This is a genomic window from Veillonellales bacterium (genome assembly GCA_039680175.1).
GTDB lineage: Bacteria > Bacillota > Negativicutes > JAAYSF01 > JAAYSF01 > JBDKTO01.
This window is the reverse complement of the sequence record JBDKTO010000111.1, coordinates 1-54,302: the sequence shown is the minus strand read 5'-3', so window position 1 is coordinate 54,302 and position 54,302 is coordinate 1. Positions and strand designations below refer to the sequence as shown.

Here is a 54,302-nt window from a genome sequence, read left to right as displayed (position 1 = left end):
AACTGGCCGATTATAACACGGCTGCCTATCGTGATGGTAAAAAATCAGTCATTGGCCTGGATCAATTCGGGCTGACGTACACGCGGGACCATATGGTTTATAAAATCGGCCGTCAGGATGCGACGGTTGGGACTACCGCACTTTTATACAGCCGGTCGGACTCCAATGTTGGCAAGCATTATTTTGTGGATGGGATTTCCGCTTCCGGCAAGATTGGCGCGATGGATATTTCGGCGCTGCTTGCCCAGGAGGATAATGCGGGTCCCGATAACAATAGAATATACGCCATTCGGACCGGCTACAGCCCCAGAGATGATTTCAATTTCGGCCTTACCCTGGGCCGTTATCATTATGACGGCGGCGAAAATACCAATCACTGGGCGGTCGATGGAACCCGCAGTTTCGGCAAGCATAGTCTGACGGCCGAATATGCAAAATCAAACAGTTCAAATGAAAATAAAGCCTATGCAGCCACCTGGAACTATAATTGTGATGCGAAAACGGCTTTGTATATTACCGGATTCCGGGTAGAGACCAACGGGGATATGGGGCAGCAAAGTGATTTTGACAATGATAACCGAGGTGTCTATTATGGGGTGACCCATCAATTCAGTGATGCCGATGGAGTCGAGCTGACGTATAAGCAGCAAAAGACGATTAGCGGCGGACAGGATAACACAAAGTTTGAAGCAACTTTCACCCATTCTTTTTAGCCGGGAACTCTCAGAGCGTGTTTATTTTAGCTGAGACTGTAATCTATGAATCGTAGGCTTTGTGCTTGTCCCTCAGCAGAACCATTATCTAACAGTAACGAAAGGCTGGTATTTTAAAATAGCAGTAATTTCAATACGTCCTTTCGCGGGCAGCTGCTATTTTCTCGCGGTGTGCTAAATACCATTTAAGAAACGGGGGCAGGAGAAAAAGGATGAACAACAGCCGGAACAGTTGGTAAGCGGTAATTGTGGAAATATCGGCATGGACGAAGTTTGCGGTAATCCCCATTTCAGCCATACCGCCCGGGGCGGTGCTGAGAAAGGAAGTAATCAGGGGAATGTTGTGCCAGGAAGTCAGCAGCCAGCCGATGGCTAAGGAGAAGAAAACTACGCTGATGCCGCCGGCCAGAGCGTAGAACAGCAGCTGTTTCCAATTCGCCAGGCTGGTGGGCTGAATGGTGGAGCCCATATAGGTTCCGACGGCAATTTGGGCGATCGTGATCAATAGGGGGGGAATATCAGGCGGCTCCATGCCGGACAAGACCAGGGCAGCGGTACCCAGTACCGGCCCTACCAGATAAGGTGTCGGAAAATGAATCCGGGCGGCGACCAGGGCGCTGATAATGGTAACAGGAATAAATAACAGGGAGCTGTGGACAGCGGCGGTACCAACTGCCGGGGCTGCTGCGCTATTGCCGCCGGCCAGACCGTGAATGGCCAAAAAAGGAACAATAAATACGACTGACAACAAACGGATGGTCTGCATGAAGGTTACAATGGTTGCATCGGTATCGGCAATTTCTTCACTTAGAAGCACCATCTGCATGAGTCCGCCGGGGGTACTTCCCAGCAAACTGCTGGCTAAGCTGATGTCGGTGCGTCGGTAAGTGATGTAGCCAGTTACCATGGTGAACAGAATGGTGGCGATGGTTGCAAACAGCATGGAGGGCAATTGACGACCGATAGACAGGCAGGTTTCCATGGTAAAGGAAGCACCCATCATGCAGCCTAAAACGATGAGACCGGTATTGCGGTATAGTACCGGCCAATAGATCGGCCGTTTCATCAACGACATCCAAAGGACGACTGTAACCAGAGGGCCCAGTGTCCAAGGAATCGGAGTGTTCAGCAGACAAAAGGCAAAACCGCCGGCAACAGCGACAAGAATTGTTTCCAATAATGTATAAAACATGAGTCACCTCGGAGTTATTACAGCAGATTTTTGTTTTGAAATAATTTGCGCAGGAAGCTAAGCGGCATATTGCCTGATTCCAGATAAACTTTATGGAACAGCCGGTCTGTTTCCAGCGAGGACAGTCTACCGGCCTGGGCTGCTGTCAGCTCTTTTTTTAATTGCCATACCAGATGGTTGCCGACAAGGTAACAAAGGGGATACCCTCGTTCCTGGGAGTACCAGTTCAGCTCGGCCTGGGTGCGGCCGGGGGTGAAGCCGGTGACTGCTTGCAACAGCCGGCCGGCATTGACGAAGGGGTCGTTGGAGGAAAAATCAACGGGGATGTCCACATCCAAATAATGTTTGTCGCCGGTCATAAAATAAAGGTCGATTGCTGTCCGGGCGCCAATACGGCTGATATCCCGCTTGCCGGTAAAACGGGCTTCGTCGGTCAAATCGCCCATATACCCCCTATCCAGCATATAATCTTCCAGCATGGTTGTCCAGCCTTCCGAATGCTCCTGGGCATCAAAGTGCCGGCGGATGACGGAAGGATGGCTGCAGGCAGTGGCAAGCTGCAGGTGGTGGCCGGGAATGCCTTCATGGATCATCATACAAGGGATGGCCAGTTCTGTATGATCATCCAGCAGTTCTTCGCTGAGAGTCAGATATATCAGGCTGGTTTTGACGCCTGGCCGAAAGGGGGGCGGCGAAACCATGGCTCCGGAAGGAATGGATGGTGTCATGAAAGCCGGTGTTCGCAGAATGAGCATATCCTGTTCGGAGAAAAGGGGAAATAGGTTTTGTTTTTCAATAAAGGATTGTATTTTGTTCCGTTCCTGCTGGTAGCGGGGCAGCAGGCTGTCCAGGGAGCCGTTTTTTAGGATAAACCGGTATTTGTGATTTAAAAAAGCCTGGAGTTCTTCCACCGTAATAGTATCCGGCAGATTATACTTAGCGGCCAGTTTGCGGCGGAGAGTTTCAATTTCCCGGGTGGTGGCAGCAAGAAAATTTTTTGCCAATCGGTGCAGCTCGTCCAGAGATAAATCGATGCCCTTTAGAGCGATGAGGCGGGCGGCCTGATCCGGCCCGATGGAGAACTGAACCGTAGTCGTCATAGTTTGCAGTTTGGCGGTATAATCAGCCAAGGCGGTTTCGGCTTTTTTTCGGGCGCTTTTTAGCCGGACTATCCCGGGGTACTGTTCTCGCTTTGCCCAGGTACATAAGCTGGCAAAAAAAGCCGGCAGTTCGGCTGTCTTTGCCACGTCCATATCCACCCAGCGCTGTACCGGCGTATCCAGACGGCCCAGCAAGGCAGCCAAAAAAGCAGGAACTTTTTCCAGCCGGGCGGTAATGTTATCTAAGCGACTTTGTGCCGGCCGGGGATCGTTAATAAACAGGTAGAACAAGCCATTGCTGATATCGTCGCCGGCGGTGGGCATTTGTTCCAACTGGGTTTTGCCGTTAAAGCGATAAGTAAGGCGGAAAAGTTCAGATTTCAAAGCCAAAATTCCCAGATCCAAATCCAATTGCCGGTCAAAGGATAAATGATCCCGGGAGAAGTTCTGAAAGCCGGACAGGAGCCGGCCGCCGTTGGTAACCCGGCGGCTGATAGCCGCCAAGGACGGGTCGGGTAAGTCATCCAGATGCCTGGTTACGCCCAGACGGATGCAATCGTTGGCGTCCTGGGTAAAATAGTCGTGAAAAGACTGAATGAGCTGCTGGTATGTTTCCATAAGAATCTCCTTGCTAAATGATTTTTTGAGTAAAAAGCTGTAAATGAATGACTTCATTTACAGCTTTTCTGCGTGATCGACAGTTCTCGTGCCAGGCGCATCCGCTTCTCCGTCAATCCGTGTCGGATTTCTTTTCTACTGAGGCCAGGGCAACGACTTTATCATTTTCGCCGGTTTTCATCAGCTTGACTCCCTGAGTATTGCGGCTGATTACTGAGATTTCATTGATATCAATCCGGATCACGATGCCGTCAATGGTAATCAGCATCAGTTCCTGACCGGTTCGCACCACTTTGATGCCAACGACTTCACCGGTTTTTTCAGTTACTTTCGTATTGATAATGCCCTTGCCGCCTCGGGCCTGATTCCGGTATTCTACTACCGGAGTGCGTTTGCCGTATCCTTCGGCGGTAACGGTCAGTACTTCGCCGTCTTTCTTGATCGTATCCATACCGACGACCCGGTCGTCTTTATGCAGCCGGATGCCGCGAACGCCATGAGCCGTCCGGCCCATATTCCGGACATCGGTTTCCGGGAAGGAAATGGCCAGCCCGTCCTTAGTGCCGATGATAATATGCTGTTCGCCGTTGGTTAACTTTACGTCGATGAGCTCATCATCGTCATCCAGATTAATGGCGATTAGGCCGCCTTTACGGACAGTGTCAAAATCAAGCAGGTCGCTTTTCTTGACAATACCTTTTTGAGTTGCCATAAATAAATAGCGGCTGCCGGAGAATTCTTTTACCGGAATGACGGCCGTTACTTTTTCTTTGTTCTCCAGGGCCAGAATATTGACGATGGAAGTACCTTTGGAAGTGCGGCTGGCTTCGGGAATTTCGTAGCCTTTCAGGCGGAATACCCGGCCCCGGCTGGTAAAGAACAGAATGTTATGATGGGTAGTGGTTATAAAAAGGTGTTCGACAAAGTCTTCTTCTTTAGTGCCCATCCCGGAGACGCCCCGGCCGCCCCGGCGCTGGTTACGGTAGGTGTCTACCGGCAAGCGTTTGATATAGCCGCCATGGGTCAGGGTAATGGCAATATCTTCTTCGGCAATCAAATCTTCGATTTCCAGTTTGGACACGTCACTGGTAATAACGGTGCGGCGTGGGTCGCCAAAGCGTTTTTTTACTTCCAGCAGTTCTTCTTTAATCAGGTTCAGTACTTTATGTTCATCTGCCAGTACGGATTCCAGCCATTCAATGGTTTCCAGTACGTCCTTGTATTCATTCTCGATTTTTTCCCGCTCCAGGCCGGTTAAACGCTGCAGACGCAGGTCCAGGATGGCCTGGGCTTGTTTTTCACTGAGGTTGAATCCGTCCATTAAAGCGGTGCGGGCGATATCCACGGTTTTAGATTGGCGAATCGTCGTAATGACAGCGTCCAGATGATCCAAAGCAATTTTCAAGCCCTCTAAGATATGGGCTCTGGCTTTGGCTTTGGCCAGTTCAAACTGAGTCCGGCGGATAATCACATCTTTTTGATGTTCCAGGTAATAATAGAGCACTTCATGCAGGTTCAGCACCCGGGGACGGCCGTTCACCAGGGCCAGCATGATAATGCCGAAGGTCTCCTGGAGCTGGGTATGCTTGTACAACTGATTGAGGACTACGTCAGGATTCACATCCCGCCGCAGTTCGATGACAATGCGCATGCCATTGCGGTCGCTTTCATCCCGCAAGTCGGTAATGCCGTCGATGGCTTTTTCCCGAACCAGTTCGGCAGTTTTTTCAATCAGCCGGGCTTTATTGACCTGATAAGGGATTTCCGTGACTAAAATGCGGTGCTTGCCGTTGGCCATTTTTTCAATTCGGGCCTGGGCGCGCATTTTGACAACGCCCCGTCCGGTGGTATAAGCCTGGTGGATGCCTTCACGGCCTAAAATCAGACCGCCGGTGGGGAAATCAGGCCCCTTGATGGCCATCATCAGTTCTTTGATCGTTACTTCCGGATTATCAATCATGAGAATTAGTCCGTCCACGACTTCGCATAAGTTGTGGGGCGGAATATTAGTGGCCATACCCACAGCGATACCGGCGGAACCGTTAACCAGCAGATTGGGAATCTTAGCCGGCAGTACGGTCGGTTCTTTTAGGGATTCATCATAGTTGGGAGCGAAATCCACTGTGTCTTTTTCAATATCGGACAGCATGGTTTCCGCAATTCGGGACATACGGACTTCTGTATATCGCATGGCTGCCGCGGAATCGCCATCAACCGAACCGAAGTTGCCGTGACCGTCTACCAGCAGATAGCGGGTGGAAAAATCCTGAGCCATTCGGACAGTGGCGTCATAAACCGAACTGTCGCCGTGGGGGTGGTATTTACCTAAAACTTCACCGACGATACGGGCCGATTTTTTATACGGCTTCGTCGGGGTCATGCCTGCTTCATGCATTGCATACAGGATGCGCCGGTGAACCGGTTTCAAACCGTCCCGCACATCCGGCAGGGCTCGCATGACGATAACGCTCATGGCATAATCGATATAGGAGTTCTTCATTTCTTCTTCAATTTTTACCGGTACTACCTTGCCTAAACCAAAATCCACATTCTCACCTCAAAAGCTGACTTATAGCTAAGTTTGTTGTTTAGTGGAAATCAAATTGCTAACTTCCAATTATATCATATAATTTCCCTGTTGGTACAAAAAAATCCTGCATTTTTCCTTGAGTTTCTTTAGAAGAAACATTTTGCCAGTCACTGCCGGGGACGCCGGTTCAGGGTAACCAATTCGTGTTCAGTGCCATATAGTAACGTGAAAGCGAAGAAAGGTTGTGTGCAGGGGGCTGACAGGAAATGAATTTGTTTTATGTACTGCTGCTGGGGTTCGCAGTCAGTATTGACGGCTTCGTTGCCGGTGCGGCATATGGGCTGCGGAATATCCGTATGCCGCTTTGTTCCTTAAGCACAGTAGGGATGGTCACCGTTATTTGTACGGGGACCGCCATGACGGCTGCTTATGTTTTGGGACAGTTTGTCGACTCCAGGCTGGCGATTGACGCCGGGGCGCTTCTATTAATGGCCATTGGTTTGTTCAGCTTATTTCAGGAATATGTGACAAAAGGGGTTGGCTGTTACAAGGCGGAAGGCGAAGTTACGGCCCGGAAGCTGACGTTTCATGTTGGCCGCATTGTGATCAACATTATGTCCCGGCCGGAATCGGCGGATGTGGATCAATCCCAAAGAATTAGTCCCCTGGAAGCTGTTTTTCTGGGACTGGCGCTGGGCATAGACAATATGGTGGCTGTTTTTGCGGCCGCATTAATGGAACAACTGCCTGTTTATACGCCGCTATTGATGGGACTTGTGCAAATTATTTTTATTGCCGGCGGCTTTTACGCCTCCAGCCATTTTTTCCCGGCAGCGGTCAAGCGGCGGGTCCCTTATTTGCCCGGCATTCTTCTTATTTTGCTGGGATTTATCCGGTTAGTATAATTGTTCCCAGGGGATATTTGGACTTTAATCCCGGGAGAATATACGCTATACTGGTAATGGTTTGCTGACGGCAGTTGGCGTAAGAAAATATTCGACGGAGGTTATACAGTCATGGGACATAAAATTCTTGTGATTAATCCGGGGTCAACGTCGACCAAAATCGGTATTTATGAGGATACGACCGAAAGGCTGAGCCAGCATTTGAGTCATAGTGCAGCGGAAGTCGCCGGCTTTGCCTGCATAATGGATCAATTGGAGTATCGTTTGGGAAAAATCAATGAATTTTTGGTGGCTCATGCAGTAAATCTTCAGGAGCTTGCCGCCGTTGTCGGCAGAGGCGGCTTAACGCGGCCGGTAACCAGCGGTACATACCGGGTAAATGAGGCAATGCTGGCTGATTTGAAAAGCGCCCGTTACAGTGCCCATGCCTGTAATTTGGGGGCGATTTTGGCGGAAAAGATCGCCCGGGAGGCAGGCTGTCCCAGTTTTATCGTGGATCCGGGAGTTGTGGACGAATTGGAACCGGTGGCGCGGATCAGCGGCAGTCCGAAATGGGAACGGATCGTGATTTGGCACGCTTTAAACCAGAAAGCAGTTGCCAGAAGGTTCGCTAAAAAAGTAGGTCGGACCTACGAAGATATGAATTTAATTGTTGTCCATTTAGGCGGCGGTATCTCCGTCGGCTGTCATAAAAAAGGACGGGCGGTGGAAGTCAATAATGCTTTAAACGGGGAAGGCCCTTTTTCGCCGGAACGGGTCGGTACGGTACAGTCCGGCAAGTTTGCGGCGGCTATCCAGGGCTTAACGCTGGCGGAAGTGGAGAAAATGCTGGCCGGCAAGGGCGGACTAGTGGCTCATCTGGGTACAAATGATGCCCGGGAAGTGGAAAGGCGGATTCAGACAGGCGATCGTAAGGCCGAACTTATTTATCAGGCGATGATTTATCAAATCGCTAAAAGTATTGCCGCAGCCGCTGTGCCGGTTTATGGCAAAGTGGATGCGATCATTCTTACCGGCGGGATTGCCTACTCCCAGTACCTGACGTCAAGAGTGAAAGAATATGTTTCCTTTATTGCTCCGGTGGAAGTTATTCCCGGTGAGGATGAATTGCGAGCCTTGGCCGAAGGCGCCTGCCGGGTGCTGAACGGCGAAGAAACGGCAAAAGAATATTAAAAAGCAGTGAAATCAGAAAAGCGATCCCACGAGGGACGCTTTTTTTTACAAAAAAAACCATGACGGCAGGATTCGACAATATATCGGCAGGGAAATGGCGGCGAATTGTGAAACAATACTACAAACAAAGAAAAGGGGACCGGACTGGGACTGGCGGTATGTTATTGGATTGTCAACCGGCATCAGGCAACAGTTATAATTGTTATCAGGCGGAAGGGACAACGTTTTGTCGTCCGCGTTAGCGACAAAATGGCAGTGAAGGGGGTAAAAATGGTGACAAGGGAGGGGGTGACCAGGGCTGTTCGGCTGCTGCTTCCCCGGACGTTAAGCCGGCGGCTTTGGGTCTGGGGAATTTTATTGATGGTGGTTCCCAGTCTGTTGATTCTGACTGCATTTTCCCTGGGACAAGTCAAAGCCGAACGCAGTCGGATCATGGTTCAGATGGAACAGCAATTGGCAATGCAGCAGCAAATTCTGCAGGCCTTGGTCAACCGGCATTCGGCTCAGATCCGCAGTATAGCTCAATCTTATGACACCAGAACTTATGATGCGGCGGCAATGAAGCAGAATTTCCGGGCCGCGTTGGAAAACGAGCAGCAGTTTCATAATATTTGTTATGTCAATCGCAACGGTATTGTGACAGTGGATACAAGATATCCATCGGGGCTGGATATTCATGATCGGGAATTTGTCAAGACGGCGCAAATGGGATCGGATCACATCACTGACTTGACCATTTCCCGGGCCAGCGACATGCCGCGGATGGTTTTTTCATCTCCGGTCTATAATTCAGCCGGTGAGTTTAACGGAGTAATAGTAGGTACTGTGGATATGGGAATGCTCAGCAGCATTGTCAATCAATTTCCCTTGCACGAAACCTGCAAGAGCTATCTGGTACATCGGCTGGGATCCCGGTTGATTAAAACGGAACCCAGCGGAAAAATCGGTGAATCCGGTCAGCCGGAATATTTTAAAATCAGCGAAACAGTTCACAGCGTAGGGATTGACAACGTTTTGGAAGGGAAAAGCGGGGTGGCGACCTATATCAATGACCGGGGGCTGAAGGTAATCGGTGCGTACCGTTGGCTGGAGGATCTAAATTGGGGGCTGGTTTGCGAGATTGAGGAACAGCAAGCCTTGCTTCCGGGCATAGTCGGTCTGCTGAAGATGGCGCTATGCTTATCGGCGGTATTCCTTTTAGCGCTGCCGTTGTCTTTAATGATGGTAAAGAGTATCAACCAGCCAATCGCTTCTCTGCTGTATGCTTCGGAGCAGCTAAAGACCAGGAAGTATAACTACCGTATTTCTGAAAGAGAAATTTCGGCTGCTTCATTGGAGTTCGAACAGCTATTCCGGACCTTAAACCAAGCGGCATCAGCCCTGCAGAATAATCAAGAAAGGCTAAAAACGATAATTAAAGCGCGGACCAGCGAATTGCAGCAAGAGATTAACGTTCGGAAAAAAGCGGAAGCGGCTCTGCGTCAGCATGAGCAGGAACTGACTACCCTGCTGGAAAACACGCCGGATATTATTTCCCGGTTTGATCGCAGCCTGCGCTTTGTCTATGTCAATCCGGCGATTTATGTTCAAACCGGCATTTCTCATACCCGTTTTATCGGTAAAACCAGCCGTGAGATTGGACTGACGGAAAGTTATTGTGCGTATTGGGAAAAAAATTTGCAGGCAATATTCGAAACGGGAGAGCCCAAGGAACTGATTTTTGAATATAATACGCCCCGGGGCCAGCGAACGTATAATTCACGGGTGGTGCCTGAGTTTGCAGGGGATGGTTCGATTCAGACATTGCTGCGGATTACCCGGGACATTACCGAGCGCCGGCAAATGGAAAAGGAAATGGCTCGGTTTGACCGGCTGGATTTGGTCGGAGAGATGGCTGCTAGTATCGGGCATGAAGTTCGTAATCCCATGACCACTGTACGGGGATTTTTACAAATGCTGGGACGCAAAAATAAAGATTCCCGGCAAGCCGAGTATTTTAATCTGATGATTAGTGAGTTGGATCGGGCTAACTCCATCATTAGCGAGTTTTTGTCCCTGGCAAAAAATAAGGCGGTCAATTTGCAGGAAATGAACTTGGATAAGGTGGTGAGAGCGCTTCATCCCCTCATTAAAGCCGACGCCATGCTTAAGGATAAGAATGTAGCGGTTGATTTGGCGTCATTGCCGGCTATTTTAGCGGATGAGAAGGAAATCCGCCAGCTAATTCTTAATCTGGCCCGCAATGGGCTGGAAGCGATGATGGAACATGGTACGCTGACAATTAAAACTTTTGCCGAAAAAAACGATGTGGTGTTGGCGGTGCAGGATGAAGGGCCGGGAATACCGGCCGAGGTGGTGGATAAACTGGGGACGCCTTTCTTTACGACGAAGGAGCAGGGAACCGGTTTGGGACTGGCGGTCTGCTACAGTATCGCCAACCGGCATGGCGCCACGATCGAATTGGATACGGGGCCGGAAGGGACTACCTTTTACATACGGTTTCCCGTCTATAAATTGCAAAGCTCGCCTGCGTAGACAGGCGAACTTTTTTGTAAGGCTGAGGACCGAGAGCGCCAGCGCCAGCACCAGTGCCAAGCGCCAAGCGCCAAGTGTCAAGTGCTATGCGCCATGAGCCGTGAGCTATGCCCCCTGCACCCTGCGCTGCTTCCCCCTACCCGTCCAGCACCAGCACCAGTTTGTCTTCATTGCAGGTGATTACTTTATCTTTTTCATGCAGCTTGGTTTTCAGTTCGACTTTGTTTCCCCATAGTTCCGCAACGGATTTCAGTGTTTCTTTGGCGTAGGTTAATTCCAGTTCCCGGCCGTCAAAGACATGTTCCAGGATCAGCGTGCCCTTTTCTACGGCAATGGGATGAATCAGGGGAATGGCCGCCAGTCCGGTGCTGTTAATGAGTTCGTTTCGTATATGCTGCCAGCCGGCTTCATCGGCGATATCGGTGACAATGATATCGCCGCCCCGGACGGTAAATGAAAATAAATGCAATATTTCGCACAGTTCCTGATTGAAATAGCGTCGCAGAAAAGACTGGTCTCGTTCCTGGGCCCGGATTTCTCTGATCTTGGCTGCTCCGTCCGGCTGGCGAGCTAGGTATTCGAATAGCTTAAAGCCGATAAAGTAAGGGTTGATGCGTCCTTCGTGTGGTCTGACAACCAAGTTGTGCCGCTGGAGGAATTCCAAATGCAGGGAGGGGGGCAGGCTGAGTTCATTGAGCAGCCGGTAGTGCCAGTAGCTGGCCCAGCCTTCGTTCATAATTTTGGTTTCGATTTGGGGGATAAAATAGCTGGTTTCTTCCCGGACGATATTCACCAGATCCTGTTCCCAGCCGGTGAGGGTGCCGCGTTCCGCCAAGAAACCCAGCAAATCGGTCTTCAGTCGCTCCGGGATGGGATCGGCGGCTTCTTTCGCCAGTTGTTTGCGGTCGGCGGGATGCTGTCGGAGCTGCCGGTCGGTTTGAAACCGCAGGGCATGGGCGGCGTCCAGGACTCGTTCCACTTTTTCCGGGCCGATAAAAGGATCATGCAGGTATTCCCGTACCCGGTTAGCGTGGACTTTAAACAGTTCTACCGTTAATTCCGCGCGGGTGGCGGTTTGAAACAGCCGGTTATTTTTAAAAAAATCATTGTGGCCATACACATGGGCCATCGTTAAGATTTGCAGGGCCAGGGTGTTGTCCTGCATGAGATAAGCGAGGCAGGGATCGGAATTGATGACCATTTCATAGGGCAGACCTACCAGGTTGTATTGATAGAAAGTTTTTTGCCGCTCATAAGTTTTGCCGAAGCTCCAATGGGGGTAATGGGAAGGCATGCCGGCATAGGCTTCATAGCACAGCATATCTTCATAGCTGCAGATTTCAAAATGCTGTTCATAACAGTTCAGTCCGGCTTGCCCGACCAATTCTTCTATCCGGCTGTTCCAGAGTTCCAGGTCTTTGAGGTCATAACCGTTCATGAACTGTCACCTCCGGTTATGATTTGTTTATCCAGGATGGTTTTAAATGATGGCCAGATATCTTCTTTTTTGCTGATTACGGCAATGGCAAAGTGGGGAGATGTGACAGAGTGTTCAAAATCCCGCCGGATAGTGGTGTTCCATTGTTGATTGCAGGCAATTTCACCGTAGCCGAACAGGTTGGATACATCACATAGCTTCTGTGCCAGTTCAATCGCTTTGGCGTTGTCTTCGCTCCAATTGTCGCCGTCAGAGCAATGAAAGGCGTAGATATTCCAAATATTCGGATTGTAGCGCCGGTCGATGATCTCGAGAGCTTTAGCGTAACCGCTGCTGATGGCGGTACCGCCAACTTCACTGTGATGAAAAAATTCCCATTGGGGGACTTCTTTGGCTTCGGTGGTATGGGCGATGAACACCACATCAACGTGTTCATACCGCCAGCGGACAAATTGGTACAAGAGAAAGTAAAAGCTGCGAGCCAGATATTTTTTGGTTTCATCCATTGAGCCGGAGGTATCCATAATGCAGATAACGACGGCATTGGCGTGGCGATGAGTCACATCTTTGACCCGGTGGTAGCGGAGATCCTCTTCCCGAAAAGGAATGCGATCCGGCAGATCGGTGCCGCATTCTTCCGGCTGATTTCGTTTCAGGCTTTGTTCCCGCTTTAGCTTTTCCACTACGGTACGTTTTTTTGCCAGACGGGGCGGAATGCTTTTTCGCTGGTAGCCTAAATGCTTAAACCGGTGTATGGTTTCAATCAGGCCGTATTTTTTCTGATCCATATCCGGTAAGTTCAGTTCTTCAAATAAGTAAGAAACGATTTCATCCATGGTGATTTCCGTTTCATACATGTCCTCCCCGGGCTGGCTGCCGGCCTGGCCTTGGCCATCCTGGGGCTGGCCGCTTACTCTGCCGACAATTTGGCCTTTTTTTTCTTTGCCGGTGCCGGCAGTGGCGCCATCGCTGTTTTGACCGTAAATAAACTGGTACTCTTTGATACCCCGGATTGGAATTTTGAATGTTTTATCCTTACTTTGGCCGATGATATCTTCCTGGGAGATGAGATCGCCGATATTGTCCTTAATGGCGTCCTGTAGTAACCGGCGGTGCCGCTTGCGATCCCATTGGGATCGGTCGGAGCGGCTCGCTCCGTTGTCTTTTAAAACAGCCATATGATTCAATCCTTCCAGAGGTTATTAGCCGCGTATTTTAAAATGACATTGCAGCAGTGATCGCAGTAGCCGCTCTGTTTCATTTCCTCCACCATGGCGTTATATTTGCTGTCCTGATCCCGGTCGCGAACCCGTGCCTTGGTAATGATGCGGGACAGTTCTTTTACCGAAGCGGTGAGCTTTTTTTCGATGGCCTCTTTCAAAGGCTCGTAGCTGCGATAGTCGATTTTACCGTGGTTACGGAGGAGGGAGAACATATAAGCGGCAACATCCTGGCGAAAGCCTAAAGCGGCGGTTCCGGTAATGCCGATTTGCTCTTCGATGGATTGGAGGAATTTATTGTCGGGTGGCAGGTCTTCTCCGGTATTTTTATCTTTCAGCTTGGTGGAATTGACAAAGGCTTCGGCATGGTCCAGATAGTTGTTAAATAGGATTTCAGCCTGCTCCCGGTAGCCGTGAATAAAAGCCCGGGTCACTTCTTTTTCTAAAATTTTATGATATTCTTTTTTGACCGTATCCTGCAGGAAGCCCAAGTAACGTTTTTTTTCATCGTCGGCCACCGACAATTCTTTGGTGGCTTTGATCAGGGTGTCAAGAACTGCCAGGGGATTGATGCAATTGTTTTCCGATTCGGACAAAGCCGTGTCAATGGCTTTCATAATAAACCGGGTGGAAATACCGGTCATACCTTCCCGCTGGGCTTCTTCCCGCAGTTCTAAGATATCGACCTTCTTGGTGGAACCCTGTTCGACAATTTCTTCTCCGTTGTAGATTTTTAACTTGGTTAAGGTGTCTACCTTGTTGGAGGGAGTGAGGCGGGTGAGAATGGCAAACATAGAGGCCATTTCAATGGTATGAGGGGCGATATGAGCGTCAAAACTGCTGTTGCGGAGAATTTTGCGATAAATTTTGACTTCTTCAGCCAGTTCCAGGCAGTAAGGAACTTCCACCTTTACAATTCGGTCCAGAATGGCTTCGTTGGTATGATCGGATTTGAATTTGTTCCATTCGGCTTCATTGGAGTGGGCCAGGATAATGCCGTCAAAATAGATCATCGGCCCTTTGCCGGGAGAGGGAATGGATTTTTCCTGGGTGGCGGTAATCATGGCATGGAGATATTCCACTTCATTTTTGAACACCTCAATAAATTCAACAATGCCCCGGTTGCCAACATTAAAAGCGCCGTTTAAGGACAGAACCCGGGGGTCGTCTTCGGCGTACAAATCCAGCTTGGAGATATCTACCGAGCCGATAAGAACCGAAGTATCCTGATTATTGGGATCCACCGGCGGAACAACGCCGATGCCTTTGCGCGAGCGGATGGAAAATCCGGCGGCTGCAACCGGGAAACGTTCAAATTCACCGTTGTAGTCGGTTTTAAGGCGATAACGGCAGAGGGGGCAAAGGTCGCCTTCTATTTTTAGGCCCAGCCTGTTTTCAAATTCCGGCCGCAGGTGTTTGGGGATCAGGTGGAGCGGCGTTTCCCGCATTGGGCAGCCTTGTATTACAAAAATAGGCGGGCTGGTTTCCAAAGCACGTTTAAAGGCTTCCATCAGCGAGGATTTACCGGCACCTACCGGCCCTACCAGGTACAGTACCTGGCGGGATTCTTCGCCTTGCATGGCGGCGGAGTGAAAGTAACGCATAATTTTCATGATGCTGTTATCAATGCCAAAGAAATCATTTTTAAAAAAAGCATAGCGTTTCAGGGTATCGCTGCCGTAAAGCTTCTTTAAGCGGGGCTGTTCTTCCGTTTGGATCACTTCCACCCCGGGCGCTGTCAGCAGTTCGTACAAGCGCTGGTGGGCCAGCATTGATTCGCGGCGGGGGTCATTTTTCACTAGCGTCAGGTAATCCAGCAGAGTACCGGAGAAAGGCCGTTGCTGCCGCTCTTCCCGGTCCTTTTTTATAAAGGCGGTAAAATCAAAATCGGCCATGCATTTACGCTCCCTTCTTGTAGCTGACTTAGTATAATGTATTACCGGTCAGGCAAAAATAGGTCAGCTTCTTCTTGCAACATGAAGCTACCCTATTGTATGCCCCGCCAGGAATTTTTGGAACGCTGGCAGTCCCTATGTAAACAGGCAAAAAAAGGCCCGGCAGAAAAGCCGGGCCGCTAAGGGCTAAAATCAAATCAGGTGTCATCGCAGGCCGCTTGCCGTGGCGATTCAAAAGATGGATGGAGGCAAAAACTCGCGGAGATCGTCTCGCTGCTCCTGCAACGACAATTAGCCATGTGCCAGGAGCCAACCCGTACACACCCCGTCGCTTCGCGCCACCCCCGCTCTGCATAATTCGACTGACGAACCCTAAAAACGTGGAGGGGAATGATCATACCCCAATACCCCAAGTGCCAAGTGCTATGAGCCATGAGCCATGAGCCCTCCTCTCCTCAATGCAGCAAGTCCCATAACTGCTTGCCGATTAAGAGGGTGGAGACGCTGATAAACAGGGGGCGGACATAGGACGCGCCTTTGGAAATGGCCAGGCGGGAACCGGTGAAAGCCCCGGCAATCATAGCCAGACCCATGGGGATACTGTAGTAGAAATTAATTGAACCGATTAGACCGAAGGAGATGACGGCGGCGATATTGCTGGCAAAATTGATGGCTCTGGCATTGCCGGCGGCAACGACGAAATCAAAGCCGATAAAGAGAAAGGAAAAAAGCATAAAAGAACCGGCGCCGGGACCAAAAAAGCCGTCATAAAAACCCAGGGAGAAGGCGGCAAGGCCGCCGATCCAGGCAACCCGGGGAGTGATGATGCCGTCATAGGTAGACGTGCTGCCCCAGTCCTTTTTTATCAGGCTGTAAATCGTAACCGCAATCAGCAGCACAACAACCAGGGGCTTTAAGAAGGAAGAAGGAATTTGCTGCACGACATATACGCCCAAGGCCGATCCGATTAACGATAACGGGAACAGATACTTAATCAGAGTGTAATCGATTTTCCCTGATTTCATAAACGACAGTGTGCTGGTAAGGCTGCCCATCACACTGGCCATTTTATTGCTGCCTAAGGCCATTTGGGGAGGCATTCCGGTCAGGAGTAAAGCCGGCAGGGAGATCAGGCCGCCGCCGCCCACCACCGAATCAATAAACGCGGCGATAAAACCGGCGGTTATCAAAAAGGCCAACATTTCGATACTGACATGTTCCACGGCTCGTTATTCCTCTACCACGCTTACCCGGTTCATAACGTCGCCGGGCTGAATCTGCTCGACCACATCCATGCCCTGGATGACTTTGCCAAATACGGTATGTACGCCGTCCAGATGGGGCTGTGGCTCGTAAACGATGAAAAACTGGCTGCCGCCGGTGTTAGGGCCGCGATGAGCCATGGACAGAGAACCCCGCTCGTGTTTATTGGGGTTGCCTTTTGTTTCGCAGGGAATCGTATAACCGGGGCCGCCGGTTCCATTGCCGTTAGGACAGCCGCCTTGGGCAACGAAGCCCTTTATGACGCGATGGAAGGTTAAGCCGTCATAGAATCCTTCTGTAATTAATTTTTCAAAATTAGCAACTGTATTTGGGGCATCCTTTGCAAATAACTCGATTTCAATTTTTCCCTGAGCCATTTCGATGATTGCCTTTTTCAACTTATTCCCTCATTTCTTTATACTCCTATATTCGTAATTATCAGTATATCATAAATTGCCGGATTATAGCAAAGGCTATTCCGCTAATCGAAACATTCCCCCCACCAATCAAGATACATGGAAAGGTCCAGATCATAGCGGGGGTAATTCAGTTCTAATATTTGCATTGTTTCATCCCGCTGGACACTGGCGTTAAAATATTCACCCAGCCGGGAGTCAGCCAGATAAGGTTCACCGTCGATGACAGTAACAGGTATCCGTCGAATGGCGTTGGATAACGTTTGCCGTTTTTCATCCCAGGTTACTTTTTGCTGCAATGCTTTTGCTACTGCCAGCGCGGGTATCAGATTGCCGTCGGCTCTCAGCTGTACAGAACTGCTTATTGGCTGACCGGCAAAAAACAGGGTGGGAACCTGGAAGAGTAAGCAGCTGCCATCAGGGTCCCACAATTGTCTGCCGCCGAACAGCAGCGATAAATCATCGGTTCTTACATATACTGTGCGGCCTTTCAGCAGTCCGGGAACAGTGGTTCGGTTACCGATAATCAGGCGGTTTGATTCATCCCAGCTTAGAGGGGAATTTAATCGGGCAGCTATCGCCATAACCGGTGCGTACAATGTGTCATTGATGGCCGCGACATGCTCAGTCAGCAGTTTTCCGTTTACTTTCAGGCGGTAAACCTGAGCGAAAAAAAACTGCTCATCCGGTTGCTCGCGGAGCAGCTTTGCAACAAGACTTTCTTCCGCCAAACCGTCCAGACCGCAGGCGGTTAAGCGATTATGGATATCCGTTAAGGAAATAGGCTGATAGCCGTATACGTCAGGATAGATGCCGAGGGAGGCGTTACCGCTTTTGTCTATTCGGATTTTTATCCGGTCGTAGGTAATCTGCACCGGTGTTTGACAGTCTGCCATTGTGAACAACTCTTCCACATCCGCTTCCAGCATGCGGATACAGCCGTTGGAACTGACGGAGCCGATGGACCATGGCATATTGGTGCCGTGGATGCCGTAGGTCGGCAGAAATCCCAGCCAGCGATAGCCCAATGGATTGGCCGGGCCGGAGGGAACGAAACAGTCTTTGCCGGGAGGGTACCAGACAGGGTTTGTTTCTTTTTCCAGGATGCGAAAAGTTCCCAGTGGGGTAGGGGTGGAGACGGAGCCAATGGCCACCGGATATTCTTTTATGAGTTCATCGTTATCATAGTATGCAAGTGTCCGGCTGGGAAGATTGATCACAATGGCGGGAGATGCCGGGGCAGCCCAGATTTGATGGGGTGATACGGCAAAGCAAAGCAATAAGAAAACAAGCACAGCCAAGCGATACAGGGACACGAAAAACCCCTTCTTTTGTTAAAGATTCGCAATCAATAACTTATATGAAGGGGCCCTTATCGCTATGATGAAAATGGAGAAATATGCTGCAATTAAAGGTGGATTTTATGGTTAATCGGTTACTTCTCGGATACAGCGACCGATAATGGACAGCATGATTTCTATTTCCTCTACCGTACTGGCCAGGGGCGGCATGAAGACAACCACGTCTCCTACCGGACGAATTAACAGGCCGTAGTCCCTGGCTTTGTTACAGACCTGGATTCCCATAGAATCTTTCCAGGGATAAGGTTTTTTTGCTTCCTTGTTCTGCATTAATTCAATACCGACAATCAGGCCGCGCTGGCGAATGTCTCCGACATGGGCTAAAGTTTGAAACTCCGTCAGCTTGGCGGCGGCAGCAGCAATTTTAGCCGGCAGGCCGTCGATAACTTTTTCTTCCCGAAAAACTTTTAGATTGGCCAAAGCGGCGGCGCAGGCCAAGGGGTTGCCGGTATAGGAATGACCGTGATAGAAGGTTCGCTTTTCACCGCAGTCTCCCAGAAAAGCGTTGTAGATTTCATCGGTAGTCAGAGTGGCTGCCAGGGGCAGGTAACCGGCGGTAATGCCCTTGGAGATGGTCATGAGATCAGGGCTGACGTTTTCGTGTTCGCAGGCGAACATTTTGCCGGTTCGGCCAAAGCCGGTGGCTACTTCGTCGGCGATCAGCAGCACATTATATTTTTCGGTCAGTTCCCGCACTTTTTTCAGATAGCCGTGAGGCGACGTCAGCATGCCGGCAGCAGCCTGCACTAAAGGCTCCAGAACCAGTGCGGCAATTTTTTCATGATGCTCGGCCAGCAGCTGTTCCAAAGCATCGGCACAGGCCATGCCGCAGGTTGTGCTGTCGGCGGCCAGGCGGCAGTGATAGCAGGAAGGGCAGGGAGTATGAAGAGGCTGGAACAGCAGAGGTTTAAAAATGCGGTGGAAAAGGTCAATACCGCCTACGCTTACGGTACCTACGGTATCTCCGTGGTAGGCCTGTTCCAGGGCAATGAATTTTTGCTTTTGCTTCTTGCCTTTCAGCTGCCAGTATTGAAAGGACATTTTGAGCGCTACTTCCACGGCGGTGGAGCCGTCGTCCGAGTAAAATACTTTATTCAGGCCGGGGGGAGTGATAGCGACTAATTGTTCCGCCAGCTCCGCCGCCGGGATACTGATCAGGCCCAGCATGGTGGTATGGGCTGCTTTTCCCAGTTGGTCAATAATGGCTTGGTCAATCTCAGCTTTGCGATGGCCATGGATGTTGACCCAGAGGGAAGAAACGCCGTCATAGTATTCCCGGCCTTCCGTATCGACGAGCTTGATGCCGCGGGCTTCAGCAATGATTTTTTGGGGTTCTTCCACCCAAGATCGCATTGCGGTAAAGGGATGCCAGATATACTGCTTATCTTTCCTTTCAATTTCATTCATCGTTATTTACCGCCTTTCAATATACTAAGGATTTTGTCGATATCCAGGTACTGCTTTGCCAAATCCGCCAGTCCGTCTATCTTTACATCAGGAACGCTAATATCGGGAACAAAGGGAAATTTTCCCAGTATCGGCAGCCCGGTAAGGCGCTTTGTATAGTCAAGATTGCTGTGTTCGAGAATACCGGCCTGCGCTTCATCCCATTGGTTGATGATGATGCCGGCCAGGGCAATACCGTGCTGACGGGCGTATTCTGCGGTTAATACCGTGTGGTTGATGGCACCCAGACGGGGGCAGGCCACAATGATTGCCGGAAGGCTCAGCTCGGCCATCAGATGGACCATCAGGTAGTCCTGCCAAATGGGGGTGGTAATGCCGCCGGCGCCTTCTACCAAACCGACCTGATGCCGGGAGAGCATGGTTTTACAGGCTGCTGCCAGTTTAGGCACATCAATGGTGACGCCGGTTTCCGCGGCGGCTACTGCCGGGGCGAGAGATGGAGCCAGGCACAGGGGACTGACTTCAGGCCGTTTGTTTTCATCCATTCCGGCAGCTTTCAGTAAAAAAGTAGCATCTTCCGATAGCAATTGGCCGTTGTGATCCGTAACGCCGCCTGACGCTACCGGTTTGATTACACCGACGTCATAGCGCCGCTGCTTTAGAGCGGCAGCCAGGGCGCCGGTGATGATGGTTTTGCCGATTTCCGTATCGGTGGCGGTAATAAATAAACCTGGATGATTCATATTTTTACCCTCTTTTTTTTGCCAGCCGTTTGACGGCTGCGGCAATTTTTTTACTTGCTTGTCCTAATTCTGTTTGATTGTGGGCCGCCGACAGGGCGAGCCGCAGCCGGCTGGATCCGGCCGGTACGGTAGGTGGACGAATAGCGGACAGGATCAGGCCTTCGCTTTTCAGATCTTCGGATAATTGCAGCGCAGCTTCCGCAGCACCAACCGTTACCGGGATGATCGGTGTTTGTCCGGCACCAATTTTGAGTCCGGCAGCCGTAAGGGCGCTCCGGACAAACTCGGCGTTATCCCGAAGTTTAACAACTAAATCCGGCCGCTTGACCAGCTGATTCAGTGCTTCTGCTGCTGCCGCAACCGTGGCCGGGGCCAAAGCAGTGGAAAAAATGAAACTGCGGGCCCGGTTGATCAGGTAATCAATCAGTTCCTGACTGCCGGCAACAAAGCCGCCTTCTGCTCCCAGGGCTTTGCTTAAAGTCCCTATTTGTATTGGGACTTGGTCCGCCAAATGGTAGTAGGCGGCTGTTCCCCGGCCGCCGGGACCGATGACGCCGGTGGCATGAGCGTCGTCAACGGCGACGATGGCTTCATAGTGCCGGGCCAGCTGGACAATATCCGGCAAAGGAGCGATATCGCCGTCCATGCTGAATACGCCGTCAGTAACAATCAGCCGCTTGCCATGACAAGCGGTGCTTTTCAAGCAGTCTGCCAAATGATCGGGATCGGCATGACGGTAGACAACAATGCGGGCCCGGGACAGGCGGCAGCCGTCAATAATGCTGGCGTGATTCAATTCATCACTGAAAATAACGTCTTCCGGACCGGCCAGGGCGCTCATGGTGCCTACATTGGCCATGTAGCCGGTATTGAAGACCAGGGCTGCTTCTGTTCCTTTAAAAGCGGCGATTCTTTGTTCCAATTGTTCATAAAGCGGATAAGTTCCGGTAATCAGACGGGCGCCGCCGGAGCCGGTGCCATAGGCCATAGCAGCGGCTGAGGCTGCCTGCCGTACCGCCGGGCAGTGAGTGAGTCCCAGGTAATTGTTGGCTGCCAGGATCAGATAAGTGCGGCCATTCTGACGGACATGGACGGGGTCAAGGGATTCATAAACTGTCGTTTGCCGGTATAAATTCCGGCTTTTAGCTTTTTCCAGATATTCGGTTAAAAATTTCACTGGATTCTTGCTTCTTCAGGCAGAGTGATTAGTACCGGCTGATTTTGCAGATAGTCTGCCGCAATGGTCGGAACTGTTTCCGGACGAAGAAAGAAGATTCGTCCGCCAAGGGGACTGCCAAGGGGTTTTAAATGAGAAAACCGGAAGTAGCCCTTCTGGGGAGAGGCCACATAGCCGGTTGTATATTCCGGGTCGTCGGACCAGCATAGTTCGGCGATCATTCCCGGAGCGGCAGCCACTTTGGCAGCCAGTACTAATGCCTCCCGGACATGAACATTGTGGAATCCTTGCTTTTCCAGCCAGACGGAAAACAAAGGTTCATTTTCAATATCCATACGGGATACCCGGATACCCCGCATGCCGGTATCATCCAGTCGTTTGCCGGTTTCGGCGCAAAGCAGCATGGCGCCCCGCATGCTGTCAAGGAGGGATTGCAGAAGGTTAAAGCCTTCCTCAACAGCGGAAGGCGCAACACCGGCTTCGACTAAAGCGGCTTTTGCCGCTTTCCGCCCGGCAGTTGCATCCGGTACGGTAATGGTATGTACAGGCAGTAAGGGTGCCTTTTTCAGACAAGAATTTTCAATGGCTTCGACGTTTACATTGATGAAATCGGCCCGGCCACGGGTATGGGAAAAAGCCCGGGCCAGCATATCGTCGGTGACTTCAGCCACCCGGTTAAAGGCGACAAGTCTTTCAGCGCCTGATATGTGCCGGCCTCCCAGTTCATGAGCGCCTCCCTGGGCAGCTCGCATTCTAACGCTGTACAGCATAATGAATCACCTTCTCAGTTTGAATTTTTACCCGCTGCAATAGCCGGGTCAACGGTACGGCTGCTGCTGCGGTAAACAACATCCCCGGCAGGGCGGCAGCCAGCAGCGGGATAACTGCCCGACCGATCCATAGTCCCAGGGACAAGCGGGCAAGTGCTGAGCCGATGGGACCGGCAATGATCAGCATCGGCCGGCTTGTGCCGCATAAAAGCAGCAGTCCGCCGATGGTCAGGCGAAAAATCATCGCGATGGAGATATTCAGCAGATTTTGCAGGCCCAATATCAAGCCGATCAGACTGGATAATATACCGGCAGTAATATAGCTGGTGAATCCATAGACGGCACAAATCGCTACCGCTAAGGGAGCCGAAAGCTGAAATTCGGCTCCGGCGGCGAAACTGGGGAGTTTGATGGCGCCGGTTACAGTGATCAAAGCGGCAAGCAGGGCCAGTTTGGTTAATACACGAATTTTAATTTTCACCGCAGGACTCCTCTTTATAATAGTATCGTTAACCATATAAATTCATTAGGTTAACGATACTATTATATAGCAGGGGAAGCTTTTTGTAAACCGAGGGCCGGACCTGCGCTGTAAAAAAACTGCCGGCTATTGGCCGGCAGTTTGATTCTTTTAAGTTATTATTTTGCAGCGACTGTGTCCTGGGCTGCTAAGCTGGCCTGAGTCGCCAGATTCTTATAGGTTTCCCGTCTTTCGGCAGCATCCTGCTCTGTTTTCTCAAACAAAGCGTCCGCCATGTCGGGGAATTGTTTCTTTAAAGAGGAATAGCGGACTTCACCCAGCAGGAACTCTCTGAAGTTCATGGTTGGTTCTTTGGAATCCAGGGTAAAGGCACTTTTGCTGGTGCCTTTTAATTCCGGATTGTAACGGTACAAAGCCCAGTAGCCGCAGTCCACCGCTCGTTTGGCTTCCAGCTGGCTGTTGCCCATACCGGCTTTCAGGCCGTGGTTAATGCAAGGGGCGTAAGCTACAACCAAAGAAGGACCGGGATAGGCTTCGGCTTCGGCAATGGCCTTCAGGGTTTGATTCTTGTCGGCACCCATAGCGATTTGGGCCACATACACATAGCCATAGCTCATGGCGATCATGCCAAGGTCTTTTTTCTTCGTTTTCTTACCGCTGGCGGCAAATTTGGCAATTGCTGCCGTCGGTGTGGATTTAGAGGACTGACCGCCGGTATTGGAATATACTTCGGTATCAAAGACCAGGACATTGACGTCTTCGCCGGAGGCCAGAACATGGTCAAGACCGCCAAAGCCGATGTCATAAGCCCAGCCGTCGCCGCCGAATATCCAGTGGGAACGTTTTACTAAGAAGTCTTTATTCTTATAAATTTCATTGAGTACAGGCTCCCGGCCTTTTTCTTTTTCCAGTACGGCAATCAGCTTATCGGCTCTGGCCCGGGTGCCGTCATTTTTATCTTTATTGGTCAGCCAATCTTCCAGCGCTGCCTTCAGTTCCTGCTTCACCGGCAGGGAAAGTGCCGTCTGGGCATCCAGCGCAACTTTGGCACGAAGCTGGTTGACGCCTACCATCATGCCGAGGCCATATTCCGCATTGTCTTCAAACAGGGAATTGCCCCAGGCTGGACCGTGCCCGAGATGATTTTGGGTATAAGGAATCGAAGGCGAGCTGCCCGACCAGACAGAGGAGCAGCCGGTGGCGTTGGCTACCATCATCCGGTCGCCGAACAGCTGGGTGACTAATTTGGCGTAAGGCGTTTCACCGCAGCCGGCACAAGCACCGGAGAACTCCAACAGGGGTTGTTCGAACTGGCTGCCTTTAACGGTAAAGGGATTGACAGGATTGGCTTTTGGCGCAAGCTTCATGGCATATTCCCACAGATCGGCCTGAGGCATTTGGCTGGCAATCGGTTTCATGACCAAAGCTTTTTCTTTAGCCGGGCAAATTTGGGCGCAATTGCCGCAGCCGGTACAATCCAGCGGGCTGACCGTCATCCGGAAGTTTAAGCCCTTGGCGCCGGCAGCCGGTTTTACCGTAAATCCGGCGGGGGCTACTTTCACTTCGTCATCAGTCGCTAAAACGGGACGAATGGTTGCATGGGGACATACATAGGAACACTGGTTGCACTGGATACATTTATCTGGTTGCCATTCTGGAACGTTGATCGCAATGCCCCGTTTCTCATAGGCCGCAGTACCCATGGGGAAGGTGCCGTCTTCCATGCCGTCGAAAGCACTGACCGGCAGCTTGTCTCCTTCCTGACGATTCATCGGAACGAGAATATTCTTGATAAAGGACGGAACGGCTGTTTCATCGGCGCCTTTATCCGTCGCACTCAGCCATGCGGCTGGAACATTGATTTTTACGATGGATGCTACACCTTTGTCAATAGCGGCATTATTCATATCCACTACGTTTTGTCCTTTTTTGCCATAGGAAGTTAGAACAGCGTCTTTCAGATATTTTACGGCATCTTCCAGGGGAATAATATCGGCAATCTTGAAAAATGCTGCCTGCATGATCATGTTGATTCTGCCGCCTAAGCCGATTTCCTGGGCGATTTTAACGGCATCGAGGGTATAGAAGTTAATATTGTTGTTGGCAATATAGCGTTTCATGGCTGCCGGCAGGTATTGTTCCAGTTCTTCCGGCGACCAGATGCAGTTTAACAGGAAGCTGCCGCCTTTTTTCAGGCCGTCCAGGACAGTGTATTTATCAACATAGGACTGATTGTGGCAGGCAATAAAGTCGGCCTTATTAATCAGGTAAGGGGATTTAATGGGGTTTTTGCCAAAGCGGAGATGAGAGATGGTTACACCGCCGGACTTTTTAGAATCGTAAGCGAAGTAGGCTTGCGCATACATTTTGGTGTTATCACCGATAATTTTAATGGCGCTTTTGTTGGCACCGACTGTTCCGTCGGAGCCGAGGCCCCAGAACTTGCAAGCTTTTGTTCCTGCGGCAGTGGTATCAATATCGTCGCCGAAAGGCAAGGATGTATGGGTGACATCGTCTACGATGCCGACCGTGAAGTTGTCTTGCGGCTGCCCTTGTTTCAGATTTTCAAAGACTCCCTGGATATGACTGGGGATGATATCTTTTCCGCCTAATCCGTAGCGGCCGCCGACGATGACAGGCTGCCAATCATTATTGTAGAACACGGATTTTACATCTAGATACAGAGGTTCGGCATAGGCGCCCATTTCCTTCGTTCTGTCGAGAACGGCAATCTTTTTGACTGTTTTCGGGATATATTTTAAGAAATGCTTGGCAGAGAAAGGCCGGTACAAATGAACGGTCAGCAGGCCGACTTTTTCGCCTTTGGCATTGAGATAATCCACGACTTCTTCAGTGGCTTCGCAGACCGAGCCCATGGCTATAATGATGCGGTCGGCATCCTTAGCGCCATAGTAGTTGAAGAGGTGATATTCCCGGCCGGTCAGCTTGCTGATTTCCGCCATATAATTTTCGACAATGTCTGGCAGAGCCTGATAATAGCGGTTGGCAATTTCTCTTTGCTGGAAGTGAATGTCGGAATTTTGCACTGTTCCCCGCAGCACCGGATGGTCCGGATTCAGGCCCCGGCGGCGGAATGCATCCACGGCATCCCGATCTAACAATTTAGCCAGTTCATCATATTCCAGTACTTCAATTTTTTGTACTTCATGGGAAGTACGGAACCCGTCGAAAAAGTTCAAAAACGGGACTCGGCCTTTAATCGCTGCTAAATGGGCAACTGCGGATAAGTCCATGACCTGCTGGACGCTGCTTTCCGCCAGTAAGGCGAAGCCGGTTTGGCGGGTCGCCATGACGTCGGAGTGATCGCCGAAAATGCTGATGGCGTTGGCACCGACGGTTCTGGCGCTGACATGAAATACGCCGGGCAGCAGTTCGCCGGCAATTTTATACATATTGGGGATCATCAGCAGCAATCCCTGGGATGCAGTGTAGGTGGTTGTTAAAGCGCCGGCCTGCAAGGAACCGTGAACTGCTCCGGCGGCGCCGCTTTCAGCTTGCATTTCGACGATTTTAACCGGTTGGCCGAAAATATTTTTTCGTCCCTGGGCAACCCATTCATCCGCGTGTTCCGCCATAGGAGATGACGGAGTGATGGGATAGATGGCCGCTACATCGGTAAAAGCGTAAGAAACGTGGGCGGCGGCGGTATTTCCATCCATTGTTTTCATTTTTCTTGCCATGAATAAATCCCTTCCTTTTTCTTAAAATGGCTTGAATAATATTAACGTGCTAATTGTTTTCTTCGTGATATAAGCTGTCAGTCCTGTCTGAATTTGCAAGAATACTTTATTTTTTATTATGTTTATGCCATAAAGCAACGTTCCAGGAAACCGGAAGTGATATTGACAGCAGAAATTGCAATTAGAAAGTGTTAGAATTATTTTAGATTTGACAATAATTCTAACAGAAAACGAGTAAGAGCCCGTCAAGAGATACTGATGCCTACTTATCATGAGTAGATAAAAAATAAAAGCAAGGGGATAAAATATGAAGACGCATGTGTTTATTGAAGGCAGGCAACAACTGTCGGCAATGATTCATAATTATGGGAATGTGCCGGCGGGAACCCCGTTAGTGATTTTTTGCCATGGATTTACCGGGGATAAGATCGGTTCGAATCAGCTTATGCTTCATATCGCTCAAGCTATTGAAGCTGACGGCAAGATAGCAGTTCGCTTCGATTTTGCCGGCTCCGGTGAAAGTGGAGGCGAGTTTGCGGAAGATACAAGGGTATCCGGTTGGCAGGAAGATTTGCAGAGCGTTGTTTCCTGGGTCAAAAATCAGCCGGAATTTATCGGTGCGCCGATTTTTCTTCTGGGGCATAGTTTAGGCGGGCTGGTTGCGCTAACCTACCCGGACGATGCGGCGATTGCCGGACGCATGGCCCTTTCTGCTGTAGTATATCCCGTAGAAACGTTTAGCGCCGAGGAAATTTTCGGGAAAGGACTTTGGGAGAAAGCAGCTGCAGGAGAAACCATTGCGAATTTTTTTAACAAAGGATTTTCCCTCAATAACGGTATTTTTGCCAATGATTTAATCAAAGGGAAATATAAGCCCTTGGAAGCGGCGGAGAAACTTACAACCCCGCTGTTGATTATTCATGGGACGGCGGATTGTGTTGTTCCCCTCGGAGGCTCGGAAGAACTTTATCGCCGATATAAAGGGAAAAAAATCTTTCATAAGCTGGATGGTGCCGATCATGTATTTAGCGGACGTCACGCCGATGTTCAGACAGTGATCGTCGACTGGCTTCATAAGTGGGAGAAATAAAGGCACAAAGTAATTTCTCAAGAAAATATAGACTGCTCCGGGGGTGCCTTTGTTGAGTAAAGCAGCTATAAATTGACAAACTAACAGGAGAATTTATAATAGCTATGAGCTATGAGCTATGAGCTATGAGCTATGAGCTATGAGCTATGAGCTATGAGCTAATTCAGTCAGGGGTTATATGCGGCGGATGAAAAATATGATAAAATAAATAAATTAGAGACTTTTTAATGTAATTTACATAATAGAGACTGCATAGATGTTGGAGGGCTGGTTATGTCAGTAGAAAATGGTGAGCTTAGCGCCGAAATACAGCGCCGCCGGACATTTGCCATTATATCTCACCCAGACGCGGGGAAAACGACTTTGACGGAGAAACTGCTGCTGTACGGCGGGGCTATTCATCTGGCCGGATCGGTAAAGTCACGCAAAGCGCAGAAGCATGCGGTATCGGACTGGATGGAGATTGAAAAACAGCGGGGTATTTCCGTTACATCCAGTGTGCTGCAGTTTGATTATGACGGTTTTCGCATCAATATTCTGGATACGCCGGGCCATGAGGATTTCAGTGAAGATACATATCGGACGCTGATGGCGGTAGACAGTGCTGTTATGCTGATCGATGTGGCCAAAGGCGTGGAGGCGCAGACGAAGAAGTTATTTAAGGTCTGTAAACAACGGGGGATTCCCATTTTTACCTTTATTAACAAACTGGATCGCCATGGGAAAAATCCGTTTGAACTGATGGAAGAAATTGAGAAGGTTCTGGACATCAACGGTTATCCCATGAACTGGCCAATTGGCGTGGACGGGGATTATAAAGGCGTGTACAATCGCCAATTGGCCCAAATCGAGTTATTCGAGGGCGGTGGTTCCCATGGGCAGTGGGTTATGCCGTCGACGCTGGGGAGTGTGGACGATCCGGCATTTGCCGAAATTATCGGTACGGATATTCATAAGGCATTGTGTGACGATATTGAGCTCCTGGATATGGCCGGTGATGCTTTTGACATGGGAAAGGTCTTGACGGGCGAACTGACGCCGATCTTTTTTGGCAGCGCCATGACTAACTTCGGCGTGCGCCCCTTCCTGGAAGAGTTTTTACATTTGGCGCCGGCGCCGGCGCCGCGACAGTCTTCCGAGGGACAAATTAATCCGGATGATCCCAATTTTTCCGGCTTTATTTTTAAAATTCAGGCCAATATGAATCCGGCCCATCGGGACCGGTTGGCCTTTATGCGGATTTGTTCCGGCAAATTCACCAAAGGCATGTCGGTTCGTCAGGCCAGAACCGGCAAAAAACTGAAACTGACCCAACCTCAGCAGTTCCTAGCTCAGGAACGGACGATCATTGATGAGGCGTATCCGGGAGATATTGTCGGTTTGTTTGATCCGGGAGTTTTTGGCATTGGCGACACGCTGAGTGAGGAGGGGCAGACATTTACCTTTGAAGAATTTCCTATTTTTCCGCCGGAGCGGTTTGCCCGGGTGCAGGCCAAAGATACCATGCGGCGCAAACAGTTTGTCAAAGGTATTACCGAACTGACCCAGGAGGGCGCTATTCAGGTCTTTCATCAGGAGGATATGGGGATGGAATCCTTTATTGTGGGAGCGGTGGGCAGTTTGCAGTTCGATGTTTTGGAATATCGGCTGAAGAATGAATACAACGTTGACATTTTGCTGAACTTCCTTTCTTATGAGCTGGCTCGCTGGCTGAACGGGGTCAGCCTGAACGTGAAAGCACTGAAGGGAATGGATCGCTGTATGCTGGTACGTGACGGCAAAGATCGGCCGGTGGCCTTGTTTAATAATGAATGGTCGCTGCGCTGGACCAGTGATAATAATCCTAAAGTGCAATTTCTCACGGCACCGCCTGATGAGGTGGATGAGGTGGAGCAGTAAGGCTAAAAACAGTAGCCGGTTGTTTTTTGTTTTAAGTCTATAACGATTTATTATTGACATATGACAAAAAGTGGAATAGTATAGTAATTGTAATACCATGTTAGTCTTTTCTGGTACCTGAGGGTATGAGGTGATTGTTTTGCGCAACCGAATTATTGTGGCGGCTGTTGAAGAAATCAATTTAAGAGGCTTCAAGTTTACGATGAGCGATCTTACAAAGCGGCTGAGTATCAGTAAATCGTCACTGTATGAGTACTTTTCTTCCAAGGAAGAACTCGTTGCCGCTATCTTAGATACGGTGCTGAATGATTTTCGGACACAGGAAAGCAAAATTTATCAATCGGAGTTAACGATTATTAAAAAACTTCAGGCGGTATTGACTATCACATCCCAAACTTTTGAACCATTTCATAACCGAGTATATGATGATCTCCGCCTGACGTATCCGAAAGAATGGGAAAAAGTTGTCGGTTTTCGTAAGGAACGGATGAATCATTTAACCGCTCTGCTGCTTCAGGGGATGGAGGCCGGCTCAATCCGGCCTGTTCATATCGGGGTTATTCAGCATATGCTTAACAGTACGGATTTGACCAGCTATCCTTTTTTATCCGCAAACAATATAACTTATCCGGATGCGGTGGCAGCCATGCTGGATATTATGCTGCATGGAATTTTGGCGGAGGATAAGGACTGAACAGACTTGTTTGTGATATAGCAACCACATTTAAACTGCGTGCATTGCACGCAGTTTAAATGTGGTTGCTAGTACCAAAAATACCAAATTAGTACATAAGATTACAAAAAACAGCTGCGGGTACGCTGACTGTTAGAAAAGAGAGGAGATTTATCGAATGATGACAAGAAAGGATACCTTTTTTAGGCACGGTGCGATTTATCTGCTGCTGGTGATTTTATCCGTCACTTTGCTCACCGGCTGCGGCGGCAATGGGGCGGCTGCCGTCCCGGAAATGTGGGGCCGTGCTGATGCCACGGAGGTCGACATCAACTCCAAAGTGCCGGGCCGGGTGGTGAACCTGCTGGTCAAAGAAGGCGATCGCGTTAAAAAAGGACAATTATTAGCTCAGATTGATAAGCGCGATATTGTCGCTCAGGCCAATCAGGCCCGGGCTAATATTAAAGCATTGGAGGCGCAGACTGCTCAGGCTTCTACTGTTACAGTTCAGCAGGATCAGACAGCCAAGGCTGCTTTGAATACCGCTTACGCCCAGTTGGAAAAAGCCCAGTCGGACTTGGCTCTGGCGGAAAGTGATTATAATCGCTTCAGCGAATTGGTGGAATCAGGCGCTATTTCCCATCAATTGTTTGATACCTACCGCACAAAATATCAGGTAGCTCAGGCCGCTTATACTCAGGCCCAGGCCGGTGTTACTTCAGCTAAAGCCGGACTACTGCAAACAAATGTCAACCTGGCTAATGAGGAAGCGATGCGCAGCAAAGTAACACAGGGTCAGGCTAACCTGGAGCAAGTGGAAGTATCTTTGGATGAAACTGAAATACGGGCACCGTTTGACGGCATCATTACGACGAAGCATGTGGAAGAAGGGGCAATGGTGTCAACCGGAATGCCCATTGTGACGATTCAGGATCCGGTGGATAACTGGGTTAATTTTAAAGTGAAAGAAACCGATTTGAGCCAGTACTCTATACAGCAGACGGTTATGCTCCAAGGCCGGGACAGCAACCTGAAATTGCAGGGAACGATCGTCGATATCAGCAAAAAATCCGAATTTGCCACGTATCGCGCCACCAATGAGCGGAGTGAAAATGACATTATTACGTTTAATGTAAAAGTCCAGGTGAATTCCGAAAAAATTCGTCCGGGAATGCGGTTCCGTCTGTTAAATGGTGATGTGTAAGATGGGCCTCCTGAGGATCATGAGACGGGAATTCCGGATTATGTTTGTTAAAGATCGCAGCGCTGCCTGTTTCTTTATTGGAATTCCGATTGTGTATGTTTTGCTGTTCGGGACTTTGTATTTGAAGAATACCGTAAACTATACCGCTACCGTTGTGTATGATGAAGACCAGACCGCATTAAGTCGCGAAGTGGTTCGGGCTTTCGAGGATTCTGACCGGTTCCGGATTGTCGCTTATGTCGATACCCAGGAAGAACTGGAACAATATATGCGCGAGAAAAAATCACTGGTAGGCGTCGCCATACCGCTGCATTTTTCCCGGGATATCAAGAAGGGAGTATCAGCGCCGATATTGTTTGAAGTAGACGGCAGCAATATTATCATCGCCAACACCTTGATCGGCTCGGCGCAGGATCTGATCGGCAAGGTGTATCCCGCAATTGCCCAAGACCTGATTGGAGTCATCGGCATGCCGCCGGGGGCATCTTCCCACTACGCCAGCCCCATTGACGTGGAAACCCGGATATTGAACAATCCCACATTTGGCTATACGAACTTTTTGCTGATCGGCCTCGGTGTATATGCATTGCAAACCGGCATCGTTTTAACGGTGGGTCCTCTGGTAAACCGGGAATTCCAACGGCTTGACGCCTGGAAGGAAACGGCAACACCGCTGATTTTGGCCGGCAAAATGCTTGCGTATTGGCTATGCGGCGTTCTTACCTTTATTGGCTACGTGTTAATTTGCGTTTATGTATTTATGCTTCCCTTTCGCGGCGGGATCGGAGAACTGTTACTCCTTGGCAGTGGTTACGTTTTTTCAGTGGCGGCAGTAGGATGTTTTATCGGCACGGTTGCGCCGGGGGAAGTGATGGCAGTGCTTATGCCGCTACTGTATATTATGCCGGCGCTGCTGTTCAGCGGTTATATCTGGCCGCAGATGATCATGAATACCTTCAGCTACGTATTTGCCAAGTCGGTGCCTATCGGCTATATGGCCGACAATATGCGTGATTTAATGCTGAACGGATATGCGCCTCACTTGCTGCATGATGCCGGAATTTTGTATATGTCCGGGCTCGTTCTGCTGGTGGCTGCCGGCGGAATTTTCAGTTTGCGCCGCAAGCACAGCAAATTTCGTTCGGATGAAGGAGCGCCGACATGAGTATTAAAGATATTGTAATCAAGGAAATACGGTTTATCTTTAAGAGGGAACCGATCATAATTTTTTTACTGCTGGGCGTGGGCGCTGCTTATACGACGCTGATGGGGCTGCTGTACAGCGCTAATGTTATGAATCATGTGCCGATGATCATTTATGATCAGGATCAGACGCAATTAAGCCGGTCCCTAATCCAGGCACTGGATGATTCGGAAAAATTTCAAATAGTAGCCGATGTCTTATCCCAGGAAGAAATGGAATCCATGCTGAGAGATCAAATCGGTTATTGTGCGCTTTCCATACCGCCTAATTATTCGCGGGATATAAAAAACGGGTTCGGCTCCAATCTTTTATTCGAACTGAACGCCTCAAATCTTGTGTTTGACGGCGCCGTCATCAGCATGGTGCAGGAAATTGTGAGCAACTATCTCAGCAGTATCAAAATGGGCTTACTGGAAGCGGCCGGCCAACTGCCCAGCCAGGCTCTCAGTCATGTCGCGCCGATTCAGTTTCGTCTGCGGGTGTTAAACAATCCGACGCTGAACTATACCAGCTTTTTTGTACTGGGAATTTTCTTTGTAGCGTTTCAGACCGGCGTCATGATGGCGGTCAGTATGACTATGGCCAATGAGTATAAAAAATTTCAGGAATTACGCAATACAGCCGCCGTCAAGGTCCTATTTGCCAAATTGCTGCCCTATTGGATCGGCGGAATCGGCGGATTTATTGCTTCAATTCTGATTGCAGTCGATGTGTTCGGCGTTCCTTTTCGCGGCAGTGTTGCCAGTCTGCTGTTCTTAGGTACGGTCTTTATCTTTGTCATTACTTCGCTGGCCAGCTTGCTGCCGGCTTTTTGTACCAACCAGGTATTTTTACTGCAGTTAGTTGTTTCCTATGCTGTTCCCTGTTTTTTATTTTCTGGCTATACTTGGCCGCGGTACGCCATGAATTTGTTTGGCTGGACTATTTCCTGCATTATTCCGGTAACATATATTGCCGATAATGTACGGGATTTGGCCTTACACGGATATGCTCCGGATCTGCAGATCAGTATTATATTCTTGCTGACTGCCGGTACGGCTCTATTTGCCTTGTCGACGGCATTGTATTCTTGGCGGCGGAAGCAGGCTGCGAACAGCATGGTTTGAGTTGACAGTGATGAATCCGGCGGCAGCGGCGGTACCGGGGAGGGTATTGCTTTAGGGAGAAGTTTTGGAAGAATGGGCCGAGCTGACAGCTTACTGGTGCATGGTAAGTATTGCGTTCGTTACCGGCTTTCGGAAGCGGCCGGAGAAGATGACCTTGCCTGACCGTAAGTTATTTTTGATTCGTCACTTATAAGGAGAGAACTATCAGTGCTGGTTTGATAAACGGGATGCAGGCGGAAGAGCGGCTATTGCGGGCGAGGCTTTGCTATGACCCAGGAATAGCAAAGCCATAATTCGCTGCAGGCAGCTATAATTTTAATATTGTGAATATTTACCAGCCTCTTGCTCTGCTCATATTCCTATGGTATACTCAACTAAAAATCTTATTAAGTTTAGATGAAAAGCAAAGAGGCTTATAAACGCTTTGACGTTTATAAGCCTCTTTCTGTCCTTCAGCCGCAGGAGGATTGTTATTGAAAGGAGGTGGTTGCAGCAAGCAGACGAGCTGCGGCCATAAAGAAATGCTTCATGAGTATTCGCAGTACTCATGAAGCAACGCAGGTAAAGTTTTATTCCCCAGTTGCGCCAGGGTTTATTTCCTATACCCATTATTTATTATAGTCAACAGAGTGTTCTTTTTCAAGAAGTTTAATTTAGAAAATTTTAAAAAAGATATAAGGAGGAGCTTAGTATGAGACAGGTGGCAATATATGGTAAAGGCGGAATCGGTAAATCGACGACGACGCAGAATCTTACAGCCGGATTGGCTGAAATGGGTAAGCACATCATGGTGGTTGGCTGCGACCCCAAGGCAGATTCCACCAGACTGCTGCTGGGCGGTTTGGCACAGAAATCGGTTCTGGACACATTGCGGGAAGAAGGCGACGACATCGATCTGGATTACATTATGAAAGAAGGCTTTGGCAACATCAAATGCGTGGAATCCGGTGGACCGGAACCTGGGGTTGGCTGTGCCGGCCGAGGTATCATTACTTCCATCAATATGCTGGAACAGCTGGGTGCTTATACGGATGATCTGGACTATGTATTCTACGATGTACTGGGCGATGTTGTCTGCGGCGGCTTCGCAATGCCGATTCGTGAAGGAAAAGCCCGGGAAATTTATATTGTCGCCAGCGGGGAAATGATGGCTATGTATGCGGCCAATAATATTTCCAAAGGTATTTTGAAATTTGCCAACAGCGGCGGCGTTAGATTAGGCGGTATTATCTGCAACAGCAGAAAAGTCGCCAACGAGTACGAATTGCTGGACGCTTTTGCCAAAGAACTGGGCAGTCAGCTGATTCACTTTGTACCAAGAAGTCCCATGGTTACGAAAGCGGAAATCAACAAGAAAACCGTGATTGATTTTGATCCGAAGGCGGATCAGGCTGACGAGTACCGGACTTTGGCGAAAAACATTGATGGTAATGATATGTTCGTAATTCCCAAGCCGATGACCCAGGAACGCCTGGAAGAGATTTTAATGGAATTCGGCTTGGTGGATCTATAAACCATAATAAGCGAAAATGAAACGGAGGCGATTGTATGTTAATGATAAAAGCCATTGTCAGACCGGAAAAAGCGGGGATTGTTCTATCCGAATTATCTGACGCAGGTTTTCCGGCGGTCACAAAATATGATGTAGTCGGACGGGGAAAGCAGCGCGGCCTTCAGGTGGGCACAGTCCACTATGATGAAATTCCCAAAGAATTATTGATGCTGGTGGTAGAAGACGAAGATAAAGACGATGTGGTAAGAATTATCATAAAAAATGCCAAGACTGGGGAAAAAGGCGCCTTCGGCGACGGAAAAATATTTGTCACTCCGGTTGAGGCTGCCTATACGATCAGTGTCGGCAAGGAAGCATTGTAAGGGAGGGGATTGTCATGAAAGAAATTATTGCAATCATTCGGATGAACATGATCAGCAAGACGAAAGAAGCCCTTCTGAAAAGCAATTTTCCGTCTTTTACCTGCCGCCAGGTAGTGGGGAGGGGAAAGACAAAAGTCGGCTATACCATAACGGATGAAACCGCCCGCTCGGAAGCAGTTGCAAATGACCGGGAAAAAGCGGAGCAACTGGCCGAGCAGCACCGGCTGGTTCCCCGGCGGATGATGACTTTACTGGTCAAAGATGAAGATTTAAAAGAGGCGATTGACCTGATTATCGGTGTGAACCGGACGGGAAATCCGGGTGATGGCAAAATTTTTGTCCTACCGGCCAGCGAAGTCATCCGAGTCCGGACCGGAGAGAAAAACGCCGATGCATTATAATTTTATAAAGAGGTGAGCAACGCTATGGCACAAGATATGAAGAAAGTAATGGATATGGTCTTAGAGAAATATCCGGCCAAAGCTTTCAAAACCAGGAAAGCCCATATTGTGGTTAAAACGGAAGAAGAGCCGCAGCCGGTCATTACGGCGAATACGAGAACGGTTCCGGGTGTTATAACTGCCCGGGGATGCTGTTACGCCGGTTGTAGAGGCGTTGTTATGGGACCGATCAAAGATATGGTTCATATTACTCACGGACCGGTCGGATGCTCCTTTTATGCGTGGGGGGGCAGAAGAAACAAGGCAAGAGCAGAAGAACCCGGCGGTATGAATTATATGGAATATGTTTTTTCCACCGACATGCAGGAGAGCAATATAGTTTTCGGCGGCGTTCCCAAGTTGAAGGAGGCAATCAAGGAAGCCTACGAATTGTTTCATCCTAAAGCCATTGGGATTTACGCTACATGCCCCGTCGGTCTGATTGGTGACGATATTAACGCAGTGGCGGCAGAAGCGACTAAGGAATACGGGATTCCGGTTCTGTCTTTCAGTTGCGAGGGCTATAAAGGCGTCACCCAGTCGGCAGGACATCATATTGCCAACAATATTGTTATGCAGGAAATCATCGGTAAAGGGAATGAGACGCCGAAAGAACTTGGAATCAATATTTTAGGCGAATACAATATTGGCGGCGATGCCTGGGAAATAGAGCGGGTATTGGCTAAAATTGGTTACAATGTTATTTCTACCTTAAGCGGCGACGCCAGCTATGACAAGATCAGCAACGCTCACACCGCGAATTTGAATTTAGTCCAATGCCACCGGTCCATTAATTATATCGCCGAAATGATGGAGACTAAATACGGGATTCCCTGGATCAAATGCAACTTTATCGGTATTGACGGGACGGTTGAGACGCTGCGGGAGATGGCGAAGTTCTTTGATGTTCCAAAGCTTACCCGCCGGACGGAAGAGGTTATTGCCGAGGAAGTTGCGGCAGCGGAAGGCGAGATGGCCTATTATCGTACCAAACTGCAAGGAAAGACGGCCTGCCTTTATGTAGGGGGATCACGGGCCCAGACGTATCAGGGACTCTTAAGAAGCCTGGGGGTAGAGACTTTAGTTGCCGGCTACGAGTTTGCCCATCGTGACGATTATGAAGGACGGGAAGTCATTCCGACGATTAAAATTGATGCCGACAGCAAGAATATTCCGGAGCTCACAGTTGAGCCGGATGAGCAGAAATTCCGGGTCATTATTTCCCGGGAAAAAGCAGAGCAGATGACTAAAGAAGGTGTCAAGCTCGGTTATTATGGCGGAATGGTGAAGGAAATGAACAACAATACCATTATGATTGACGATATGAACCATCATGAGATGGAGACTATTCTTGGTCAGTTGAAGCCGGATATGTTTTTAACCGGAATAAAAGAGAAATATGTCATCCAGAAAGGGGGCGTTTTGTCCCGTCAGCTTCACTCCTATGATTATACCGGTCCCTATGCGGGATTCAGAGGAGCCGTTGTCTTTGCCAGAGAATTGGCCGCAGGACTTTATACACCCGCATGGCGGTATGTAACGCCTCCCTGGAAGCAAAAGTCCTTATTGGAAGGCAAAGTGGCAGGAGGTGAAGCGTAATGCTGGATGCAACGCCAAAAGAAATTGTCGAGCGAAAAGCGCTTCGGATCAATCCGGCCAAAACCTGTCAACCGGTAGGAGCCATGTACGCTGCCCTTGGCGTTCACAACTGTCTGCCGCACAGCCATGGCTCCCAAGGTTGCTGCTCCTATCATCGAACCGTGCTTTCCCGGCACTTTAAAGAACCGGCCATGGCATCCTCCAGTTCCTTTACGGAAGGCGCCAGCGTGTTTGGCGGCGGTGCCAATATAAAGACAGCGGTTAAAAATATTTTTGCCCTGTATGATCCGGATATTATTGCCGTTCATACCACCTGTTTATCCGAAACCATTGGCGATGACCTACCTACCTATATCCGGGAAATGGAAATACCAGAAGGCAAACTGGTCATTCACGCTAATACGCCCAGCTATCAGGGTTCCCATATTACCGGTTTTGCCAGCATGGTCAAAGGTTTTATCAACTACCTTTCGCTAAACAGCGGCGTTCCCAACGGGAATTTTAATATCATACCGGGCTTTGTCGGACCGGCGGATATGCGGGAAATCAAGCGGATATTCAAGGTAATGGGCATCCCTTATACCATGCTTCCCGATACCAGCGGGGTTTTGGATGCCCCGAACACCGGGAAATATAAAATGTATCCGAAGGGTGGGACAAAAATTGAGGAGATTGTTGATGCCGGCAATGCCGCGTTGACCGTTGCTTTGGGGAGCTATGCCTCCGAAATGGGAGCGAAAGAACTGGAGAAAAAGTGTAAAGTTCCCTTTATTACGCTGAAGACTCCCATCGGTATCGATGCCACGGATGAACTTTTAATGTCTTTGGCCAAACAAACCGGGAAGGAGATACCGGCGGAACTGGAAGAGGAACGGGGCCAACTGGTGGATCTGATGATTGACAGTCAGCAATATTTCCAGGGAAGAAAAGCTGCCCTGGTCGGTGATCCTGACGAGATGATTGCTTTAAGCCAGTTCATTATTGCTCTGGGCATGATCCCCCAATATGTGGTTACCGGTACTCCGGGATCGGCATTTGCAAGAGAAATCACGGCCATGATGCAGGAGGCTGGTTTAGAAGGCATTGTAAAAGCGGAAAAAGATTTCTTTGATGTCCATCAATGGATCAAAAATGAAAACGTTGATCTTTTAATTTCCAATACCTATGGCAAATTCATCGCCAGGGCAGAAGACATTCCCTTTGTCCGCTTCGGGTTTCCGGTTATGGATCGTTATGGACACAACTATAATCCGGTGGTGGGCTACAAAGGCGCGATGTTTTTATTGGAACAAATGTGCAACGCCATGCTGGACAAGGAAGACCGGGAATGCGCGGAAGAAGATTTGGAAGTCGTTCGATAATAGGCAGAAAGGCAGGTTTGCATCAATGAAAGAGGTGAGAAGCGAATGGGGGAGGCACTGGTTGTATCCGACAGGGAAGAGTTTATTACGACAAAAGGCAGACAAAAGCAGCCGATCAAATGCGACGCCGACAGCATCGCCGGCTGCGTCAGCCAGCGGGCCTGCGTGTATTGCGGGGCCAGGGTGGTACTGAATCCGATTACGGATGCGGCCCATTTGGTCCACGGACCGATTGGCTGCGCCAGCTATACCTGGGATATCCGGGGCAGCCTGAGCAGCGGCTCGGAGCTTTACCGCAACGCTTTCTCCACCGATTTACAAGAGGAAGACGTAATTTTTGGCGGCGGTAAAAAGCTGACGGCGGCAATTGACGAACTGGTGGGTAAGTATCAGCCGAAACTGATTTTCGTCTATTCCACCTGTATTGTCGGCGTCATCGGTGATGATTTGAACGCCATTTGTAAAGCGGCAGCCTTAAAACACGAAATCGAGGTCATTCCGGTACAGTCCAGCGGTTTCATCGGCAACAAATCCGCCGGTTACCGGGCGGCCTGCGACGCGATCTTGCAGCTGCTTCAGCCGACTGGAATCAAAAAAGCCAACAGTATTAATTATTTAGGCGATTATAATCTGGCAGGGGAAGCGTGGATCATTGAAAGCTATCTACGGGAAATGGGCATTGAACTGAATGTTGTCTTTACCGGCGACTCTTCCAGTGAAAAGCTGAAAACAGCCACCCAGGCATCGCTCAACATCATGCAGTGTGCCGGCTCGACGAATTATCTGGCCGGTAAAATGGAAGAATTGTATCACATTCCTTACATCCGCGTTTCCTTTTTGGGACTTCAGGATACGGCGGATTCCCTGCGGCAGATTGCCGCAGCCCTTGGCAACGAGGAAGCCGCCCGCAAGGCGGAGATTCTTATCGCCAGAGAAAGCGCCCGGATTCAACCGGTCATTGACAAATACCGGCGGAAGTTCGCCGGGAAGAAAGCGGCTGTCTATGTGGGCGGCGGATTTAAAGCCATATCGTTGATTAAACAGTTCCGCGAGCTGGGAATGGAAGTCGTCATGATCGGCACGCAGACCGGACGGAAGGAAGAATATGAGACCATCAACAGTCTGGTCGCCGACGGCACGGTCATCTTGGATGACGCCAACCCGGCGGAACTGGAACGGTTTATGACGAAGCAGGGGGCCAATCTGCTGGTAGGCGGAGTCAAAGAACGGCCGCTGGCTTACAAGCTGGGAATTGCCTTTATTGATCACAATCACGACCGCAAGCATCCATTAAGCGGTTACGTGGGAGCCGTTAATTTTGCCAGGGAAGTTTATTCCACGTTATGCTCGCCGGTATGGAATTACCTGCCGGATCATGACAGGGGGGATGTTGTATGAAAGAGAAGAAGGCGGCCTGCCGGAATGTGAATGAGAACCCCTGCAACATGTGTATGCCCATGGGAGGAATCCTGGCATTAAAAGGAATTGAAAATACCATGGTGGTTTTGCACGGCTCTCAGGGGTGCAGTACCTATATGCGCCGTCATATTTCCGAACATTTTAATGAACCGGTGGATGTGGGCTCTTCTTCATTAAATGAAAAAGGGACCATTTACGGCGGTGAAAAAAACTTAAAACAAGCGCTGGATAATGTACGGAAAGTTTACAATCCGGGAGTGATCGGCATTTTGACGACTTGTCTGGCCGAAACCATCGGGGAAGATATTGGCCGCTTTGCGGAAGAATATCTGCAGGAAAAAAACGGGGAAGAAATTTTCTTGGTCACGGCGCCTACTCCCGGTTACGGGGGGACTCAGGCTGAAGGCTACTTTTTTACCGCCAGGCGGATTCTGACCTGCCTGACAAAAAAAAGTGAAAAACACAATAAAATCAATTTGATTGTTTCGAATATCAGCCCGGCTGATATTCGGGAGATCAAACGGATTTTAAACCTGATGGAGATAAAATATACCTTGTTCCCCGATTTTTCCGATACCATGGACCGTCCTTTTCAGCGGCCTTATCGGAAAATGACGCCGGAAGGGACAAAAATCGAGGATATCCGGAAAATGTCGGGAGCACCGGCCACTTTGCAGCTGGGAATGACGGTGGAGGATGCTTTGTCGCCGGGTAAATATTTGGCAGAGACCTTCGGTGTTCCGCTTTACAATCTGCCGTTGCCGATTGGTTTGGAAAATACTGACCGGTTTATGGAAGTACTGCAGGAAGTCACCGGTAAGGGTTTGCCGGACAGTCTGCAGCAGGAACGGGGGCGGCTGCTGGACGGAATGATCGATTCCCATAAATATAACTTTCTGGGGAGGGCCGTCTTGTTTGGCGAACCGGAACTGGTGTATGCGTTAACCAGGACTTGTCTGGAAAATGGCATTCATCCGGTGGTGGTGGCGACAGGCAGCCGGACGGCAAAACTGGCGGAGCTGCTGCAGCCTTATATTGAGGCTGCACCGGAACCGGTACAGATTTTGTCGGGAACAGATTTTGCAGTAATCCGTAAATACGGAGAAGCGGCAGAAGCCAATGTGGCCATCGGGGACTCCACCGGGCGTTATTTGGAAGAAAAGGCCGGAATTCCTTTGATCCGTATCGGTTTTCCCATCCTTGACCGTATGGGAGGGCACCGGCTGCTGTCGGTAGGCTATACGGGGACCATGGCTTTTTTGGATCGGGTGACCAATACGCTGCTGGACAGTAAGCTGAAACCCTACCGCAGCCGGATGTACGATACTTTTTACCGGAAGGCAACGTAACAACAGAGAGAGGTGAGAATCATGGGGTGCACATCCTGCTCAAAACACGCGAATCGGCCAATGCCGGCTGATCTTTTGGAAAAAACGAAAAAACATCCGTGCTACTCTTTTGAAGCTCACCAGAAATATGCGCGGATGCATTTGCCGGTTGCTCCCGGCTGTAACATTAGCTGCAATTATTGTAATCGCAAGTTTGATTGTGTCAACGAAAGCCGTCCCGGAGTAACCAGCGAAGTGCTAACTCCGGCGCTGGCAAAAGAAAAATTTGACTGGGTGAAAAGTCAGCTGGATTATCTCAGCGTGGTGGGGATTGCCGGACCGGGCGATGCCCTGGCCAACTGGGAACAGACGAAACGGTCCATTGCATTGATCAAAGCCGATAATCCGGACATCGTGTTCTGCCTGTCCACCAATGGGCTGATGCTGCCGGACTATGCGGCGGAGATCATCCGATTGGGGGTACAGCATGTAACGGTAACCATGAACTGCATTGATCCGGGAATCGGTGCCAAAATTTATAAATTTGTCCGATATAAGGGACATAAATATCAGGGTGTTGAAGGAGCAAAGCTGCTTTTAGGCAGGCAGCTGGAAGGCATCGTCAAATTAACTTCCGGCGGTGTTTTAGTCAAAGTGAATATTGTCATGGTCAGCGGCATCAATGACCATCATATTCCTCAGGTAGTGAAAAAGGCAAAAGAGTTAGGCGCTTTTATGACCAATATTATGCCGCTGATTCCAGCCCAGGGCAGTACTTTCGAACATTTTCCCCAGACCAGTATGAAAGATATTGAACAAATGCGGCGATCCTGCGAACTGGATCTGACTCAGATGCATCATTGCAAGCAGTGCCGGGCGGATGCCATTGGCCTGCTGGAATATGACCGATCCCAGGAATTCCGGATGTCCCTGCAGCCATCGGCCGACAGGAAGGTGGAACCCGGTGCTGCTGGCAGACGGTATGTGATCGCAGTGACTTCCCAATACGGCAAGCTGGTGGATCAGCATTTCGGTCATGCCGAACAGTTTGCCATTTATCAGGGTAAAGGCGAAGATTTTGTTTTTTTGGAGTACCGGAGAGTAAAAAAATACTGCATGGGGATGCCTGACTGCGATGACGAGGAAGTCCGCCGGGAAGGAACGATCAAAGCACTGAAGAATTGTGATGCCGTCCTGACCATGCGCATCGGCCTGAATGCAAAAAAACAGCTGACCGATCGGGGTATCGACAGCATTGAATATTGTGATACGGTAGAAACAGGACTCATCTATGCGGCGCAGCAATTGGCGCAGAAGAAAGGTGAAGAAAGAAGGGTAAGAACAGGATGAATAAACCGCAGCATCATATTTTTGTCTGTACCAGTTCACGGGTGAACGGACAACAAAAAGGCTTCTGCCATTCGAAACAGGGAGTCGACGTTGTTACGTCCTTTATGGAAGAAATCCAGGAGCGGGAACTGGAAGGAGAAGTCTTTATCAACAATACGGGCTGTTTTGGCCTTTGTGATCAGGGTCCGATTGTGGTGATTTATCCGGACAATGTCTGGTATGGTCATGTGACACCGGATGATGTGGCCGAAATTATGGATGAGCACATTGAAGGCGGCAAGGTTGTAGCCCGCCTGGAAATCTAAACACTGAAAGGGGGAGTCAGTATGGGACGGGAAGCAGCAGCCGTTCTGGATAAAAACAGCGAAACGACTTCGCTGCAGGAAAATTGCCAATTGGTGGTTTATCAGCGGCAGCAGGGACGCTGGCGGGAATCCCGCCGGATGGAGTGCCGCTTCGACAAGTCCCAGGGCCTGAAAGGACTTCGCCGCTGCATGACCGAAATCATCGGATTTCTGGCGGACTGCAAGATTGTCGCCGGTCGGGAGATTACCGGCTTACCCTATTATGAACTGGAAAAAGCCCAGTGCAGTATTTGGGAAATTTCGGGGAACCCGGTTGATTTCTTGGATTATATCTTGGCAAAAGAAGAAAAGGAGCGGCAGAAAAGGGCCGAGGCCAGCCCAATCAAACTCCCTTCGCCGGTCCGTCTAGGTGAGGGAAAATACTCCATCTCATTGAAGGATATTCAGGAAAGCAGCAGCGGTGTTACATCAAAGCAGGTATTAGTGCCGTTTTTGCGGCAAGGCGACTTTTCCACCTTAACTGTCACTTGTGCCCATGTTCCTCCCTGGATCGACTGTGAATTGAGGAGCGGTCGTTTTGCCGGAGATATTGTCAAGCTGGGGATCAACCATTATGAAATTACGCTTCACAATAAAAATAGTGCCGCAAAAACGGTCTAGCGGCTGGGAGGTGCAAGCGGATGAATCGGTCGATTGTTTGTCTGGATCAGACCTTATCGGAAGCAATGCGGTTAAAGATTTCCCCGTCTGGGTTACTGCGACTGGTACGCATATTGCGCCAACTGCCTTTGGATCTGTACGATGTCTGGGTACAGGACTGGGTTCCTTACAGCTGGATCGGGGTCATCAATAATCTGTACCCTTATTTGCGGGGGCGTATTGCTCCTTCTCTTTCTCAACTGCACATAGCGGCAGAAAAGGGATTCAAGAAGATTATCGTCGTGTACCGTCATTCTCCCGGGTCCCGGGTGGATCAGCAGGTTATCCATGTTTTGCAGGCTGCCGCAGATATGGACTTAACTGTTTCTCTGGAAATCAACAATGCATCGGAGCTGTCGCTGACGGAGGTGGATCATATGGCCGCATCCCTGCAGGGCGGTGTTGTGGAATCATTGATTTACAGTGACGCTGCCGGTATTATGGATTCTTTTGCCGCCTATGAAGCAATGAATACCCTGGGGCGGCAGGAGGAAAGGCCGATACTGGAATACCATGGTCATAATCATTATGGAATGGCTACCGCCAATTGTCTCGGCGCTCTTCAGGGAGGGGCGGAGCGGGTTGCCGTCTCTGTTGCCGGGGTCGGCAGCAAAGGTCATCCGGCCTGCGAGGAAGTTCTTTTGGCCGCCGGACAACTGCTGGAAATGTCTGGCGGCGGCACGAACCATTTGGCGGCGTATTGCAGCCAGGCTTTGGAATGTATGGGGCTGCAAGTACCGTCAACCAAGGCGGTTATCGGTCCGGACATTTTTGCTCACGAATCGGGGATTCACGCCGATGGGGTGCTGAAACAGCCGGAACTGTACGAAGCATTTTCACCGGCAACCGTAGGGCTGTCCCGCCGGCTGGTGGTGGGAAAGCATTCCGGTACGGCTCTGATCAAAGCGAAATTTGCTCAATGGGATATCGGCTTATCTCAGTTACAAGCCGAATGGATCGTAAAAAAAGTACGGGAACTGGCTGTCACCGAAAAAAGACCTGTCAGCGACAAACAATTAAAGCAGCTGTATGGCAGCATTTCTTCTGCCGATATGCCGGCCAAAGCAAAGGAGGCAGGCGAATGTTTATGCAAAATCAGCTAGAGATCATCGATACCACATTGCGAGACGGCGAGCAGGCTGCCGGAGTCGCCTTTTCACCGGAGGAAAAGCTGAGGATTGCCCGGGCTTTGGATGAAGCGGGAGTTCCCTGGATTGAGGCCGGTGTACCGGCTATGGGAGGCAATGAATTCGAAGCCCTTAATCATATATTGAAGGGAAAATTCAACGCTGTCGTATTTTCCTGGAACCGCGCTGTACGCAAGGATATTTTATCATCTATTCGCTGCGGCTTTTCTTATCTTCATATTTCGGTGCCGGTTTCCGAGCTTCATATTCAGCGTAAATTACAAAAGACCCGGCAGTGGGTCCTGGATAATCTGGTGGATTGTATTGAGCTGGCAACCGGATTTGGCTGTACCGTATCGGTAGGAGCCGAAGATGCATCCCGGGCCGACCCGGATTTCTTTCTTCGCGTAGCCGATACGGCGGCGGAGCTGGGGGCGGTGCGGATACGGTATGCCGATACGGTTGGCTGCCTAACGCCGCTGCAAACCTATTCTGCCATGCGTTTTTTAAAGGAACGGTGTTCGCTGCCCATTGAAATTCATACCCACAATGATTTTGGCTTGGCAGCGGCCAATGCCCTGGCGGCTGTTCGCGCCGGTGTTACCTTGGTCAGCACTACGGTGACCGGTATGGGAGAACGGGCGGGAAATGCGGCGCTGGAGGAGTTGGTGCTGGCAGCCGAACAGCTTTACGGCAAAGCGACCGGCATTCGGCCGGACGCTTTGCCGTCGCTGATCGCCGAAGTCAATCGGGCGGCGAACCGGCAGCCGTTTCCTTATAAACCGATTACCGGCAGCCGAATGGGATTACCGTCCGGGCTGCAGCAATAACGGTGGCAGACAGTTCGATAAATTTGAATGTCTGCTGTATTTATTATTTTTTTGATTGGGTTCAGTTAACTTAAGTTACTTATTTTGCTAGTATACAATTTATGGAAAGTTAAAAACAAATTGGCACAAACAAAAGCAAATAAAAATAGAAGAAAATCGAAGATAAACAGCGCTGATTATAGATAAGCAAGAGTAACTCATTATTGAAGGGGATATGTTGATTTTAAACAGAATTTATGCTATTTTATCAGTAACGACATAATTCTGATGAAATGGAGTGATGAATGTGAAAATCAGCGGCAGAAATAAGCTGGAAGCTACGGTGAAAGAAGTTGTGAAAGGCGCAGTGATGGCTAAGGTTGTTATGGATTTTAAAGGAACTGAACTGGTAGCTGCTATTACCGTGGATTCCGTTGATGATTTGAATTTGAAAGCCGGGGACAAGGTTACGGCTCTTGTAAAAGCTACGGAAATGATGGTCCTCAAGGCGTAAATTCCAACTACGTAAGAAAACAAAAGGTTATTTCAGCCATAATGAGTTGAAATAACCTTATTTTCTGCTTAGGCAGTTCGATAAGGGAGCTGCCGGCCTTTTTCCAGGAACAGGATCTGGTTTCCCAGGGTGGTTGCCTCTTCCATATCGTGGGTTACCAAAATAAAGGGAATGCTCCAGGCCTGCTGCAGCTGCTTCAGCTCCGTCTGGAGCTCCAGACGGGTTTTCTTATCCAGGGAACAAAGGGGTTCGTCCAGTAGTAATAGCTGGGGCTGTGCCATCAGCGCCCTGGCAAGGGCTACCCGCTGCTTCTCACCGCCGGACAACTGCTGAACCTGCCGTTGTTTCAGATGATCGATTTTCAGCACAGGCATGATTTTTTCATACAATTGAGTCGTTGCGATGTTACGTTTTTTTACGCCGTAATACACATTTTTTTCTACGTTCATATGAGGGAATAAGGCGAATTCCTGAAAAACATAGCCGATTTTGCGGCAGCGGGGAGGAATAAAGACATTTTCCCGGGAGGAATAAAATGTCTTTTCGTTTAAGACGATAGAGCCTGCGTCCGGCTGAGCCAGTCCGGCAATGCAGCGCAGGGTGGTAGTTTTGCCGCAGCCGGAGGGACCGAATAATACCAGGATGTCATTTTCAATTTTGAAAGCAATAGCCAGCGTGAAATCAGCCAGTTGCTTTTTGATATCAATTGCCAGCATCAAAATCCCCCTCAGCTGTTTTTTCTGTTGTTCCAGGAATTTACCAAGAAAAGCAGAATAAATGTCAGCACACTGATAATCAGAACATAAATCCCGGCAGCAGTCAGGTCATTGGCTTCCGAGGCGAAATAAATAGCCAGAGGAATGGTTTGGGTTTTCCCGGGTATGTTGCCGGCGACCATCATGGTGGCGCCGAATTCTCCCAGGGCCCGGGCATAAGATAATACAACCCCTGACATCAGACCGGAGCGGGATAACGGCAGAGTAACCGTCAGAAATACCCGCCATTCACTGGAGCCCAGTGTCCGGGCTGCATCTTCCAAGGTGGCGTCTACGTTTTGGAAGGCTGCTTTTGCATTTTGATACATCAGCGGGAAGGCCACGACAGCGGCGGCCAGAACAGCGGCGTAAGGCGTAAATACCAGTTGAACGTCTAATGTTGTTCGCAGCAGCTGTCCTACCGGACCGTTCTTACCGATGAGCACTAACAGAAGAAACCCGGTAACTACCGGCGGCAGTACCAGCGGCAGGGTAAAAAACGCTTCCAGAGCCGTTTTTCCGGGAAAGCTCCGGTTATGCAGCAGATGAGCAAAAGACACGCCAAACAGAAAGACGAAGATCAGCGAGACGCCTGCTACTTTTAATGAAAGAAAAATTGGCTGCCATTCGATCATGGTTCGTTCCTCTTATTTGCTCATAGTAAAACCGTTTTTTTCAAAGACAGCCCGGCTTTCCGGCGTTGTCAAGAAGGACAGAAACTCCTGGGCCGCCTGCTCCTGCTTGCTGCCGGCCAGCAAGGCCGCGGGATATACGATGGGCTGATGAGAGCCTTCCGGTGCAGTGGCGGCAATCTTTACTTTTGTGCTGGATACTGCATCGGTTTTATAGACAACACCGGCATCCACATTGCCGGTTTCCACATAGGCCAGCACCGTACGAACGTCTTTTGCCAAAACAAGCCGATCCTTCAGACTATCCCAGATGCCTAATTTCTGAAACACTTCCTGGGCATATTGGCCGGCCGGTACCACGGCCGGTTCGCCGATGCTGATTTTCTGCACGTTGCCGTTGGCCAGATCCTCGTATTGCGTAATGTTTAAAGGAGAGTCGGGAGGTACGACGACTACCAGCTTGTTTTCCACCAGATTCCTCCGGGTCGCTTTATTGAGGAGATTTTTGGCCTCCAATTCATTCATCTGCTTGGGAGCGGCTGAAATGAAGATATCGGCCGGCGCTCCCTGTTCGATCTGCTTTTGCAGGGAACCCGACGCACCGAGATTGAAGACCAATTTAACATTCGGATGGCCCTTTTGATAATTGGTTTGGATTTCGGCCAGCGCGTCTTTTAAGCTTACGGCAGCCGATACGTTGAGTTCGACAGTCTGAGGGGCGGGAGCCGGAGATGCCTGTTTGTTTCCGCCGCAGGCTGTGACGAGTAAGGCTGCTGTTATCAGCAGGCTGATCCACAACAATACCATATGTTTTTTCATTCTTAGTCCTCCCTGCCATAGCAAGTTAAAGTTATATATAAAAAAGGCCAGTCTTCGCAGGTAATTCGTGCATTGACTGACACAACTTTGTATCGGTAGAATAATACTTTTGACAATAAATTACTCACTATTCCTTTATATCTTAAACTAAACCAAACATAACCAAACGTAACCAAACGTAACCAAACGTAACTACTATGGTGTTATTATACAGTTTGTTGTAATATAAATGCAAGAGTATTTATATAAAATTCTCCGAGAGGAACGGGAAGCAGGCGGGATGATGGCGGAAACAGTATCCTATACACCGGAAGAAGTGGCTCGTATCCTTAAAATTACGCGGTATACCGTGTATGAAATGATTAAGCGGGGTGACCTGGCCGCCTATCGTGTTGGCCGCAAGATGCGGATCGAAGCTTTCGATTTGGAAAACTATATTCATAAATCCAAGGGTAATTCCCCGGCGGCTGAAAATCAGCCTGCCAAATCGCTTGAACCTTATACTTTACCGCGGGATCAATTGATTCTTTGCGGTCAGGACATCATTTTGGACATTCTTACCCGCCATCTGGAAAGGGCGCTGCCAGCAGTGCCCTGCTTGCGTAATTATATCGGCAGTATTGACGGATTGCTGGCGTTATATCATGGCACTGCCAATGCGGTTACCACTCATCTTTGGGACAGCGATACCGATAGCTATAACCTTCCCTACGTTCGGCGGCTGCTGCCCGGCCAGCATACGTTGGTCATCAATCTAGCGTATCGCATGGAGGGCTTTTATGTGGCAAAGGGCAATCCCAAACGGATTCTTACATGGCAAGATTTAATCTCTCCCTCGGTTCGGTTTGTAAACCGAGAGCCAGGTTCCGGTGCCCGGGTTTTGCTGGACGAGCAGCTGCGGCTGCTTGGAATACAGCACGCCGAAATTTATGGCTATACCCACGAAGAAATGAGTCATTTGGCGGTTGCCAGCTGTGTCAGTCGCAATGAGGCCGATGTAGGATTGGGAATTGAAAAAGCCGCTCTTCAGGTTAAAAAAATTGATTTTATTCCTCTGCAGCGGGAGCGATATGACCTGGTGATCCGGAAAGAAAATATGGATACTGCGCTGATGAAAAATCTTCTGGCGATTTTGCGTTCCGATTCATTCCGCAATGAAGTCTCCGGGATCGGCGGCTATGACCTGACTCGTACCGGCGAAATTATAGCCGAAATTTGAGAAAAAGAAACATCGGCTGTTTTTCTTTTTTATCTCATACTTGAAATAAGACTAGGATCAGATGTATAATACAAATGATAACATAATTTATTGATTACACAATGATGTGCCAGCAGGAATACTTTTATTTCCGGCTGGCTTTTTTTGTCATTCAGGAAGTATAAGAAGTATAAATGGACGGATACTTGCTGATGACATAAGAACGACGAAGGTTTCTGCCGTCATCCCAACGGGCGTGGTGCAAGCCAAGTCTTTTCTTAATTTTTGAAAGGGGGGACCAAACTAGCGGGCATCTTTATGGCAATTTTTTGGCATGATTCTTGCAAAACTAAAAAAGGAACTTATATAATTCACAGAATATTCAATCAAATTTTTAATAAGGTTTACTTGAATAGGGGGAGCAGAATGATGACATCACTGCTAGATCAATTGTATAAAGCGCTGCCGGTTATTGCGCAAACCACCGGCGGATTTGCAACTGTTACCGATTCCGGGGGTCGCCGGCTGAGAACCGTCGACTCTTCCGGCCGGGAAGAAAGCCAGTATGACGGTCAAGTCTATCGGTTGGCACTGGATGCCATGGAGAAGCAGATGCCCGTTTTCGGGTCATCACAGCTAATTGGTGAGGCGTACGCATGGGCTTTACCAATTGGTGAATATGTACTTTCTTGCAGCAATGTGGAACGGGTGGAACGGGATAAAAATTTGTTGGATGCCTTAGCCAAAGCGTTGCCGCTGGTTGCCCGAGTGGCCGGGGGAGAAGCCGTTTTGTTTGATGAAATGGGAAGAAGAATAAAAAGCGTAGATTATATGGGGAACGATAAAGAAACTTTTATTGGGAAGGTCAGCAGGGCGGCTCAGGTGGCGATGGAAAAGCAAACGCCGGTTATCGGTGAGTCCATATCGGTTCCCGGTGCGATGGCAGTGCGAATCCCTATTGCGAAGAATTATGGGTTCGGGTTTAACAATGAAGTGGTTGTTTCCCAAAAACATAAACTGGTAGAGGAAATGAAAAAATCCCAATACGCACGCTATGATTTTAACGATATTATTGAGCGCAGCGAAAATATGCAGCAGTGTAAAAATATGGCACAATATGTAGCCAAAAGCATCTCCTCCGTATTGATATACGGAGAAACGGGAACCGGTAAGGAAATGTTTGCCCAGGCGATCCACAACGCCAGTGACCGGCGGGCAAAACCCTTTATTGCAATTAATTGCAGCGCCTTGCCGAAGTCATTAATCGAGAGTAACTTATTCGGTTATTCAGACGGTGCCTTTACCGGAGCAAAAAAGGGCGGCAAGCCGGGAATCTTTGAAAGTGCGGATCATGGGACAGTCTTTTTGGATGAAATCAGCGAAATGGACATGGATCTGCAGGTAAAATTGCTGCGGGTTATTCAAGAGCGGGAAGTGACCCGGATCGGCAACACGAAGCCGGTGCCGATAGATGTGCGGATTATTTGCGCCACCAATAAGAATCTGCGGAAAATGGTCGAGGAAAATACGTTCCGGGAAGACTTATTCTACCGTATCAATGTGGTGGAATTAAAAGTGCCGCCGCTGAGGAACCGGCTGGACGATATTCCTGTATTAACTAATTATTTTATAAAAAAATATAGCATGGTTTTGGGGAAATACATTGTGGATGTTTCTTCCCAGGTTTTAGAACTTTTTCAGTCTTATTCGTGGCCCGGAAATGTCCGGGAATTGCAGAACTGCATCGAAAGTGCTTTAAATATGGCCAGTGTGGATGACAGTGTGCTGCTGGTAACCCATCTTCCCTCCCAGTTCCATTCCCGGGATGCCGCACCCCCGATAAATGGCCGGATGATCGGGTTAAATCTACGCGACGCGCTGAAGGAAGCAGAAAAACATATTATTGCGACTGTCCTGGAAACAGAAAAAAATAACCGCAACCGGGCAGCTCGACGACTGGGGATCAGCACGACTACCTTATGGCGCAGGATGCGCGAACTCGATATGTTTCAAGATTGAAAGTATCAGAACGCGATAAGAAAAGAAATAACCATATAATAAGGGATTATCAAGAGTTTATTTCAAAAATGAAAGCTTGATTGCAGCTTTGCACTTCAAAGGAAAGGCCATGGTTCCAAAACTCTGTTTTTTGGGCAATAAACGGGTTGACTTAAAAATTTTTACTGGTATTCGGTAATATTTTGCGGCTTTTCGCCGGAATTACTATGAATTAATTTTTTGGGAGGTGCTGTTGGCATGAATATTGCATAATAAAAAAGCGAAAGAAAAAAGGCGTACGATATTTTGGCGTTAAGGGCAGCTGGTTGGAAAAGATGTTTTGAATGGGAAAGAGGTCAGGGAAATGGCAGAAGCTTATATGAAGATGGATAACCAGGAAATTAAATCAATTATCGCCAGAATGGACCGATTGCCGCTATCGCCGTTTCATTACAGAATGCTGACGGTAAATGGGTTTGCCTGGGCTTTTGATGCGTTTGATGTTGGTCTGGTGACATTCGTTGTTACCGCACTGGTAAAAGCCTGGCAGTTAACGCCGGGCCAGGTGGGCGTGATTTTAAGCGCCGGTATGGCGGGAATGCTGGTCGGGGCTTTTTTCTCCGGGCCGATTGCCGACCGGTGGGGTCGTAAGGCTGTATTTCAGTGGACTATGCTGATTTTTTCCGTATTTTCCTTATTGTGTGCTGTAGCCTGGGATTTCTGGTCCTTAGTCATTTTCCGCTTTTTTGTTGGAGTGGGGCTGGGGGGAGAGACACCGGTTGTAACGGCTTTGTTGGGTGAATTTGTTCCGTCCCGCGACCGGGGCAAGGTTCAGGGCCTGCTGAACTGCTTCTGGGCTGTCGGCTGGCTGGCGGCCGCGGCTATCGCCTTTTTTATTATCCCGGCTGCCGGCTGGCGCTGGGCGTTTGTAGCCGGTGCGATCCCTGCTTTATATATTTGGGTAGTCCGGCTTCATATTCCGGAGTCTCCCAGATGGCTGGCCTTAAAGGGGAAAGTGGAAGAGGCAAATGCCGTGGTGAGCCAGATTGAAACTATTGTGTCCCGTACCCATACGGTACCGCCTGTAGACGCTGCCTCGGTTAATGCCGTGCCGGATATGGGAAAGACTTCAGTGGGTACGCTGTTCTCATCGGACTATGTGAAGCGGACTATAATGCTGTGGGTGCTGTGGTTTCTGGGGATGTTCGGGTATTACGGCTTGTTTGCCTGGATGCCGACTCTCCTGGTCAAGGCCGGTCACAGCATGGTGAAGTCCTTTCAATATGTGTTTTTTATGCAGTTGGCGTATCTTCCCAATCAAATTTTATCGGCCTATTTGATGGATAAATGGGGGAGAAAGCGGTTGTTGATCGGTAACCTGTTGTTATCCGGTGTTGCCGCTGTTATCTTTGGGATAGCCCTTGGTCAAAATTTGAATACGGGTGAAGTTCTTTTACTGGGAGTTATTACTTCGTTTTTTGTTTCTGGAGTCTGGGGAATTACATACACCTATACGCCGGAGCTGTATCCGACAGGTGTGAGAGTTACCGGAACCAGCTGGGCGGCTACTTGTTCCCGGTTCGGTTCCATGCTGGCACCGCTCATTGTCGGATCCTTTCTGAATGTGATGGGAGTTGCCGGTGTCTACGGAGTGATTGCCGGGGCCTTTATTCTCGCCGGATTTTTTGTTATGGCCTTTGGCGTTGAAACGAGGGGCAAGCAGTTGTAGGGACGCGCTATTATTGGGAAAGAGAATTTTATTTCCCTATTATAAAAGGAGTGAAAGGTATGGCAGCAACAGTAGTAACCAATATTGGTATCCTGGTTTCCGGGGATATTGATCATCCTGTTTTACAAGGTGACACGCTTGTCATTCAGGAGGGAAAAATTACGGCCATTGGGGACAAAAGATTAGCGGATACCATGCAGGGAAAAAAGGATGTCAGGACCATTGATGTCGGCGGCATGGCGGTTATGCCGGGATTTATCGATTCCCATGTGCATCCGGTGATTGGCGATTTTACGCCCCGGCAGAGAATGCTTGATTTTATCAGCAGTTCTTTGCACGGCGGTGTGACGACGATGATTTCCGCCGGTGAGTGTCATACTCCCGGCAGGCCGAAGGATCCTACAGGGGTAAAGGCTTTGGCGATTTTGGCCCACAAGTCTTTCGAGAATGCCAAACCGGGCGGAGTTAAGTTTCACGGCGGCGGATTGATTTTGGAAAAAGGGTTGACGGAAGCCGATTTTGCCGAAGTGG

The 54,302-nt window shown here is 49.4% G+C and carries 46 protein-coding genes; 28 read left to right on the top strand and 18 right to left on the bottom strand.

Annotated features, from left to right (window positions below; translation table 11 throughout):
* Nucleotides 1-713: hypothetical protein (locus tag ABFC84_17675; GenBank protein MEN6414571.1), on the top strand; the 713-nt coding region annotated here is incomplete at its 5' end.
* Between the two features lie 130 nt (nt 714-843).
* Here ABFC84_17675 and ABFC84_17670 read toward each other — a convergent pair.
* The 3 genes from ABFC84_17670 to gyrA all read right to left on the bottom strand — a co-directional run bounded on the left by ABFC84_17670 (nt 844) and on the right by gyrA (nt 6,171).
* A complete protein-coding gene (locus tag ABFC84_17670) occupies nt 844-1,905 on the bottom strand; it encodes an AbrB family transcriptional regulator (GenBank protein MEN6414570.1) in 1,062 nt (353 codons plus the stop codon).
* A gap of 17 nt (nt 1,906-1,922) precedes the next feature.
* On the bottom strand, nt 1,923-3,623 hold the full coding sequence (locus tag ABFC84_17665) for a DUF885 family protein (protein MEN6414569.1): 1,701 nt from the start codon (nt 3,621-3,623) through the stop codon (nt 1,923-1,925).
* Between the two features lie 112 nt (nt 3,624-3,735).
* A complete protein-coding gene (gene gyrA / locus ABFC84_17660) occupies nt 3,736-6,171 on the bottom strand; it encodes a DNA gyrase subunit A (protein ID MEN6414568.1) in 2,436 nt (811 codons plus the stop codon).
* 248 nt (nt 6,172-6,419) lie between these two features.
* Here gyrA and ABFC84_17655 point away from each other — a divergent pair, with 248 nt between their 5' ends.
* From ABFC84_17655 to ABFC84_17645, 3 genes are all read left to right on the top strand, one after another.
* Nucleotides 6,420-7,058 (top strand): manganese efflux pump, encoded by a 639-nt coding sequence (locus ABFC84_17655; protein ID MEN6414567.1) that lies wholly within the window; start codon nt 6,420-6,422, stop codon nt 7,056-7,058.
* Between the two features lie 111 nt (nt 7,059-7,169).
* Entirely contained in the window at nt 7,170-8,231 is a 1,062-nt protein-coding gene (buk, locus tag ABFC84_17650; GenBank protein ID MEN6414566.1) for a butyrate kinase, read from the top strand.
* Between the two features lie 270 nt (nt 8,232-8,501).
* The gene (locus tag ABFC84_17645) at nt 8,502-10,766 is read left to right on the top strand and encodes an ATP-binding protein (protein ID MEN6414565.1); all 2,265 of its coding nucleotides are present in this window, start codon (nt 8,502-8,504) and stop codon (nt 10,764-10,766) included.
* A gap of 136 nt (nt 10,767-10,902) precedes the next feature.
* On the opposite strand, the gene ABFC84_17640 is transcribed toward ABFC84_17645, so the two are convergent.
* The 12 genes from ABFC84_17640 to nifJ all read right to left on the bottom strand — a co-directional run bounded on the left by ABFC84_17640 (nt 10,903) and on the right by nifJ (nt 26,638).
* Complete coding sequence (locus tag ABFC84_17640) at nt 10,903-12,204, bottom strand: SpoVR family protein (protein ID MEN6414564.1); 1,302 nt, start codon at nt 12,202-12,204, stop codon at nt 10,903-10,905.
* On the bottom strand, nt 12,201-13,382 hold the full coding sequence (locus ABFC84_17635) for a YeaH/YhbH family protein (protein MEN6414563.1): 1,182 nt from the start codon (nt 13,380-13,382) through the stop codon (nt 12,201-12,203). The genes ABFC84_17640 and ABFC84_17635 overlap by 4 nt, the downstream gene beginning before the upstream one ends.
* Before the next feature lie 5 nt (nt 13,383-13,387).
* On the bottom strand, nt 13,388-15,319 hold the full coding sequence (locus ABFC84_17630) for a PrkA family serine protein kinase (protein ID MEN6414562.1): 1,932 nt from the start codon (nt 15,317-15,319) through the stop codon (nt 13,388-13,390).
* A gap of 455 nt (nt 15,320-15,774) precedes the next feature.
* The gene (locus tag ABFC84_17625) at nt 15,775-16,542 is read right to left on the bottom strand and encodes a TSUP family transporter (GenBank protein ID MEN6414561.1); all 768 of its coding nucleotides are present in this window, start codon (nt 16,540-16,542) and stop codon (nt 15,775-15,777) included.
* A gap of 6 nt (nt 16,543-16,548) precedes the next feature.
* Nucleotides 16,549-16,980: a peptidylprolyl isomerase gene (locus ABFC84_17620; protein MEN6414560.1), complete on the bottom strand. Its 432-nt coding sequence runs from the start codon at nt 16,978-16,980 to the stop codon at nt 16,549-16,551.
* 83 nt (nt 16,981-17,063) lie between these two features.
* Nucleotides 17,064-18,314: a L,D-transpeptidase family protein gene (locus ABFC84_17615; protein ID MEN6414559.1), complete on the bottom strand. Its 1,251-nt coding sequence runs from the start codon at nt 18,312-18,314 to the stop codon at nt 17,064-17,066.
* Between the two features lie 111 nt (nt 18,315-18,425).
* The gene (gene bioA, locus ABFC84_17610; protein ID MEN6414558.1) at nt 18,426-19,766 is read right to left on the bottom strand and encodes an adenosylmethionine--8-amino-7-oxononanoate transaminase; all 1,341 of its coding nucleotides are present in this window, start codon (nt 19,764-19,766) and stop codon (nt 18,426-18,428) included.
* A gap of 2 nt (nt 19,767-19,768) precedes the next feature.
* The gene (gene bioD / locus ABFC84_17605; GenBank protein MEN6414557.1) at nt 19,769-20,509 is read right to left on the bottom strand and encodes a dethiobiotin synthase; all 741 of its coding nucleotides are present in this window, start codon (nt 20,507-20,509) and stop codon (nt 19,769-19,771) included.
* Between the two features lie 4 nt (nt 20,510-20,513).
* The gene (gene bioF, locus ABFC84_17600; protein MEN6414556.1) at nt 20,514-21,686 is read right to left on the bottom strand and encodes an 8-amino-7-oxononanoate synthase; all 1,173 of its coding nucleotides are present in this window, start codon (nt 21,684-21,686) and stop codon (nt 20,514-20,516) included.
* A complete protein-coding gene (locus ABFC84_17595) occupies nt 21,683-22,456 on the bottom strand; it encodes a 6-carboxyhexanoate--CoA ligase (protein MEN6414555.1) in 774 nt (257 codons plus the stop codon). The genes bioF and ABFC84_17595 overlap by 4 nt, the downstream gene beginning before the upstream one ends.
* A complete protein-coding gene (locus tag ABFC84_17590; GenBank protein MEN6414554.1) occupies nt 22,440-22,937 on the bottom strand; it encodes a hypothetical protein in 498 nt (165 codons plus the stop codon). The genes ABFC84_17595 and ABFC84_17590 overlap by 17 nt, the downstream gene beginning before the upstream one ends.
* A gap of 158 nt (nt 22,938-23,095) precedes the next feature.
* Nucleotides 23,096-26,638 (bottom strand): pyruvate:ferredoxin (flavodoxin) oxidoreductase, encoded by a 3,543-nt coding sequence (gene nifJ / locus ABFC84_17585; protein ID MEN6414553.1) that lies wholly within the window; start codon nt 26,636-26,638, stop codon nt 23,096-23,098.
* A gap of 307 nt (nt 26,639-26,945) precedes the next feature.
* On the opposite strand from nifJ, the gene ABFC84_17580 reads away from it, so the two are divergent.
* From ABFC84_17580 to ABFC84_17485, 20 genes are all read left to right on the top strand, one after another.
* On the top strand, nt 26,946-27,728 hold the full coding sequence (locus ABFC84_17580; protein MEN6414552.1) for an alpha/beta fold hydrolase: 783 nt from the start codon (nt 26,946-26,948) through the stop codon (nt 27,726-27,728).
* 273 nt (nt 27,729-28,001) lie between these two features.
* Nucleotides 28,002-29,627: a peptide chain release factor 3 gene (locus tag ABFC84_17575; GenBank protein MEN6414551.1), complete on the top strand. Its 1,626-nt coding sequence runs from the start codon at nt 28,002-28,004 to the stop codon at nt 29,625-29,627.
* A gap of 139 nt (nt 29,628-29,766) precedes the next feature.
* Nucleotides 29,767-30,321, top strand: coding sequence for a TetR/AcrR family transcriptional regulator (locus tag ABFC84_17570; GenBank protein MEN6414550.1), 555 nt, complete (start codon nt 29,767-29,769; stop codon nt 30,319-30,321).
* 157 nt (nt 30,322-30,478) lie between these two features.
* Nucleotides 30,479-31,504: an HlyD family efflux transporter periplasmic adaptor subunit gene (locus ABFC84_17565; protein ID MEN6414549.1), complete on the top strand. Its 1,026-nt coding sequence runs from the start codon at nt 30,479-30,481 to the stop codon at nt 31,502-31,504.
* Nucleotides 31,505-31,544: 40 nt separating this feature from the next.
* Nucleotides 31,545-32,669 carry an ABC transporter permease gene (locus ABFC84_17560; GenBank protein ID MEN6414548.1) on the top strand — a complete coding sequence of 375 codons (1,125 nt, stop codon included), beginning with the start codon at nt 31,545-31,547 and terminating at the stop codon, nt 32,667-32,669.
* Nucleotides 32,666-33,814: an ABC transporter permease gene (locus ABFC84_17555; GenBank protein MEN6414547.1), complete on the top strand. Its 1,149-nt coding sequence runs from the start codon at nt 32,666-32,668 to the stop codon at nt 33,812-33,814. The genes ABFC84_17560 and ABFC84_17555 overlap by 4 nt, the downstream gene beginning before the upstream one ends.
* A gap of 64 nt (nt 33,815-33,878) precedes the next feature.
* Nucleotides 33,879-34,007 (top strand): hypothetical protein, encoded by a 129-nt coding sequence (locus ABFC84_17550; GenBank protein ID MEN6414546.1) that lies wholly within the window; start codon nt 33,879-33,881, stop codon nt 34,005-34,007.
* Between the two features lie 498 nt (nt 34,008-34,505).
* Nucleotides 34,506-35,327 carry a nitrogenase iron protein gene (gene nifH, locus ABFC84_17545; GenBank protein MEN6414545.1) on the top strand — a complete coding sequence of 274 codons (822 nt, stop codon included), beginning with the start codon at nt 34,506-34,508 and terminating at the stop codon, nt 35,325-35,327.
* A 35-nt stretch (nt 35,328-35,362) separates the two neighbouring features.
* Nucleotides 35,363-35,689 carry a P-II family nitrogen regulator gene (locus ABFC84_17540; protein MEN6414544.1) on the top strand — a complete coding sequence of 109 codons (327 nt, stop codon included), beginning with the start codon at nt 35,363-35,365 and terminating at the stop codon, nt 35,687-35,689.
* A gap of 14 nt (nt 35,690-35,703) precedes the next feature.
* Nucleotides 35,704-36,090 carry a P-II family nitrogen regulator gene (locus ABFC84_17535; GenBank protein MEN6414543.1) on the top strand — a complete coding sequence of 129 codons (387 nt, stop codon included), beginning with the start codon at nt 35,704-35,706 and terminating at the stop codon, nt 36,088-36,090.
* A 24-nt stretch (nt 36,091-36,114) separates the two neighbouring features.
* On the top strand, nt 36,115-37,728 hold the full coding sequence (gene nifD / locus ABFC84_17530; GenBank protein ID MEN6414542.1) for a nitrogenase molybdenum-iron protein alpha chain: 1,614 nt from the start codon (nt 36,115-36,117) through the stop codon (nt 37,726-37,728).
* Complete coding sequence (gene nifK / locus ABFC84_17525) at nt 37,728-39,089, top strand: nitrogenase molybdenum-iron protein subunit beta (protein ID MEN6414541.1); 1,362 nt, start codon at nt 37,728-37,730, stop codon at nt 39,087-39,089. The genes nifD and nifK overlap by 1 nt, the downstream gene beginning before the upstream one ends.
* Nucleotides 39,090-39,134: 45 nt before the next feature.
* Entirely contained in the window at nt 39,135-40,487 is a 1,353-nt protein-coding gene (gene nifE, locus ABFC84_17520; protein ID MEN6414540.1) for a nitrogenase iron-molybdenum cofactor biosynthesis protein NifE, read from the top strand.
* Nucleotides 40,484-41,857: a nitrogenase component 1 gene (locus ABFC84_17515; protein MEN6414539.1), complete on the top strand. Its 1,374-nt coding sequence runs from the start codon at nt 40,484-40,486 to the stop codon at nt 41,855-41,857. The genes nifE and ABFC84_17515 overlap by 4 nt, the downstream gene beginning before the upstream one ends.
* Before the next feature lie 75 nt (nt 41,858-41,932).
* The gene (nifB, locus tag ABFC84_17510) at nt 41,933-43,186 is read left to right on the top strand and encodes a nitrogenase cofactor biosynthesis protein NifB (GenBank protein MEN6414538.1); all 1,254 of its coding nucleotides are present in this window, start codon (nt 41,933-41,935) and stop codon (nt 43,184-43,186) included.
* The gene (locus tag ABFC84_17505; protein ID MEN6414537.1) at nt 43,183-43,491 is read left to right on the top strand and encodes a 2Fe-2S ferredoxin; all 309 of its coding nucleotides are present in this window, start codon (nt 43,183-43,185) and stop codon (nt 43,489-43,491) included. The genes nifB and ABFC84_17505 overlap by 4 nt, the downstream gene beginning before the upstream one ends.
* Nucleotides 43,492-43,512: 21 nt before the next feature.
* Nucleotides 43,513-44,151 (top strand): Fe-only nitrogenase accessory AnfO family protein, encoded by a 639-nt coding sequence (locus ABFC84_17500; protein ID MEN6414536.1) that lies wholly within the window; start codon nt 43,513-43,515, stop codon nt 44,149-44,151.
* Between the two features lie 20 nt (nt 44,152-44,171).
* A complete protein-coding gene (locus ABFC84_17495) occupies nt 44,172-45,293 on the top strand; it encodes a hypothetical protein (protein MEN6414535.1) in 1,122 nt (373 codons plus the stop codon).
* Nucleotides 45,272-46,147: a hypothetical protein gene (locus tag ABFC84_17490; protein ID MEN6414534.1), complete on the top strand. Its 876-nt coding sequence runs from the start codon at nt 45,272-45,274 to the stop codon at nt 46,145-46,147. Before ABFC84_17495 ends, ABFC84_17490 begins: the two co-directional genes overlap by 22 nt.
* A gap of 286 nt (nt 46,148-46,433) precedes the next feature.
* Complete coding sequence (locus ABFC84_17485) at nt 46,434-46,640, top strand: TOBE domain-containing protein (protein ID MEN6414533.1); 207 nt, start codon at nt 46,434-46,436, stop codon at nt 46,638-46,640.
* A 68-nt stretch (nt 46,641-46,708) separates the two neighbouring features.
* Here ABFC84_17485 and ABFC84_17480 read toward each other — a convergent pair whose 3' ends face one another.
* The 3 genes from ABFC84_17480 to modA are packed head-to-tail and all read right to left on the bottom strand — an operon-like array spanning nt 46,709 to nt 48,846.
* Nucleotides 46,709-47,356 carry an ATP-binding cassette domain-containing protein gene (locus tag ABFC84_17480; GenBank protein ID MEN6414532.1) on the bottom strand — a complete coding sequence of 216 codons (648 nt, stop codon included), beginning with the start codon at nt 47,354-47,356 and terminating at the stop codon, nt 46,709-46,711.
* Between the two features lie 11 nt (nt 47,357-47,367).
* Nucleotides 47,368-48,030: a molybdate ABC transporter permease subunit gene (gene modB / locus ABFC84_17475; GenBank protein ID MEN6414531.1), complete on the bottom strand. Its 663-nt coding sequence runs from the start codon at nt 48,028-48,030 to the stop codon at nt 47,368-47,370.
* A 12-nt stretch (nt 48,031-48,042) separates the two neighbouring features.
* Nucleotides 48,043-48,846 (bottom strand): molybdate ABC transporter substrate-binding protein, encoded by an 804-nt coding sequence (gene modA, locus ABFC84_17470; GenBank protein ID MEN6414530.1) that lies wholly within the window; start codon nt 48,844-48,846, stop codon nt 48,043-48,045.
* A gap of 229 nt (nt 48,847-49,075) precedes the next feature.
* On the opposite strand from modA, the gene ABFC84_17465 reads away from it, so the two are divergent.
* From ABFC84_17465 to ABFC84_17450, 4 genes are all read left to right on the top strand, one after another.
* Nucleotides 49,076-50,065, top strand: coding sequence for a helix-turn-helix transcriptional regulator (locus tag ABFC84_17465; protein MEN6414529.1), 990 nt, complete (start codon nt 49,076-49,078; stop codon nt 50,063-50,065).
* A gap of 408 nt (nt 50,066-50,473) precedes the next feature.
* Nucleotides 50,474-52,063, top strand: coding sequence for a sigma 54-interacting transcriptional regulator (locus ABFC84_17460; protein ID MEN6414528.1), 1,590 nt, complete (start codon nt 50,474-50,476; stop codon nt 52,061-52,063).
* Between the two features lie 343 nt (nt 52,064-52,406).
* Nucleotides 52,407-53,771: an MFS transporter gene (locus ABFC84_17455; protein MEN6414527.1), complete on the top strand. Its 1,365-nt coding sequence runs from the start codon at nt 52,407-52,409 to the stop codon at nt 53,769-53,771.
* A gap of 59 nt (nt 53,772-53,830) precedes the next feature.
* Nucleotides 53,831-54,302: hypothetical protein (locus ABFC84_17450; protein ID MEN6414526.1), on the top strand; the 472-nt coding region annotated here is incomplete at its 3' end.

Excerpts from the sequence above, each read along its gene's own strand:
- ABFC84_17645 (MEN6414565.1), top strand. The coding sequence starts at position 8,502 with ATGGTGACAAGGGAGGGGGTGACCAGGGCTGTTCGGCTGCTGCTTCCC.
- ABFC84_17560 (MEN6414548.1), top strand. The coding sequence starts at position 31,545 with ATGTTTGTTAAAGATCGCAGCGCTGCCTGTTTCTTTATTGGAATTCCG.
- ABFC84_17500 (MEN6414536.1), top strand. The coding sequence starts at position 43,513 with ATGGGACGGGAAGCAGCAGCCGTTCTGGATAAAAACAGCGAAACGACT.
- ABFC84_17490 (MEN6414534.1), top strand. The coding sequence starts at position 45,272 with ATGTTTATGCAAAATCAGCTAGAGATCATCGATACCACATTGCGAGAC.
- modA (MEN6414530.1), bottom strand. The coding sequence starts at position 48,846 with ATGAAAAAACATATGGTATTGTTGTGGATCAGCCTGCTGATAACAGCA.
- ABFC84_17535 (MEN6414543.1), top strand. The coding sequence starts at position 35,704 with ATGAAAGAAATTATTGCAATCATTCGGATGAACATGATCAGCAAGACG.
- ABFC84_17465 (MEN6414529.1), top strand. The coding sequence starts at position 49,076 with ATGCAAGAGTATTTATATAAAATTCTCCGAGAGGAACGGGAAGCAGGC.
- ABFC84_17515 (MEN6414539.1), top strand. The coding sequence starts at position 40,484 with ATGAAAGAGAAGAAGGCGGCCTGCCGGAATGTGAATGAGAACCCCTGC.
- ABFC84_17540 (MEN6414544.1), top strand. The coding sequence starts at position 35,363 with ATGTTAATGATAAAAGCCATTGTCAGACCGGAAAAAGCGGGGATTGTT.
- ABFC84_17455 (MEN6414527.1), top strand. The coding sequence starts at position 52,407 with ATGGCAGAAGCTTATATGAAGATGGATAACCAGGAAATTAAATCAATT.
- bioD (MEN6414557.1), bottom strand. The coding sequence starts at position 20,509 with ATGAATCATCCAGGTTTATTTATTACCGCCACCGATACGGAAATCGGC.
- nifD (MEN6414542.1), top strand. The coding sequence starts at position 36,115 with ATGGCACAAGATATGAAGAAAGTAATGGATATGGTCTTAGAGAAATAT.
- ABFC84_17670 (MEN6414570.1), bottom strand. The coding sequence starts at position 1,905 with ATGTTTTATACATTATTGGAAACAATTCTTGTCGCTGTTGCCGGCGGT.
- ABFC84_17575 (MEN6414551.1), top strand. The coding sequence starts at position 28,002 with ATGTCAGTAGAAAATGGTGAGCTTAGCGCCGAAATACAGCGCCGCCGG.
- ABFC84_17565 (MEN6414549.1), top strand. The coding sequence starts at position 30,479 with ATGATGACAAGAAAGGATACCTTTTTTAGGCACGGTGCGATTTATCTG.
- buk (MEN6414566.1), top strand. The coding sequence starts at position 7,170 with ATGGGACATAAAATTCTTGTGATTAATCCGGGGTCAACGTCGACCAAA.
- ABFC84_17495 (MEN6414535.1), top strand. The coding sequence starts at position 44,172 with ATGAATCGGTCGATTGTTTGTCTGGATCAGACCTTATCGGAAGCAATG.
- ABFC84_17640 (MEN6414564.1), bottom strand. The coding sequence starts at position 12,204 with ATGAACGGTTATGACCTCAAAGACCTGGAACTCTGGAACAGCCGGATA.
- ABFC84_17555 (MEN6414547.1), top strand. The coding sequence starts at position 32,666 with ATGAGTATTAAAGATATTGTAATCAAGGAAATACGGTTTATCTTTAAG.
- ABFC84_17655 (MEN6414567.1), top strand. The coding sequence starts at position 6,420 with ATGAATTTGTTTTATGTACTGCTGCTGGGGTTCGCAGTCAGTATTGAC.
- ABFC84_17595 (MEN6414555.1), bottom strand. The coding sequence starts at position 22,456 with ATGCTGTACAGCGTTAGAATGCGAGCTGCCCAGGGAGGCGCTCATGAA.
- nifH (MEN6414545.1), top strand. The coding sequence starts at position 34,506 with ATGAGACAGGTGGCAATATATGGTAAAGGCGGAATCGGTAAATCGACG.
- bioA (MEN6414558.1), bottom strand. The coding sequence starts at position 19,766 with ATGAATGAAATTGAAAGGAAAGATAAGCAGTATATCTGGCATCCCTTT.
- modB (MEN6414531.1), bottom strand. The coding sequence starts at position 48,030 with ATGATCGAATGGCAGCCAATTTTTCTTTCATTAAAAGTAGCAGGCGTC.
- ABFC84_17665 (MEN6414569.1), bottom strand. The coding sequence starts at position 3,623 with ATGGAAACATACCAGCAGCTCATTCAGTCTTTTCACGACTATTTTACC.
- ABFC84_17635 (MEN6414563.1), bottom strand. The coding sequence starts at position 13,382 with ATGGCTGTTTTAAAAGACAACGGAGCGAGCCGCTCCGACCGATCCCAA.
- nifK (MEN6414541.1), top strand. The coding sequence starts at position 37,728 with ATGCTGGATGCAACGCCAAAAGAAATTGTCGAGCGAAAAGCGCTTCGG.
- ABFC84_17460 (MEN6414528.1), top strand. The coding sequence starts at position 50,474 with ATGACATCACTGCTAGATCAATTGTATAAAGCGCTGCCGGTTATTGCG.
- ABFC84_17480 (MEN6414532.1), bottom strand. The coding sequence starts at position 47,356 with ATGCTGGCAATTGATATCAAAAAGCAACTGGCTGATTTCACGCTGGCT.
- nifJ (MEN6414553.1), bottom strand. The coding sequence starts at position 26,638 with ATGGCAAGAAAAATGAAAACAATGGATGGAAATACCGCCGCCGCCCAC.
- ABFC84_17505 (MEN6414537.1), top strand. The coding sequence starts at position 43,183 with ATGAATAAACCGCAGCATCATATTTTTGTCTGTACCAGTTCACGGGTG.
- ABFC84_17580 (MEN6414552.1), top strand. The coding sequence starts at position 26,946 with ATGAAGACGCATGTGTTTATTGAAGGCAGGCAACAACTGTCGGCAATG.
- ABFC84_17630 (MEN6414562.1), bottom strand. The coding sequence starts at position 15,319 with ATGGCCGATTTTGATTTTACCGCCTTTATAAAAAAGGACCGGGAAGAG.
- nifE (MEN6414540.1), top strand. The coding sequence starts at position 39,135 with ATGGGGGAGGCACTGGTTGTATCCGACAGGGAAGAGTTTATTACGACA.